We start from the raw sequence: 57,671 nt of genomic DNA, 5'->3' as shown, positions 1-57,671 counted from the left end.
AAACATATATTTTCCATTTAATTGATACTCCTGGCCACGTCGACTTCACTTATGAAGTTTCCCGCAGTTTAGCTGCCTGTGAAGGTGCAGTGTTAGTTGTTGACGCAGCTCAAGGGATTGAAGCACAAACATTAGCTAACGTATATTTGGCACTAGATAATGATTTAGAAATATTACCTGTTATTAATAAAATTGATTTACCTGCAGCTGACCCTGAAAGAGTTCGTACAGAAATCGAAGATGTTATCGGATTGGATGCTTCTGAAGCAGTTCTTGCTAGTGCGAAATCCGGTATCGGAATTGAAGAAATTTTAGACCAAGTCGTTGAAAAAGTCCCCGCACCTACTGGTGATCTGGAGGCACCTCTAAAAGCATTAATCTTTGACTCTGTCTACGATGCTTATCGTGGCGTTGTTTTAAACGTCCGTGTTATCGATGGCGTTGTGCGCCCTGGCGATAAAATCCAGTTGATGAGTAACGGAAAAACTTTTGACGTCACTGAAGTTGGTATCTTCTCACCCAAAGCCGTTGATCGTGATTACTTAATGGTTGGTGATGTTGGTTATATCACCGCTGCTATTAAAACCATTAAAGATACACAGGTTGGTGATACTGTCACATTAGCGAACAATCCTGCTCAAGAAGCGCTTGAAGGATATCGTAAAATGACACCAATGGTTTATTGTGGTCTTTATCCAATTGATACTTCTCGCTACAATGATTTACGAGAAGCTCTTGAAAAACTACAATTAAACGACGCCGCGCTCCAATTCGAACCGGAGACTTCTCAAGCACTTGGTTTTGGTTTCCGTTGTGGATTCTTAGGGCTCTTACATATGGACGTTATTCAAGAACGTTTGGAACGCGAATTTAATTTAGATATGATCACAACTGCACCATCGGTTATTTATAACGTTAATTTAACAGATGGTACAAAAGTAACGGTTGATAATCCGGCTGAATTCCCTGACCCAGTTCGAATTGAAAATGTTGAAGAACCTTATGTAAAAGCTCAAATTATGGTGCCTAACGAGTACGTTGGTGCAGTGATGGAACTTGCTCAACGCAAACGTGGTGATTTTGTCACAATGGATTACCTAGATGAATTCCGCGTTAACGTTGTTTATGATATTCCATTGTCAGAAATTGTTTATGATTTCTTTGACAAGTTGAAATCCAGTACAAAAGGTTATGCATCGTTAGACTATGAAATTTCAGGCTACCGTCCAAGTAATTTAGTTAAGATGGATATCTTGCTAAATGCTGAAAAAGTCGATGCTTTAAGTTTCATCGTTCACCGTAGCTTCTCATTTGAACGTGGAAAAGCAATCGTTGAGAAACTGAAAAAACTCATCCCTCGTCAACAATTTGAAGTCCCAATTCAAGCAGCGATTGGACAAAAAATTGTTGCCCGCTCAGATATTCGTGCATTACGTAAAAACGTATTAGCCAAATGTTATGGTGGTGACGTTTCTCGAAAACGTAAATTACTTGAAAAACAAAAAGAAGGTAAAAAGCGGATGAAACAAATTGGTTCCGTTGAGGTCCCACAAGATGCCTTCATGGCCGTTCTGAAAATGGATGATGAATAAAATGCTTTAGTCTCAAAGATAAATTGAAAATAGTTGAAATAAATTAGTCGTTCTCATACAATTTTTCGCCCTTTTGCCATCCTAAGTATTTGCTTTGTGGTAATAATAGAAACAATCACTAAAAACCATATTCAGGTTAGGTACTATCTCCTAGCCTCTGAATATGGTTTTTTCTTTAAAAATCGTGATACTTAATCTTTTGTTCCCCTTTACTTATCGAACAAACGTTCGTATAATTGTTTTAAAATGAACAAATCGATAGGAGGTATTCTTTTGTACTTTGATTACGACCTCGAACCGCGAAGTGACTATTTATGTATTGATTGTCGCTCTTTTTACGCAAGTTGCGAAGCAGTTATGAGAGGACTTGATCCTTTAAAAGCTATCTTAGTAGTCTTAAGCGGTGGTGATCGTCCTGGTGGACTGATTTTATCCGCATCTCCAAAAGCCAAAGAACTTTTAGGTGTCTCAAATGTCACTAGACGTTCTGAAGTGCCCTACCATCCCGATTTGATTTTTGCCCCACCTCGAATGAAAGAATATATCGCAATCAATCTGAAGATATTAGACACGATTACTACTTACGTCCCTCCTGAAGACGTTCACGTTTATTCAATCGATGAGGTTTTCGTTAAATATGATCACGTCAAACATTTATATCACGAGGCTAAAGTGACCCTTTTCGCTAAGTCAATCATGTTGAAAATTAAAGAAGCAACGGGCATACAGACAGCAATTGGTATTGGTGATAATATGCTACTTGCCAAGTTAGCGTTAGATAACGAGGCAAAAATAATGGCACCTCATTTTATCTCCGAATGGCGTTATGAAGATGTAAAAAACAAAGTTTGGGGTATCAAAAAAATGACTGATTTTTGGGGAATTAGTCGCAGGACCGAAAAACGTTTGAACAATAGAGGGATTCACACCATTGCTGAACTTGCCAACTATGACCCCCATCGGCTTAAAGATTCAATGGGAATCATGGGTACACAGTTGCACGCTCACGCAAATGGAATCGACCGTAGCCAAATCCATGAAATATACCAACCTAAAGAAAAAAGTCTCTCAAATTCTCAAATTTTATTAAAAGATTATGACGATATTCGAGATATTAAAGTCATCATCCAAGAAATGGGTGATTTGCTTGCTTCTCGTTTAAGACATATTCATGCAAAGACAAGTCGTGTTAGCCTCTTCATTGGTTATTCTAAAATTGAGAGTGAAACTGGTTTTTCTCGACAAATAAAAATATCGGAAACAAACAATACAAAAACAATTGTTAACAGTTTGATTCAAATCTTTAATCAGCATTATCACACTGGTAGCTATGTCCGTCAAATTGGTGTTAGCGCTTCTAACCTTAGTTACCACACAAATATCCAATTAGATTTATTTGAAGATATCGAGCAACAAATCAAACAAGAAAAATTGCATTTTTTAAAAGATAAAATTAGAGAAAAATATGGTTTTCACGCGCTCATTCACGCGAGTTCTCTGTTAGAAAACGCGACTGCAATTAGTCGTTCCACCAAAATAGGCGGACATTAATTTTAAAAAGGAGTGATTATTATCAAAAATTACGGAAAAGAATATATCGATCGTGGAATGATTAAATGGAATGGAATGTACTTGTCGGAGCATACGGAAGCAAGGTATAATCAACAGACTGCCAAGCTGAATCGTCCAAAGCAAAAAACAGCAATGACTACCCAAGAAATCCAAACAATTTTAGTTGAGGCTTATAAAAATAGCTGTATCGTGGCGATTCAAAAAGAAGAGCGCAATCTTGATGGCGACTACTCACCTGATATTGTCGGAAATATTCTTGGTTTTGATGAACTTGGCTTGTTTATTGATCATCAAAAAGTTGATTTTGATGAAATCAGACATGTCGAGATTCTTTCTAACGCCAAATGGTTTGAAATTCATCTTTAATTTTACGAAAGAAATGAGTGTATTTAAATGTCACGTAGTATGGAAGTCAAGTTAACCACATTATGCCTAATAAAAAATATCGATGGCAAAATCTTAGTCCAAGATCGAAAGAAAAAAGACTGGCCAGGATGGACTTTTCCCGGTGGTCATGTTGAAAAAGACGAAAATATTCTTGAATCCGTTATCCGAGAAATCAAAGAAGAAACAGGCTTAACTGTCAGACCACGTTTAGTAGGTATTGCAGAATGGCTCAATGATAAGAACGGCTCCCGTGAACTTGCCTCTTTATTTGTCGCCCAAACTCGAGAAGAACTCCCGACCAACACAGAACAACCCTTGCTTTGGGTTACAAAAGACGATTTATTAACGGGACCTTTGGCTGGAACACTCGGCCAATTCCTATCCATCTTTTTTGAAGAGCGACAATTCTTTTTTCAAGACAATTCCAATTAGAAGGTTGTTTAAACGTAAATCGTGCGTCCAAGAAGTTAAACTTTTTGGACGCACGATCTATTTTCCGTGTACGCTATTTATTTTTAATTTATTGGCTGACCGCCCGTAACTCCGTAAATCTGTGAAGTAACAAAACTAGCATCATTTGACGCTAAAAATACATAAACGGGTGCTAGCTCTGCTGGTTGTCCCGCTCGACCTAACAAGCTACTTTGACCGAATTTTGGTAACTCTTCTGGAGGTTGTCCACCATCAAGTTGAAGTGGTGTCCAGATTGGTCCTGGTGCTACGCCATTCACTCGAATCCCTTTTTCAGCAAATTGACTCGCCAGACTAATCGTAAAATTACTAATTGCCGCTTTTGTGGCAGCATAATCCATTAAATTTGCGCTTGGACTCGTTGCTTGAACAGAAGTTGTCGTAATAATCGCACTTCCTGGACTTAAATGTGGTTCGGCTTCTTGGACTAATGCAAACATTGAAATAATATTTACTTGAAAAGTATCTTTTACTTGTTGAAGTGGCAATTCAGAAATATCTTGATGTGAAATTTGTTGTGCCGCATTCAATACTAAAGTATCAATTCCACCGAAAGTTTGAACTGTCTTTTTAATCATTTCTTTTGATGCTTGGTCATCTTTTAAATCGTAAGGTAGTAACAAATATTTTCTACCTGTCTTTTCGATATAACTAGCAACTTCTTCGGCATCTTTTTCTTCACCTGGAACGAATTGAATCGCTACATCAGCACCTTCTCTAGCATAAGCGATGGCAACTGCCCGTCCAATTCCAGAATCCCCTCCAGTAATTAGAACACGACGATTCTCTAACTTCTTATTTCCAACATAGCTTGTTTCACCACAATCGGGTGATGGTATCATTTGTTCTTGTAAAGGTGGCGTTGTTTGATCCTGTTTCTTAAACTCTCCTGGATGGTATAACTCTCTAGGATCTTTTAAAATTGGTTCATTCATGTATATCCGACTCCTTTCTATTTGGTAATTTAATCTTAACGGAGTTTTTCTTAAAAACAAAACGATATTCTCAACACAAAAAACGAAAAATTAGGCTTTTATTTTAAAATCCGCTATACTTACTGTATAAAATTTGAGAAGAAATGGAGTGAAATTTATGCTAAAATACCTAAAGGTCAACAAAGAAACTGGAATTGAAGATGGCACAGATAGTGATTTTAATTGGTTGTTAATCAATCAAGATTCCTTTGAAAGCTCTTTAGAGATTCTTAAGAAATATCGACTTCCCGATGATATTTTTCTAGGATCCGATAGCTTAGGAGAGATCGCTCGAATTGAAAAATTAAAAGATACCAAACTGAGTAATCCTTTATCACTTGTCTTTTTTAATCTCTCAAATAGCTTTACGATTATTGAAAATCGCATTGAACCAATCTCTTTTGTTTTATCAGATGACTTACTTATTACTTATGTAGGTAAAAATAGTACTTTAATTGATGATTTACTCCGTGATGAGCACCAAAATTTAGTCAATTTTGAACAAATTATTCTTTCTACGATTTCTCGAATTTACAAACACTTTATTGCGGAATTAAAAAAGATAAAAAAAGAAATTGACTTTCTTGATGACGAATCCCGAAAAACAACCGGTAAAAAAGAACTCTTTAAATTAGCTGATATCGATCGAAAGATCATTTTTATTGACCACACACTTCGAGATCAAAATGACGTTTTAAATCAATTGTGGGAAATGTCAACTTTTACTGATAATATAGCGCATTCTTCTTTTATTTTTGATATTCAATTACAACAAGCTCAAGCTTTAAAGTTGGTAACTATTTATCACGCCCTCATCGATACACTAGGTAGTCTTTTTGAAAGTATGATCAGCAATAATCTGAACCATCTGATGAAATATCTAGAATCTGCGGCACTCGTTCTAACTGTTCCAACATTGATTGCAGGAATCTGGGGAATGAACACAGGGGGGCTTCCATTTAAAGAACAAGATACAGGATCTTACATTCTATTTTTCGTTATGGTCCTACTAACAGTTGTCACAGCTGTCTTTTTAACAAAAAAGAATTACTTTAAATAAACTTTTTTTCTACCTCAACCCCCTGAATCTTTACTTACTGTATATTAATTCATCCAGAACTAAAGTATAATAAGATTTAGTGCTAACATCTCAATGAGGAGGATTTTTCTTGAAAAAAATTGATGTCAATTGGAATCAATGGATTATTCGCTTTTCTTTCGCCATGCTCGTTATTATTGGATACAAAGTTATTTCGAATTATAATGCCATTTTTAGTTCCATTCAAAGTTTCACTCATATCATTTCACCCTTTATTATTGGTTTTGTAATTGCCTATTTATTAAACGGCCCACAAGAGCTTTTAAAAAGACTATTCAATAAAAGTTCCAATAAGTTTTTAAATAAGTACCAACAAGGCCTAAGTGTTCTTTTATTATATTTGATTTTAATCTTCTTACTGTTCTTAGCACTTAATTTTATTGTCCCTTTAATGATTAATAATATTATTGAATTATTAAAGCTTGTCCCATCTTTTATTAATTATATTTCTAGACTGGTCACTCAATTAGAAAATGATGGTTTAATCGAACTATTATCTTTAGAAAAAGTCGTTCAAAATATTTTAAATAGTTTTTCTTTAGATACTGTTTTAAGCCAATCGTCACAATCTTTAACATCAATAGGTTTACTATCGATTAGTCTATCTTCAGTCATATTCAATGCAGCATTAGCGTTTATCATTTCAATTTATGTCTTGGCGTATAAAACATCGCTGCTCGATTTTTCAAATCGTTTTTTCTCTAAATTATTACCTAATCATACTTTTTTAAAGGCAAAATATTGGATCCAAACAACCAACCGTGTCTTTTATAAATTTATTAGTTCGCAATTTTTAGATGCATGTGTCATCGCCATCTCTTCTTCAATTATTTTAACGGTAATGAAGGTCCCTTTTGGAATTTCTCTTGGACTTTTCCTCGGTGTTTCAAATATGATTCCTTATTTCGGTTCAATTGTAGCCGCGATCGCCACCGCTATTATCACTTTCTTCACGAGTGGTCTTAACTTAGCGGTTGCAACCTTAATTGCCTTGACGATTTTACAACAAATTGATGGTAATTTTATCGGTCCAAGAATTATGGCTGGTGCCTTAAACTTAAATCCAATTGTGATTATTATTTCGATTACTATCGGTGGTGCTTATTTCAATGTCATTGGAATGTTCTTAGCGGTACCTGTAGCCGCAATTATAAAGATTGTTACCATGAACTGGCTAGATAAAGATAAGATAACACCGTCAGCTGTAGTTGATATACCTGAAATTGAACTAGAAGTTCATGAAAAAAAGAAATGAAGTCGATCCAAAATCTTAAAATAATAAAAAACCATGAAATCAGTTTACTAAAGCATTGATTTCATGGTTTTTTGTTATTTTTACTTAAAGAATGACACGGTCTAACCTCATTCTTATTTTACACTTTCTTCAAGCAACTGGTTTTCAAAAATTAATTGATTATTTAAAACATCGATTGTTACTTGTGATTTAGGCATTACACGGCCAGCTACAATTTCTTTGGCTAGAGGTGTTTCAACTTCTTTCATGATGTAACGACGTAATGGCCGCGCACCATATGCTGGCTCATAAGAGTTTTCAGCTAACCAAGCTTTCGCTGAATCGGTAATCACCAACTCAATTTCTTGAGCAGACAAACGTTTAGCTAGTTGTTCAATCACTTTATCAACAATGCCTTTAACATTTTCTAAACTTAATGGTGTGAATAAAATCGTATCATCCACCCGATTCAAGAACTCTGGTTTAAAGTGTCCTCTCAGTGTTGCCATCACTTCTTCTTGAACAGCTTCTGGAATTTCGCCTTCTGCTGTTACGCCATTTAATAGCAGCTGAGACCCAATGTTACTTGTCATGATCAATACAGTATTTTTAAAGTCAACGACACGACCTTTTGAATCTGTTAGGCGACCATCATCTAAGACTTGCAATAAGATATTAAAGACATCTGGATGGGCCTTTTCAATTTCATCCAGTAAGACAATCGTATATGGGTTACGACGAACAGCTTCAGTCAATTGCCCTCCTTCTTCGTAACCAATATAACCTGGAGGCGCTCCGACTAAACGAGAAACAGAATGTTTTTCCATATACTCACTCATATCAATTCTCACCATATTATTCTCAGAATCAAAGAGGTTCTCAGCTAAGGCCTTAGCAAGTTCTGTTTTACCGACACCTGTTGGACCTAGGAATAAAAATGAACCTAGAGGGCGGTTTGGATCTTGTAAGCCTGCTCTTGAACGAATCACTGCATCACTCACTGCATTGACCGCTTCTTCTTGTCCAATCACGCGTTTATGTAATGTTTCATTTAAATGTAATAGTTTCGCTCTTTCACCCTCAACTAATTTCGTAACAGGAATTCCTGTTAAGCGACCAACAACGACCGCAATTTCATTATCAGTTACGGATTCTTGTAACATTTTTCCAGATTCTTGCGCATTTTTAGCTTCAAGTGCTTTAAGTTCCGCTTCCAATTGAGGAATCGTACCATGACGTAAAACAGCTGCTTTTTCTAAATCGTAATTATTTTCGGCATCTTCTAGCTCGTGTTTGGCTTGATCAATTTGACTTCGTTTATTAGACAATGCGTTGACTTCTTCTTTTTCTGTTTCCCATTGCATCTTCATTTGGTTCGCTTCTTCTCTTAACTCCGCTAACTCTTCTTGTAAGATACTTAGGCGTTTTTTTGATGCGTCATCCGATTCTTTTTTTAATGCAGCTTCTTCAATCTCTAGCTGCATTAAGCGCCTTGTTACTTGATCAAGTTCTGTCGGCATTGAATTCATTTCGACACGAATGGTTGCTGATGCTTCGTCAACTAAATCAATAGCTTTATCTGGTAAAAAACGATCAGTAATGTATCGATCGGATAAAACGGCAGCTGCTACAAGCGCATTATCATGGATATTTACGCCATGATGAATTTCAAAACGTTCTTTTAAACCACGTAAAATTGAAATGGTATCTTCTACAGTCGGTTCTTTGACAAGGACTTTTTGGAAACGGCGCTCTAAAGCTTTGTCTTTTTCCATATATTCACGATATTCATCGAGCGTTGTTGCCCCAATTGTGTGCAACTCACCACGCGCTAACATCGGTTTCAACAAGTTCCCCGCATCCATACTACCTTCTGTTTTACCTGCTCCAACAATATTATGAATTTCATCGATAAACAAAATAATTTGCCCGTCTGATTTTTTTACTTCTTTCAAGACGGCTTTAAGACGTTCTTCAAATTCACCTCGGAATTTAGCTCCAGCAATTAAAGCACCCATATCAAGTGAAAAAATCGTTTTATCTTTTAAGTTCTCTGGCACATCTTTACGCACGATACGTTGTGCTAATCCCTCAACAATTGCTGTTTTTCCGACACCTGGCTCCCCAATTAATACGGGATTATTCTTTGTTTTACGCGTTAAAATACGGATAACATCTCGAATTTCTTCATCTCGTCCAATAATTGGATCCATTTTTCCTTTTTTTACTAATTGGACTAAATCAACACCATATTTTTCTAAGGCTTTGTATTGTTCTTCTTGATTTTGTGATGTCACACGATCGCCTCCTCGTATTTCTTCAATGTTTTTTCGAATGTTTTTTTCTGTAATCCCTTGTTTCGTTAAATAAACGGTTAATGGGTAATTTTTTAATTTCATTAACGCTAGGATAACAATTTCAGTTGCTAAGTACTCATCTTCAAATTGCTCTTTGAAATGTTCGGCTTCATTTAATAACTGGAATAAATTACTACTCATCGACTGTCCATATTGAACATTGCTACCCGAAACGGTCGCTTTACGATCGAGTTCTTTATCAATTTCGTTTTCAAAAGCTTCGACATTTAAGCCTAAGTCATGATAGAAATTTCGAGCAAATTGATTGGGTTGCATAAATATTTTCCATAGGTGAACAATATCGATTTCCTGATGGTGTCGCGTCATAGCGACTTGTTGTGCTTCTGCAATGGCACTTTGTAAAGTGGACGTCATTTTTTCAATATTCATTGCTTGTTCCTCCCATCTTGAGATTTTAACCTCAACTATTATTATAAAACCTTGGTCAGTTTTGGTCAAATATTTCACTTATTCAAAGTTGAAATGTTTAAAATTCTTTAAAGGTAAAATAACAGCTGTCAAACTTGATTTATTTATAAAAAAAACAGGGATAAAAAACCAACCTTCGGCTCTTTCCCTGTCTCAATCTTTTTCAGTTTTTTTTCTGGAGATAAAAGTGTACGCCCCACCAATTATAAAAGGTAAAATAAATGTCGCAAAACGGTAAAGCAACAGTGATGAAGCCGCATCGACTTTTCCAACATAGGGACTAAAAAAGATCATATAACTAATCTCAAATGATCCCACGCCACCTGGTGTCGGTATCACGCCTGAAATAACTGTCACGAAACTAATAAGTGCTAAAGAAATAAACAAGTTAAATTCAGGATGATCTGCTTTTAAACAGATATAAGGAATAATAAACCAAATCAATGCTTTGACGATTCCCCAAAATATCATTTCAAACAACAGCTTTTTTTTACGCATCAAATCACTCGTCATTTGTCGTAGCGCATTAATTTGTAAGTTGACTTGATCGACTTTAGCTCGCCACTTCACTTTTTTTATCCATCGGTCACATAAGATAACAAATAAAATTTGTAGTGGCATGCTTAATGCAGCTAACAAAATAATGCCATTAATCAATAAATTAATGAAAATACAAATAATAACTACCAAAACTATTTCAGTTGAGAACAGGTACCATTCAGTAATTAAAAAGAAAATAGCCAAAACACAAGCAGCTGTCTTAAATAGCATGAAACGAAAAACAGCAACACCTACTCCCTCAGAGATGGTCAGTTTTTTTCGATGATAGAAATTAATTTCTGCTAGCCAAGTCCCTGCCCCAAAAGTCACTACTCGATAAAAAGCTGCGTAACAAGAGGCCATCATACCTTCCCAGCTTCGAAAAGGCTTTTCAGTTACCTTGATAATTGTTTGAACCATCTTTCCTTCAACGAGTTGATAAATAATTCCTAAAAAAATAACAATCAAGACCAACCAAATACTCGTTTCAAGCAACTCAAGAAAAATCGCATCAAAAGAAGACCATAAATATTTGACAAAATAACCAATTAAAAGAAAGAAAATGGTCGGTTTGATGATTGCTTTCATTGTTATCCTTTGTTTCAATTCGGACATTTTGATTGCCTCTGCTTTCATTTAACTTTTAAAGGGAGACTTGGACAAATACAAGTCCCCCTTCTTCATTACAAAACATTTGATAAATGGGCCTTACTTCGTGTTTAATTCAGCAATTTTAACAATCACATCGCATGCTTTTTCCATTGATTCAAGTGCAACAAATTCAAAACGACCATGCATGTTTTCACCACCAGCAAAAATATTTGGTGTTGGTATTCCCATAAATGAAATTTTAGAGCCATCTGTTCCGCCACGAACCGGTTCAATTAATGGTTTAATCCCTAATTCGAGCATGGCATTTTTTGCCAATTCAACAATGCTCATATCTTTTTCGATAACTTCTTTCATGTTGTAGTAATTATCGTTCATATCAACCACTACACGCTGTGTTTCATCAAAACGACGATTCATTTTCTCTTGAATATCCAACACAAGGGCTTTTCTTGCTAGGAATCTTTCACGATCATGGTCACGGATAATAATTGAAAAAGTTGCTTCTTCTGAATTTCCAGTTAAATTGGTTAAGTGGAAGAATCCTTCTGAACCTTCCGTTTTTTCTGGCACTTCATCAACTGGTAGAGCATTATTAAATTCAATCGCTAAAGTTAAAGCATTAATCAAGGTATTTTTCGCTGTACCTGGATGAACATTTTTACCATGAATAGTAATGTCAGCTTGGGCAGCATTAAACGTTTCATACTGTAACTCACCAACCGGACCGCCATCCATTGTGTAAGCAAAATCAACACCAAATTGCTCAACATCAAATTTATTCGCTCCGACTCCAATTTCTTCATCCGGTCCGAAAGCTACTTTGATTTCACCATGTTCGATTTCAGGATTTTTAATCAAAATTTCCATTGCTGTCATAATTTCAGCAATTCCTGATTTATCATCGGCACCAAGTAAAGTCGAACCATCTGTTGTGATTAATGTTTGGCCTTTGTAATTTTTTAAGTTTGGAAAGTCTTTTACGTTTAACGTATATTTTCCTCCTTCATCTAATGCAATGGTTGACTCGCCATCATAATTTTCAATAATTTGTGGACTAACGTTTACCGCATTGAAATCAGCCGTATCTAAGTGTGCAATAAATCCCATTGAACGAACTTTTTTTGTCGTATTTGATGGTAAAGTTGCCATCACGAAACCATTCGACTCATTATAAAGAACATCGGACATGCCTAATTCTTCTAATTCAGCTTTTAAAATCAAGGCAAAATCAACTTGCGATTGCGTCGAAGGTGTTGTTGTACTAGTTGGATCTGATTGTGTTTCAATTTGAACATAGCGTAAAAAACGTGGTAATAAATTTTCATATTTAGACATTGTAAGACTCCTTATCTTGTTTGAAATGGATTTGTGTTTGTTTCAGAAGCAATAATTTCTACTTCCCAATTCTCTTCTTGTTTCCAAGTATTCATTTGTTCTGCAAATTTCGGCACGCACAACTTCTCAATGTGGTGTCCTGGATCAATGACGGTCAATCCAGTTGCTTGAATATCATGTGCGGTATGATAGTAAACATCCCCGGTTAAATAAACGTCAGCCTTTTGACGAATCGCGTCTGGGTAGAATTTTTCACCCGATCCACCACAAATTGCTACCCGCTGAACCATTTTTTTTGAATCATCGGATTCAATTAAACGCACATCTGCTAAATCAAAAGTCTCCTTCACATGTGTAATGAAATCTTCTAAGGTCAGTGGTTTTTCTAAGTTACCAATTCGACCAAGACCATACGTTTTTGGTGGATTATCCAATTGTAAAATATCAAAAGCAGGTTCTTCATAAGGATGTACTTGATACATCGCTGCCAGTACCTTTGTTTCAAGTGTTTGCGGATAAATAACTTCAATTCGTTCTTCTTCAACAACTTCAGCTTGGTTAATTTGTCCAATTGTTGGGTTTGCCTGCTCATTGGGCGTAAAACGTCCTTCACCTTTCAATGAATAACTAGCATGGTGATAATTGCCGATATTGCCCGCACCGCTTTGCCCCAATCTCTGACGCATTTGTTCTGCTTGTTCAATTGGAACATAAACAACTAATTTTTTCATTGGTACTTCATGAGTTTTGGATAAATAGTTATCGACTTCAACACCGAGCACTTCACAAAACCAATCATTCAGTCCGCCTTCAATGATATCCATATTTGTATGTGCGGCATAAACACTAATATCATGTTTAACTAAATCCAAATACATCGCATTTTGCGGTGTATCTGGGACAAGGCGTTGGATTGGTCGAAAAATTGGCGGATGTTTAGCAATAATTAAGTCAACTTGCTTCTCAATTGCTTCTTTAACGACTTCTGGTCGCACATCTAAAGTCATCATAATTTTTTTGATTTCTCGATCTAGCGATCCAATATGCAAACCAACGGGATCCCCTTCTTCGGCTAACCATAATGGACAAAAAGCTTCAAAACGACGAATAAAATCCAGTCCATAAACCATTAAACCAAAACCTCCTGAATCCAGCTAAGTTGTTCTTTCACTTCAGCAACTTTTGATCGGGGAACGACATGTGCTTTCATCAAATCACCCAAAACGCGCTCTTTACTTTTAACTTCACGTTGCCATTTTTTGATAAACGTCTCATTTTTTTCTTGCAACAAGAATGGCCCAAACAGTAATTCCTGTTCAGTATAATGCACATTCCCCACCGGTTTTGCAACAATAATCTCATAAATTTTATCATTTTCTTCTAAAATTTCTTCATCAACAATTCCATATCCATTTAACATCAGCCATTCTCTGAGCGTTCGTTCACCAATATTTGGCTGTAAAATCAGTGTTTCATTTTTCTTTAATTGACCTTGTTTTATACCATTCTCTAAAATTTGACGAATCAACGTACCACCCATGCCCGCAATCGTAATGGCATCCACTTGATCTTCATCATGAATTGCCGCTAAACCATTGGCTAAACGGACAATAATTTTTTCTGACAATAAGTTTTTAGCTACTTGTTTTTTAGCTGACTCATAAGGACCTTTAACTACTTCACCTGCAACTGCATATGAAATTTTTCCGTTTATAGTTAAAAAAGTCGGCAAATAAGCATGATCCGAACCAATGTCTGCTAAGCGTGCACCCTGAGGTACTTTTTCTCCGACTTTCTTCAAACGTAAAGATAATACTTGTTCATTCACTACTTTTAACCTCCAAAATACTAAAGAAGCTCTGACAGCGAATTTATTTCTGGCTAGTCAGAGCATTCGAGTAAAGTTATTTCATTAATTCGATGGAAATGATGGAATTTCCAGGTATTTGTGGTGGAATTGACATTGTCATAACAGCAGGTTCTCCTAAGGTAACCTTTAACTGGCTGCCGACTTTGATTTCTTCTACAGGCATTTCAAGCGTTGCCGGATCCACATTTAATGCAACACCATTTTGAAATGACCCAATCGACTCCTCTGAATCTTCGACTGCAACGGGATCTTCAAGTAAAATTTGAATCGCTGGAGTGCTTGATTCTAAATCCGTGACACTGACAACTGTTGCTGTAAATACCATTTCTCCCGCCTCCGTTGTTGACATTTCCGATGTTTCTGAAGACTCTACTGTTGTTGTCTCATTGACCTTTGAACTTGATGAGCTTCCACCTTCATTTGATCCACATGCGCCTAAAATAAACATACTAAGTAACAAGACAGCTGGTGCTGTTATTTTTTTCATAGAAATTCCTCCTAAGATTAGTTTCTTCGATTATTTCCCGACATACTAATTTCCTTTGTTAAATAGCGAATTCGTTCCATTATTCGTTTGGCTTTTAGCGGCTCTTCATCGCCTCGTTGGGTAACAGACAGATGTTGCTCTAACTCCAACATTGTAAAATTAGAGCTAAAGAAAGTTGGTAACTGTTCTTGCATGCGGTGCTGTAAGATAACGCCAAAAACTTCATCACGAATCCAGCTGCTCATCGCATCAGCCCCGATATCATCAAGCATCAGAATTGGTGCTTGTTTAATTGCATTTAATTTTTCACCAACCAAATCTTTTCCGATTGCTTGCTTCATATCAACTGCAAAAGTTGGAAAATGTAGAAGCGTAGTGGAATAGCCCGCTTCAGCTAATTCGCGCGCAATCGCTCCAAGTAAATAGGTTTTACCAATACCAAAACTCCCAACTAAGTATAGCCCTTTGTGAAAATCCTTCGGTTGATTGGTATAATTTTCAACAAAATCATAAGCTGCAAAAATTGCTTGTGCACGTTCCGTTGTTTGTTCGTAATTCTTAAAATTGGCTTCTTGGATGTCTTTAGGCATATTGATGGAACGAATGCGATTACGAACCTCTTCGCGATGTTTATACGCTAGCAAACCTTGCGTCGGCACATACGTTACATCAATCGAATGAAAGTTCAATGTCAGTTGAGGCTCATATCCCGGAGCAATCATCTTTTCTGATTGCTCATTAAATTTTCGTTTTTCTTGGACAAATTCATATAACTTAGCGTAACTTTTTTCGATATCTTGCGGTGTTAAATAATCATTATGTTTTTCTAGAAAGGCTTTGACTTCTGGATCATTTAGCACTTCTTGCATCATTTCTTGATAACGAAGACGATAATTCTTTTGATCCAAAATTTTTGACAACTGGCTTCCAATGTTATCCATCAACTTTCACCTTCCTTTCTTTTCAAATAAGCTTGTAGACGTTTATTAAGCTCTGCTTGAATGTTTGGGTCTTCAGCAGCGGGCTCTTTTGTGGCTTTTTTCGTCTCTTTAGCCCAATCCGGCAGTTTTTCCACCCGAACATTATTCCTTGAATAGTTATTCGGTCGCGTATTGCGTCTTTTCTCTTTTTCTTCTTGTTTTTCTTTCGCTTCTTTTACATATTCACGCACATACTTAATGGCCGTTTCCGGTGCTTTAAAACCTTTTTCCGACCAGTTAGTGGCAATTGCATTGACAAAGTTCCCTTGTAGCGTACTATTGTTTTGAATCACTAACACGTAATGAATTAAAATATTAATAACCGAGTTTGGTAACGGACTGCGTTCAACAAGCGAGCGTAGCAACCAAGTCTCATTATCCGTTACATAACTTTTCTTCTCCGTTTTAATCGATTCTAGAAAATCAAAAGGTGCTGTTTTTTCACTCGTTTTGATTAGCTCAATATCCCGTTCAGAGTAACCTGTTTGACGTAATAAATTATAACGTTGCTCATTTTCCCCTACATTCGGTTGTACTTGTGGTTTAAATTGGCGTTTATTCCGCTCTAAAATTAATCTTTGAAGAGCTTTTAGCTCAACTTCTCCCGTATCAATTGCCACAACATCAGCGAGTAATTCGACCAATTCTAATTCCTTATAACCATAGAGACTCGCATATATACTTAATTGCTCTTTGAATTCTGGGGTAAAGTTTTGCTCAATAATGTATTTCTTTTTAGCCAAGGCGATTAAATATTCCCAGTCAATCAAGGATTGATTGGTGCAAATTCTTTTTGTCGGTTCCGACTGATAACTCTCAGAAATATTATCTAGTTTCTCTGATGCAAGGGCAAATGACTCCATATTCAATTGGCCATAAACCTCAGTGAAGTTAGCCGTAATTTCTTGATAGTCTCCTCGTTCAATTCGCTTTGGTTGAAAACGACTCGTCAATTGTTGGAACTTACGATCCCCGACTGCTTGATTTAATAAAAAACTATAAGTGACGTCTTTCATAAACGCTTGTGGCGCTAGCGGTTCTTCTAATTGATAGATAAACATCTTACCAAACTCCGCGTCTTCTTTTTGAAAAACACTTAAAAGCCCCATACCTTCCAGCCTTTTTCGAGCAACTAAAAAATCAGGTAAACCGATGTTTAGCGCGTTTAAACAATCCAAATGAATAAACTCTAATTCTTTTTGATCCCCTTCATCGCCAATTAATTGAAAATAAAGGGCTAATGCTGTCGGTCCGATGATTGGCTGATACAAATAAATCAGACCATCATTGCCTTCTTTAGATAAGGGGAGGGATTTAAACACTTGATAAATCGCATTCGGTGTGACTTCATCCCAAGCACTTCTCATTGAATCCCTCACCTCCTGTTATTCTTTCTCTTTTGGTTTTTCAACGATATCTTGTAGCTCTTTTAAGAACACTGACATATCCTTAAATTGACGATAAACACTCGCAAAACGAATATAAGCAATTTCGTCTAAATCAACTAAATATTCCATCACATATTCACCAATCAAATTGGTTGGAATCTCATTTTCGCCTGATTCGCGAATTTTTCTTTCAACTTTATCAACGATATTTTCCATTTGTCCCATCGTAACGGGACGTTTTTCTGCGGAACGCACTAGACCACGTAAAACTTTATCCCGATTAAATTCTTCTCTCGTGCCATTTTTTTTAATTACAAGTAAAGGGGTTTCTTCTATTCTTTCAAAAGTGGTAAAACGGAACCCACAACTTTCACACTCACGACGACGGCGGATCGCACGTCCATCATCCGCTTGTCGGCTATCAATTACTTTTGAACTGTTATGATGACATTTCGGGCATTGCATATTCCCACCTCATTTTCTTTTATTTGAAAAAAGCATTCAATATGAACACTCTAAGTAGCTATATTATAACATGGTTTTTCGATTTACTTGCGGATAAACCTCAATTCCTTATACATTTTTCAAGGTTTTTTTACTTTTATGAAAAAACAAGGTGCGTTTTTTGACATTTCAATGATTTCTCGGTTTATTGAAAATAAAAAGAGGCAAAACGAAAATTCGCTGCCTCTTTCTGACTTAAATATATTGTTGTGCTTTTAACCATGCAACCACTTGTGCTTTGGTTTCAGCTATTGATCCTTGATTATCAAAGATAATTTGACTTTTCTCTTTTTTCTCTTCAATTGGCCATTGACTAGCAATTCGTTTTTTCGCTTCTACTTCCGATAAATCATCGCGTTGCATTAAGCGTTGTAATTGAATGTCTTCTGGAACGTAAACCGTCGCAATTTCATCTATATTATCCGTATAACCTGCTTCAAATAATAAAGGGATATCAACAACGACTAGACGAGATTTTTGCTTACTAGCGATTATTTTCGCCAAAATGGCCTTACGTAAAAAAGGATCCAATAATTGATCTAAAACTTGACGTTTCTCTGGATGGGAAAAAATAATCTGTCCTAGTTTTTTACGATCCAATTCCCCATTTTCCAAGAGAACCTCCTCGCCAAACTCTGCTTCGATCGCTGTCAGTGCTGGCTGCCCTATTTCCACAATTTCACGGGCAACTTCATCACCATCAACGATTGGAAAACCATATTCACGAAAGGTTTTTACGACTGTACTTTTACCGGTTGCGATTCCACCTGTTAAACCTAATACAAATCCCATCACTTACCCACCGACTTTCTTTTGACAAGTTGGACAGAAATGCGTACCGCGTTGCGCCACTTTTATTTTTTCAATGGGTGTTTGACAACGTGGACAAGATTTGCCTGTTTGATCATAAACAACTAACGACACTTGAAACTCTCCAATCTCACCTAATGCATTGACATACGAGCGAATCGTGGTTCCGCCCGCTTCAACGGCATTACCTAGTACCTTGATTGTCCCTTCATAAAGCAAACCAATTTCCTCTTTTGTCAAACTGTTCGCTGGACGCTCTGGATGAATTTTAGCGAACCAAAGGGCTTCGTCTACATAAATATTCCCTAAACCAACGACAATTTTTTGATTTAACAACAAGGGTTTGATAGCCATCGTCTTTAACGATAGAGCTTTCTCAAAAGCGTCCAACTTAAAATCAGTCGACAGTGGTTCTGGACCTAGTTGCTTAATTCCTTTGTACTCCGAACTTTGGTCTTTACCGACTAATGCCATCCGACCAAACTTGCGAACGTCACGGTACTGCAATTGACTGCCATCGGTAAAATGAAAAATCACGTGTGTATGTTTCGTAATCATGACTTCTTGATTTCGGGTAAAAAATTCATACTTGCCCTCCATCCGTAAATGAGAAACCAAGTCAAACTGACTTAATTTAAAAATCAAAAATTTTCCACGACGACTCATCGCTTCAATTGTTTGTCCGATAAGATATTCTTGAAAAATTGGGACTTCTGGCATCTCAATGATTCTCGGCCAAAACACTTCGACTTTGGCAATCGTCTTTCCTAAAACTAATTGTTGTAGACCTTTTCTAACGGTTTCTACTTCTGGTAATTCTGGCACGTTAGAAACCTCCCTTATTTTGCTTCATACCATGTTTTTCCCCAACTACTATCCGTGGTTAAAGGAACATGTAAAGATACCGCTGTTTCCATCGATTCTTTAACTAGTTGATCTAACTTTTCTAGCTCCGTTGCTGGCACTTCAAATACCAACTCATCATGTACTTGTAACAGCATGTTTGCTTCTAATTTTTCTTCTTTTAAGCGTTTCGCTAAATGAATCATCGCAATCTTTAAAATATCTGCGGCGCTCCCTTGAATTGGTGAGTTAATTGCTGTTCGTTCAGCAAAAGAACGTAAATTAAAGTTTCTTGAATTAATATCTGGTAAATAGCGGCGACGCTGAAATAATGTTTCGACATATCCTGTGTCTTTTGCTTCTCTGACAACTGACTCCATATATTCTTTAACACCTGGGTAACGTTTAAAATAGGTGTCGATATATTGTTGCGCTTCTTTTCGAGTAATACCTAAGTTTTGCGACAAGCCATAGTCTGAAATACCATAAACAATTCCAAAGTTCACCGCTTTTGCATCACGACGCATATTGGGAGTAACTTGTTTTGCATCATCAATTCCAAAGACACGCATTGCTGTACTTGTATGAATGTCTTGACCTTCAACAAAGGCTTGTTTCAAGTGTTCATCGTTTGAAATATGAGCGAGTACGCGTAATTCAATTTGCGAATAATCCGATGAATAAATTAGCCAATCTTCTTTTTTGGGGATGAAAGCTTCACGTATTTTTCGTCCTTCTTCTAAACGAATTGGAATATTTTGCAAGTTTGGATCCACCGAGCTTAAGCGTCCTGTTTGTGTTAATGTTTGGACATAACGCGTATGCACGCGCCCATCAGCTTGAATCATTTTTAGCAGACCTTCAACATAAGTCGATTGAATTTTGGCAATTTGACGATAAACTAAAATATCATCAACAATTGGTGCTTGCTCACGTAGTTGTTCCAAAACATCGACCGCTGTTGAATAACCCGTTTTGGTTTTCTTAATAACAGGTAAGCCCATTTTTTCAAATAAAATCACACCTAATTGCTTCGGTGAATTCAAATTAAATTTCTCGCCAGCAAGTTCATAAATTTTTTGCTCAATCGCATTTAAACGTTCCGCAAATTCACCTTTCATTTGTTCTAAACGATGTCCATCAACCGTAATCCCTAAAATTTCCATTTCAGCTAGTACTTCGGATAATGGTAATTCAATTTCATAGAATAAAGAGACTTGCTCTTTTTCTTTTAATTCCGTTACTAATTGTGTGCTTAACCATTCGATGGCAACCACTTTACGTGCAAGATGCTCAAATAAAACATCATCCTCGGGTACAGCGATTTTTGCGCCCTTGCCATAAATCATTGTATCTGAATGAATCGCATCATAGCCATAATGGTGCGCTACTGCAGAAATATCATTGCTTTGATCATTCGTATTTAATAAATAAGCTGCTAATAGAATATCAAAGGTACAGCCTTTTAATTGAACGCCTTCCTTAGACAACGCAACAATGGTTCGTTTAGCGTCATAAACATGCTTTTTCTTCGAAGCATCTTCTAGCCAATTCTTAAACGGGGTTTGTTCTAAAATAGCTAGGTCTTTTGAAACATAGACTTTCTCTTTGGTTCCCCAGACAAGACCAACAATCTCACCTACATGGTAATTTTCACTTAGCATTTCCACGTATAGAGCTGATTCATCTTGGAACATTTCGTCTGTTGTTTGAGTAACAACTTCGAAATCAATTGCTTCTAACTCTGAGACTTCTTCGACAATGTTTAATTTTTCTAAGAATGTATTGAAATTCATCTCTTTATAAAAAGGAATTAACTTATCTATATCTTTCCCTTCATATTTTAAATCTTCCACTTGGACCGTAATTGGTGAGTCCGTATGAATTGTTGCTAATTTCTTTGATAAGAAAGCTTGCTCTTTATCATTAATCAAGTTTTCTTTCATTTTGCTCTTCTTCAATGAATCGATATGTTCATAAATTCCCTCAATCGAACCAAACTCATTCAATAACTTAATCGCTGTTTTTTCACCGACTTTTGTGACACCCGGAATATTATCTGACGCATCACCAGCCAAACCTTTTAAGTCAATAATTTGTAATGGTGATAACCCTTGATATTTTTCAGCAATAAACTCTGGCGTACAAACTTCAACTTCGCTAACGCCTTTTAATGTAATATTAACCGTTACATCATCTGTTACTAACTGCGTTAAATCTCTATCACCAGTTAAAACAACCACGTCAAATTTCTCTTTATCAACTTGCTTCGCTAACGTTCCGATGATATCGTCTGCTTCATAGTTATCTAGTTCATAATGCTCCACACCTAAAGCATTAATCAACTCGCGAATATAAGGCATTTGTTCTTTAAATTCACTAGGGGTCTTTGAGCGGCCACCTTTATATTCATCGTACCATTCATGTCTAAATGTCGTTCTCCCTGCATCAAAAGCAACTAAAACGTGGGTGGGATTTTCTCTAGCCATCATGTTATCAAACATTGTATGAAAAGCATAAATCGCATTTGTATGTAAACCATTGTTATTTTTGAATCGATCCAATGAATTATGTAAAGCATAGAATGCACGAAAAGCCACACTGTTGCCATCGATTAAAAGTAATTTATTTTTCATTGAGTTACGCTCCTTCTTTTTTCGTCCTTAATCATTTTAACAAAGATATCCAAGGAATGCGATTAATTCGCTAGTTTTTAAAATCGATATAAAAAAACTAGTGTGACACTCTACAATTGAGTCCCACACTAGTTTATGTTATCTTTTAGTCTCTTGAAAAAATTCTTAATAATGACAAGAATAAGTTAATAAAGTCTAAGTACAATTGTAGTGCCATAAAAGCTGCAATTCCTGTATTGTCTTGACCAATTGTTGCTTGATACATGTGACGAATTCTTTGATTATCATAGGCAATTAAACCAACGAAAATAATTACCGTAACATAAGATAAGAAGTAATCAATTGCTGCACTACCTAAAAATAAATTAATAAGCGTCGCAACGATAACACCCCATAACAATCCAATCGCTGCACGACCCATACCGGTCAAATCTTTTTTAGTCATAACACCAAAAATAGACATCCCAACAAAAGTAATACTAGCAACTCCAAAAGCTTTCGCTACATCAGCCATCGAGTAAGCCGCTAAAGTAACTGCCAAGATAAAACCCATAAGTAGCGAGTAAACGATAAAGCCCGCAACTGTTAACGATGGATTTTTCTGTGCTTTTGCACTTAACAGTAAAACTAAAATAATTTGAACTATCCATAAACCAGTTAGACCAAATGGAAATCCAGAAATAATACTAACCGTTTGTTCAAAGAAAAATCCCATTGCCAAGTACGCTGTTATTGCCGTAATTGCTAAACCTAAACTAAAAATTCCATAGACTTTTGAATAAAATTGATTCAAGCCTTTTGTTTCAATTGCTGTATTATTCAATTATATCTCCTCCTTAGATTGATGACTTGGTGGTTGTACTAAAACAACCGCATCGAGTACACGATGATCGGAAGCATTCATCGCTTCAACAGAAATCGTTACGACCTCTTTCATTTTATCGACTTTAATCACTTCAAAAGTAAAAGTGATTGTTTCATAATGATAAACAGGTTCGACAAAATTTACCGATAAATTAACAACATGTGAACCCGGTCCTGGCAAGTGCTTCGAAACGGCACTTGTAATAATTCCAGTCAACATAATCGATGGCACGATTGGTTGTTCAAATTCCGTTTGAGTAGCATAATCATGCTGAATATATAACGGATTAGCATCATTTGTTAGTCCTAAATAAAGCAAAATTTGTTGATCCTCAATTACTTCTGTTAAAGATAACGAATCGCCTTCTTCGATTTCTTCAATTGTTTTTCCTATTTTACGTGGTTTCCCAATATTCAAAATAGTAACCCCCAAGGTTTATAATATCTATTATTTTATCAAAGGTAGCCAAAAGTGCAAGTATGAAACGTTAATATTCATAAAAGATTCATGTTTTTACGATTAAATTTACTAGCATATTATATAAAAAAACAACCTCTAGAAGCATGGTCACTTCAAAAGGTTGCTTTCTTTTAAATTATAAGCGATTGCGAGTGGTGTTACTTAATAACGTTTCATAAGCACGTTCAAATTTTTGAACATCGCCTGCGCCCATGAAAATCATAACCGCATCCCCGTGATCAAGTAATGGCGAAACATTGTCTTCTTTGATTACTTGTCCGCCTTTTTGAATTTTTTCACCTAGATCTTCAATTCGGACAGAACCTTGTGATTCACGTGCCGAACCAAAAATATCACATAAATAAACTTTATCGGCTAAATCAAGAGCTTCCGCAAATTCATCCATTAAAGCAATCGTTCTTGTAAACGTATGTGGTTGGAAAACCGCAATAATTTCTTTGTCAGGATATTTTTGACGAGCGCCATCAATTGTTGCACGGATTTCAGCTGGATGATGTGCGTAATCATCGACAATTGTCATATCAGCCACGATTTTTTCACTAAAGCGGCGTTTAACCCCTTTGAAAGTTAACATTTCAGCTGCGACAGCTTCCATTGCTAACCCTTCTAAATAACAAACCGCTATCACGCTCAACGCATTGTTAATGTTGTGTTGGCCAAAAGAAGGCACTAAGAAACGTCCGATTTGTTCACCTTTAAATGATACATCAAAAGAAGAACCTTGTGTTGAACGTTCAATATTAGTTGCTCTAAAATCATCATTTTCTTCGACACCATAGTAATAAACAGGTACATCGACTTTTAATTGGCGTAAATAAGGATCGTCTCCAAAAGCAATAATCCCTTTATTGACATTTTCAGCCATTGATTGGAAAGCCGAGAAAACATCTTGAATGCTTTCATAATAATCTGGATGATCAAAGTCGATGTTCGTCATAATTACATAATTTGGTGAATAAGCTAAGAAATGACGACGGTACTCACAAGCTTCAAAAGCAAAGAATTCAGCTAATTCATCGCCATGACCCGTACCATCACCAATCAAGAAACTTGTCGGTTTGATTCCTGACAACACATGCGCCAACAAACCAGTTGTACTTGTTTTCCCATGTGAACCTGTCACACCTATACTTGTATAGTTTTGAATCAAGTCACCTAAAAACTTGTGATAGCGAATAACTTCTAAACCTAATTCTTTCGCACGTACAATTTCAGGGTGCGTATCTGGAAAGGCATTACCTGCAATCACGGTTAATCCGGCTGTAATATTTTCTTTATTAAAAACAAATAATGGAATTCCTGCTTTTTCTAAATCACGTTGAGTAAAAAAGTACTCTTCAACGTCGGATCCTTGAACTTTAAAGCCTTTTTCATGTAAGACAAGAGCCAGTGAACTCATACCAGAGCCTTTAATTCCAATAAAATGGTATATTGTATTTTCATTATTAAACATTATTTTGATTTCCTCATTTCTCAAGGGTTTCATTTCACAATCGTCTTTTCTACGAACGTTAACAATTATCTTACATGTTCTTGAAAATAGCAATTCTTTTACTTAAAAAAAATATTCTCTTAAGCTTTACCCTTTTTTTCAGATTTTGGCTCAACCATCGTTAAACTAATACGTCCTTTAGCGATGTCGACTCCTTCAACCCAGACATTGACAATGTCACCTACAGCAACGACATCTTTAGGATGTTTAACAAACTTTTGACTAAGTTTTGATAGATGGACTAAACCGTCTTGTTTCACCCCAATATCAACGAACGCTCCAAAATCAATGACATTACGAATTGTTCCTTTTAATTCCATACCAACTTTTAAATCTTCCATTGATAAGACATCTTGACGTAACAATGGTGCTGGCATCGAATCACGCATGTCGCGGCCTGGATCAGCCAATGCATGTAAAATATCTGTGACCGTTTCTTGTCCGACTGCTAACTTTTCAGCGACATTTGCTGGAACAAGTGCCTTTAATTTTTGGCTCGCTTCTTTCGTACCTAGCGTTTTAAGTTCGACATTAGCTAATGATAAAATTTCTTTAGCAATTGAATAACTTTCTGGATGAATACCTGTATTATCTAAAATATTTTTTCCATCTGGGATACGTAAAAAACCTACTGCTTGTTCATAAGCTTTTGGTCCTAATCGAGGAACTTTCTTTAATTGGTTCCGTTGGTTAAAGGCGCCGTTTTCTTCACGATAATTAAAAATATTTTGAGCTGTCGTTTTATTTAAGCCAGCTACATGGACGAGTAACTGTGGACTGGCTGTATTTAAATCAACCCCCACTTGGTTAACAACTGTTTCGATTACAAAGTCCAATTGTTCATTCAATCTTTTTTGCGAAACATCATGTTGGTATTGCCCTACGCCAACCGCTTTAGGTTCAATTTTTACAAGTTCAGCTAATGGGTCTTGGAGTCGACGCCCAATGCTAATAGCGCTTCGTTCTTCAACTTGAAGATTGGGAAACTCTTGTCGTGCAACATCACTCGCTGAATAAACCGATGCTCCGGCCTCATTGACAATCACAAAGAATACTTCTCTTTTGACTTGTTTCAATAATTCCGCCACAAATAATTCCGATTCCCGACTAGCCGTTCCATTGCCGATAGCGACCATCTCAACTTGATACGTTTCTAATAATTTCAAGAATGTTTTTTGTGCTTCTTGATGGCGCGCTTCAGATGAGGCATGTGGATAAATGACTGTTGTGTTCAGCAATTTCCCTGTCTCATCAATCACAGCCAATTTACAACCAGTTCGATAAGCCGGGTCAAAACCTAAAACGACTTTGCCTTTAAGTGGAGACTGTAGTAATAGATTTCGTAAGTTTTCACCAAAAATTCCAATCGCTTGTTCATCGGCTTCTTCCGTCAACGCATTTCGAATTTCTCGTTCTACACTTGGCGCAATAAAACGTTTGTAGGCATCTTGATATGCTGCTTGTACAAAGGGAACCGCTGTTGATTGTTGATTTTTGATTAATTGTTTATAAAAGTAATTTTCAATTAATTCTTCTGGAACTTCCAACTGAACTTTTAAAATCCCTTCTTTTTCACCACGATTGGTCGCTAAAATTCGATGGGAAACCATTTTTTGAATCGGTTCAGAAAAATCATAGTACATTTCATAAACTTTTTTCTCATCTAGCTTTTCATCTTTAACTGTACTAACATAGCTTCCTTTTTTAAAGAAGTACTCACGAATCCACGTGCGGTACTGCGATGAGTCCCCAATTTGTTCTGCCAAAATTTCATGGACTCCTTGCAACGCGTCTTTAACTGAAACGACTTCATCGGTTAAAAATTCCTGGGCTTTCACTTCAATTGAACTTGTTGGAAACGTTAAAATCCAATTGGCTAAGGGCTCCAAGCCTTTTTCTTTCGCAATTGTGGCTTTTGTACGACGCTTTTGTTTGTATGGACGATATAAATCTTCGACCTCTTGTAATTTAACCGCCTTTTGAATCGCTTTTTCAAGTTCAGGGGTCAATTTTTCCTGTTCTTCTATAATCCGTAAAACTTCTGATTTACGTTTTTCTAAGTTTTCTAAATAATTATATCGCTCTTCAATTTCACGAATCTGAACTTCGTCGAGCGCGTCTGTCATTTCTTTTCGATAGCGTGCGATAAAGGGAACCGTATTCCCCTCATGTAATAACGCTAGAACTGTCTTAATTTGACTCGATTTATATTGTGGTAATTCTTTAATTAATAATTGAATAATCTGTTGATTTGTCTCGATTGCCATATACTCACTCTTTTCTTTCTATTGATTAGGATTCCATGATGCAGTCATTTTTTGATATTCAATATCTTGCACAATGCCTTTTTTATCGAAAATCACACCATGAACCGAACCGCCATAAATGGCCCCACCATCAATACCAATTTTATTATCAGAAAACCATAGATCCGTTGTTCGATTGTCACCGTGTAAGCTAGGTGTAATCGTATGGCCAAAGACAATCGTTTTTCCAGTATGATTGACTCCTTGATGGAAATCGTCACGAATCCACATAAGTTCTCGTGGTGTCGTTTGATGCCAGTCTTTAAGAGCTAAATTAACTCCTGCATGTACAAAAAGATACTTACCCCATTCAAAATAGTAAGGCAAATTTTTTAAAAATTCGATTAGCTCTTTATAGTGTCCACGCATCATCATTGCCATTTCTGTCGGTGAGTATTCTTCCGTTGCTCCTGGATGTAACAAGCTATTAATCGTCTCACGACCCCCATTCAGCCAATACCTATCCGCCACCTCTTCAGGATTCGCTAAGAATTTCAAAAAATAATCTTCGTGATTGCCACGTAAATAAATAGCTTGATATTTTTCAACCAACTCTTTGCCTTTTAAAAAACACGCTTTACTCTTTGGACCACGGTCGTTTAAATCACCAATTAAAACAAGCTGGTGATTAACTGGATCAAAATCTTCTAATAATTTTTCAAAAAGATCGAGTTGACCATGGATATCGCTCAATACATAGACATACGTTTTCATTGATTACACCTCCTAGTAAATACAAAAAAACTGAGCCACTTCTCTCTCGTTTGATTCCCTTAGCGATTCGTTAGCAACGTCTCGCGATTGTCGGGCAATTCAACCAGAAATTGTCGTGGTTCAGTTTTTAACTGACTATTCTTTGGCTTTGCCAGTTACAGCAAAGAAATGACCGTCGGTGTCTGAAAAGTTAAAGACCAATTGATCCGATAATTGAACCATCTCGCCTAGGTTCACACCTTGTGCTTGAACTTTTTTATACAGTCCAAAAATATCATCGGTGAAAAACATCAGTGATGGTGAATTTGTTGCCACTTCAGGCGAATGTTTTTCAATGAATTCGCGATCATAAATAACAAAATGAACTTGGCTGTCACCTGCTAAGGCCACTTCAACGACTAGCGTGCCGTCCATTTCTTGTTCCTCTACAAGCGTGAAATCCAAACTTAGCCAAAAATCACGTGCTTTTACGACATCATCCACGTAAAGCATTAATTGAATTTTATTTGAAAACATAATTGTCTCCTATTCCCCTTCTTGACTGAAGTTTAAATTAATTCCTGGTTGATCCGTTACAATTTCTGTCATTTCATACGTTAGGCGTTGTAACATATCAAATAACGGCGCTACAAGTGTATTGCCTTCTTCTTGAGTTAAATCTTCTTGTTTCGTTACTTTACGGTTGATAAAATGATTAATTTGGCCGATTGCACCACTAATAATAAAGTCTGGGAAAACGACTTCAAATTGCAAACGCGCTGCTAAAATACTATTTTCTTTTGGATAATTTTCATCAGGTGCAGGAAACGGCGCAAACCCCACGTTAATCTTTGTTTTTGCTTCTGTATTTTTTGGATCACGCATATCAAAATGGTACGCTTCTACAATTGGTTGTTGTCTTTTAAGTTCCAATATATTCACACTCCTCAAAAGAAATTATACCATATAATGCCAACAGATAAACACTAAAAAAGAAGAGAGTCCAAGTTATTCAACGCGTAGAAAATACCACAATTACAGTCCGGTTAAGTCAATCAAACTATCTTATGATTTAACATTGATTTCCTTCAGACACCGAATTTTTTAGCAAACCGTTGTCAATAAAAATTTATGGGCCGTTTCCTAAGCCCCTAAAATGGACAGTTAAAAGAAACACATGCAATAATTGCTTTGTAAAATAAAATTAGAAAAGAGGAATCACCATGGCAGCAATGGTATTTGTTAATTTCCCCGTCACTGATTTATCACGCTCAATTGAATTTTACACGGCTTTAGGTTTTCAACAAAACAAAGAATTTTCTGATGATAATGCCGCCTCTATGGTTTGGGATGATACTTTTTGGATTATGCTCTTGACCCATAATTTTTATCGCAAATTTATAAAAGACAAAGAAATTGCCGATACACAAAAAGTCAGTGGTGCACTGATTGCTTTTAGTTTAGATAGCGTTGATGCCGTCAAAGCTTTTGGTAAAAAAGCCGAAGAAAATGGTGGATCCGTTCACCATGTCGACATGGGTATACCTGAAAGTATAATGTATGGTTTAGAAGTTCAAGATCCAGATGGCAACTCTTTAGAACCTTCTTGGATGCAAATGGAGTAGAGATCTTATTTTTCAAAAAAAAAGAGTCCGAGCTAAAAAGTCGGACTCTTTTTTGTCTTCTTACTTATGGATTATTCACTAAATAATCAACGGCATCTTTTAAGGTTTTAACTGGCACAATTTTCATATTTGAATCTAATTTTTCTAAAGCATCCTTCGCCTCTTGATAGTTAGATTGAATTCCTGGAAAGTCTTTTTTCATCTCATCCGTAATTGGATCGTCTGGTGCAAAGAAGATTTCCGTTCCTTCTTGGGCCGCACTTGCAATTTTTTTATCAATTCCACCGATTCGACCGACTGTTCCATCTAAGTTCATCGTGCCCGTTCCTGCAATTTTACGTCCTTTACGCAAATCAGCTTCAACCAGTTGATCATAGATTTGTAAAGTAAACATCAGTCCTGCAGAAGGACCGCCAATATTTTCAACATGAAACTCAATCTTCTCATCTGAAGAAATGGCAGTGTGATCAACTAGACTAATACCGATGCCTGCCTTTTGATTACTGGGTAACTCGATTAATTGTCCACTAGCTTTATTTTCGCTACCATTACGTAAGAATTTAATCATAACCGTATCGCCAACTTTTTTATTTTGAACATAATCCATAAATTCTTGTGAACTTTCAAATTGTTTCCCATCGACTTCGACAACCGTATCACCCACCGCTAACTTGTCGATAAAATCTGAAGCAGGATCAATATGCATCACATAGACCCCTTTAAATTCAAAATGATACGGCTTATCAGCTAGTTTTAAGGCCTGCTCAATTGCACTGTTTTGTGATGAGGTCATAAAATACTCTTGCATTTGATTGTATTCTTCACTCGTTGCCCCTCCAAACATTTCTTCTTCACTGATTATTTCAGAAAAAGGGTCAAATTTGGCTTGTAAAAGACGTAAAGCGGTTCCTTGGTAAACGCCAACTGAGGTCAATGAATACGATCCTGGAGCATCATCTTCTTGCCCATTGACCGTCACTAATTCAGCCAAAGGTACAGTCGAACCTGGTCTTTGAATAAAGTATGGAACTGGTAAAAAAACACTAGCCGCAATAAAAATTGCTACGATTAGTAATAGTAAATATTTGACTGAAAATTTTTTCTTCATTTAGCATCACGCTTCTTCATCATTAATTGATAAACATTTTCTGGTAAGTACGGTTTAACATCCCCATCAAACAATAGGACTTCTTTTAATAAACTTGAACTAATATGATTGTACTTCGAGCGAGCTAATAAGAAAACTGTTTCGATTTCCGGATCTAAATGATAATTCATTTCCATAATATCCCGTTCATACTCATAATCTTTCATGCTACGAATACCACGAAGTAAAATTGAAGCACCTAAGCGTTTCGCGGTTACCACCGTCAGTTCTGTTTCTTGAAAAACGACACGTACATTTGGAATGTCCTTAACCGCTTCTTCAATTAATTGAACTTTTTCTTCTGCTGTAAAGAAAATTTTTTTATTACTATTTACAAAAACACCGATAATTAATTCATCAAATAATTTTGCGCCACGACGAATTGTGTCTAGGTGTCCCATTGTTAAAGGATCAAAACTTCCTGGGAATAAAGCAATTTTTTTCATTATTGTTCCTCATTTCGGTAAATCGTAATCGCTGCTAAGCCGTAGACCTGGCGACGTGTTTGTTCTAGTGTACCTATTTTTTCCGGTAATTCAAATTTTTTATCTGTTTCACAGACAATCAGAGCATTTGAAGCAATCATCTTAGTTGCTAACATTTTCTCTAAATCTTCGACAACCGCTTGTTGAGCGTATGGCGGGTCTAAGAAAACTAAATCAAAGACTCTACCATTGATTGCTAAACGCTGAATGACTTGCTTCGCATCGCCTTTAATAACTTCAAATTTTTCTATTTCTTTTATAATCTGAATGTTTTCTTTAATAACATTTATCGCTTGATAGTTTCGATCAACGCAAACCGCGTGATCCATGCCGCGTGAGACGGCTTCAATTGCAAGACCACCACTGCCAGCAAAAAGATCCAAGACCTCCCCACCATTAAAATACGGACCAATCATATTAAAAATCGATTCTTTCACTTTATCACTAGTTGGTCGTGTATTGTCACCAGATAAGCTTTTTAATCTTCTACCACGATAATCTCCTGAAATTACTCGCATTTTTGTCACTCCTCAAATTAAAAAAACAGCTCTCTTCTCAGTAAACGAACGTGAGACAACGATGGGTCATCTACTGAATTGTTTGAATGAGAATTAAGCTGTCCGATATTATTAACGATTAGTTACAAGTTGGCCTTCTGTTGCAACTTCTTCTTTTGTTTCATCTTCAGAAGGTTCTTCTTCAACTTGGTAAGCTGCCTTCGTGCCAATTTTGTCAGCAAAGTTCATTTCAATATCTGGTCTAAATGACATTTCTACTCGACGAACAAAATGGAGTCGGTTAACTTTTTGAATCACTTCATCGACGTTTTCTTCATTCACATAAAGAACGACATACTTCATTTTATGTGACACAAAATGAATCAGTCCAAAACGTCTTAAATTTTTTAACTGTTTTAAGCTGTAAACCCAAATAATTAAACCTCTTCGTTTTTGGAATACGAACTCACCCATGGCTACAGCCTCCTTTACATGAGGATCCTTTTTCAAAAAATGGATTCCCTGTTTCAACAATGACATCCTCAGAAAAGGTTGCAGCAATTTTAATAATAATCTCGTCCAAAATCCCTTGTAATTGGGTTTCAGCTAAACGAAATTCTGCAACTTTTGGATGTAAATCTAGTGCACGTTTGGCTTTACGTAACCCTCTTTGACGATCACGGTAATCCGGTGCATGCTTCCCATATTCAGCAATCCGGTCAAAAGCTTCTTTTTTATCTAAGAATTCTTGGCGGATAGTCGCAACTTCACTATCAACATACATTTCTTTTTTTTTAGCTATATATTCTTTAAAAGAATGACTTTTAAAGATTTGATCAATCACTCGTTGCGTTTGATCCTCAATATCAAAAAAATGATCATTATAAATCAATGTTAGTCACTACTTTCTGTTGTATTTTTAACTTCTTGAAATAAGACTAACACATTTTCTTTAGAGAAGGCAATCCCTATTGATTCCAATTTTTCAAAATAAAGATGCGTCACTAAATAGGGGTTATTGTACCATGACATGATCGTAAAGATTGGATCATAGACAGGCATTTCAAAATGCATGGTGATATCATCGGATTCTTTTTCTAAAAGGTTCTTTGCTTCTTTATTACTTAAAATCCACGTTTGATGTTCTTCATAGCGAGCCACTCGCTGTAACGATTGCAAACGCTCGGTTGATAAAATTTCTTCTGGATTTTCTAAAAAATGTGTTAAAAGTTTTTCTGATTTATTTTGTAACCCAAAGTCAGTCTGATACCGTTGAAAGCCAAAATTTTTGCGTAAGCGTTGCATCGTATTTAAGCTTTTTACCATATTCTCACGATTAATTTGTTCCCAATCAGCATTTTTTTGTGCTACATAATGAATATCTGAGCCTTCTGTCACTAGATAAGGCGATAATTTAAGTAGCGTTTCCACATCTAGATACATCAAACTATATAAGCCTCGTGACGTTTGACGATGATCAAAAAATAAAATAGCATACGTTCCATTATCAAAAGCAATAAGCGGTCGATAATTCATATCGTCTTCCATCAATTCTAAACTATACGTATCGCCACGATAGTCAAATGTAATATTCGGCGAAATCGTGGTAAACTTCGTCACATCTTGCAAGTCCATTTCAAAGTAAAAAGGTGTAATATCCATTTCACCAGAGCGCAAGACTTTAATGCTGTTAATTTTTTGACTGGTTGTCGCGACTTCTAAGTAGCCCATTTCACTCGTTTGGTACGTATGATACTTAAATTCAAAACCCGAATCAGTAACGCTTGTTGCGGAGCCTACAAATTGTTCAAACTTAGTAATCGGTTCACCAATCCAAACAGCTAAGCCTTCTGTTGTGATTTTTTGCGTATTTAAAGTCGTTGAAGGTGGTTCTTTGTGAATTGTCGGTTGAATTGGTTGAGGTGAAGCTTTGTATGAAATTATCGGTTGTAAATACACACCGATAAAACAAAGCAACAATATCCCGACAAAAAGCAGTCCTCGCCGTTTCACAAAATCCACCTCCTCTTCTTTAAATTTTCATTTCATTATTTTTCACGGACTTCAATTAATAAGTCACCGGATTGAATTGGTTCACCGGCCGTTACATGAATATGTTCAACTACACCATCAAAACGTGATTGAATCGCTGTTTCCATTTTCATGGCTTCCGTCACTAATAAAGTATCGCCACGTTTAACTTTATCGCCACGTTTGACACTGACTTCTAAGACAGAACCTGACATTGTTGCCCCATATTGTTCTTTATTCGTTGGTTCAACTTTTCGTTTGGCTTGAACCGTACTCTTAATTGAATTGTCTTTAACGACGATTTCACGACGTTGACCATTCAAGTTAAAGAACAATGTTCGATTTCCTTCTAGGTCAGGCTCGCCAATATCATCTAGATGAATAATTAAGACTTTTCCTTTTTCAATTTCGACGTTAATTCTTTCACCTAAACGCATACCATAAAAGAATGTTGGTGTATCTAAGACTTTAACATCTGCAAACATGTCATAAGATTTACGGTACGTTAAAAATACTTCTGGATACATTAAGTAGCTCAAAACCTCTTCTTGTTTTGGCTCATAACCGATTAGTTGAGTAAGTTCCGATTTTACTTCATCGAAATTAACTGGCGCTGCTAATGATCCTGGTCGAACATCGTATGCTTCTTTTCCTTTTAAAATGATCGACTGTAATTTTTTCGGGAAGCCACCCACTGGTTGACCTAAATCACCTCTAAAGAAGCTCACAACTGATTCTGGGAAACTTAATTCCATGCCTCGTTCATAAATCGCTTCTTCGGTTAGATTATTTTGGACCATAAAGAGTGCCATATCACCTACAACTTTTGAAGAAGGTGTAACTTTAACGATATCACCAAACATCATGTTGACGTGGCGATACATTGCAGTAATTTCATCCCAACGATCACCTAAACCAGTTGCTTTAGCTTGTTGTTGTAAGTTTGAGTATTGACCACCTGGCATCTCATGTAGATAAACTTCTGTTTGCGGTGCATTTAAACCATTTTCAAAGGCTTTGTAGTATAAACGAACATCTTCCCAGTAGTGATTTAATTTTTGAACTTTTTTAATTTCAACATCTGGTACGCGTTTTCCGTTGACCAAAGCATAATATAAACTACTTAAGCTTGGTTGGCTCGTATGACTACTCATCGCACTAATTGCCACATCGACAATGTCGACCCCAGCCGTTACTGCCGCTGAGTATGTGATAATCCCGTTTCCGCTTGTATCATGTGTATGCAAATGAATTGGGATATCAATAGCTGCTTTCAATTCACTAATTAAACGATAAGAAGCTTGTGGCATTAAGAGTCCGGCCATATCTTTAATCGCAATCGTATGAGCTCCTAACGCTTGTAGCTCTTTTGCCATATCGATATAGTATTGGACGTTATATTTAGCACGACTTGGATCGTTAATATCACCTGTATAACAAATCGCCGCTTCTGCCATTTTACCTGCATCTCGGACCGCTTGAATACTCTTTTCCATTTGTGGAATCCAATTTAAACTGTCAAAAATACGGAATACGTCAATTCCTTGACTAGCTGCTTCATTGATGAATTCAACAATAACATTATCTGGATAGTTGGAATAACCAACCGCATTCGAACCACGGAATAACATTTGTAATAACGTATTTGGCATGCGTTTACGAATCGTGCGCAATCTTTCCCACGGATCTTCAGTTAAGAAACGATACGAAACATCAAAAGTCGCCCCGCCCCACATCTCGCTTGAGAATAAAGTTGGAATGGCTTGCTCGGTTTGCGTCGCAATTTTAGCGATATCAGTCGTTCGAACACGTGTTGCTAATAAACTTTGATGCGCATCACGGAAAGTCGTATCCGTTAGTAAGACATTCTTTTGATCTAAAATCCACTTCGATACAGCATCAGCACCTTGTGTATCTAAAATGCTTTTCGCTGTTAATATTTTTGGCTCAACAAGCTCCAACTTTTTAGGGATACGTGGTGCATCAAAATATTTTTTGCGATTCTTTTCAATTCCAGGGAAACCATTAATTGTGATCTCGGCAATATATTTCATTGTCTTGTTGCCACGGTCTCTTGTACGCGGGAATTCAAATAATTCAGGCGTTGTATCGATAAAGGTTGTATGAGCTTTACCAGTACGAAACTCTGGGTGTTGCACAACATTACGCATAAAGGCTAAGTTGGTTTCCACTCCACGAATACGGAACTCTTTCAAGCTACGTTCCATTTTGCTAATTGCTTGTTCAAACGTTGCACCATGTGTACAAACTTTAACAAGTAATGAATCAAAATACGGCGTAACAACAGCACCGGCATATGCATTACCCACGTCTAAACGTACACCAAAACCACCTGGTGAACGATAAGTATCAATTTTACCCGTGTCTGGCATGAAGTTATTTAACGGATCTTCAGTCGTCACACGACATTGAATTGCTGCACCTTCAAAGGTTAGTTTATCTTGTGTCGGGATACCAATTTCTTTATGTAAATCTAATCCTTGAGCAATCAAGATTTGACTAGTCACGATATCAACATCCGTGATTAATTCAGTAATTGTATGTTCCACCTGAACACGAGGATTAACCTCGATAAAGTAAAAATTATCGCCTTCAACTAAGAATTCAACTGTACCCGCATTTACATAACCTACGTGGCTCATTAATTTAACCGCTGCTTGACAAATTTCTTTCCGTTGTTCAGCTGACATTGAGACACAAGGGGCTACTTCAACGACTTTTTGATGACGACGTTGCACCGAACAGTCACGTTCAAATAAGTGAATCACGTTGCCGTGTGTATCACCTAAAATTTGAACTTCAATATGTTTTGGTTGACTAATATATTTTTCAACATAAACTTCATCACTACCAAAAGCCGCTTTCGCTTCACTCTTCGCTCGATCATACCCTTCTCTAGCTTCAGCTTCATTGTGCGCCACGCGCATTCCACGACCACCACCACCAAGAGCGGCTTTAATCATAACAGGATAGCCATATTCGTCCGCAAAAGCTAAGACATCTTCAATGGAGTCAATTGGACCATCTGTACCAGGGATTGACTGAACGCCTGCTTCAATCGCTGCTTGTTTGGCTTTAATTTTATCACCAAAAATATCTAAATGGTGCGTCGTTGGACCGATAAAAATCAGACCTTCTTCTTCACAACGGCGAGCGAACTCTAAGTTTTCAGATAAGAAACCATAACCTGGGTGAATCCCTTCAGCTCCGGAGTCTTTTGCAATTCGAATGATATCTTCAATATCTAAATAAGCATCAATTGGACGTTTGCCTTTACCAACAACATAGGCTTCGTCTGCTTTGAAACGATGAACAGAATATTCATCTTCTTGGGCATAAATGCCGACTGTTTTAATTTTTAACTCTGCACAGGCACGAAAAACGCGCGTTGCAATTTCTCCACGGTTTGCTACTAATATTTTTTTCATACGACTACTCCTTTTTAATTAAACCAATTGATATTTTTTCCTTTTCTCGTCCGCACTAATATTCAAGACAAATCCGATACAAATCGAATAAGTTAATAAACTCGAACCACCTTGACTAATAAATGGGAAGGTAATCCCTGTTAGTGGGATAATACCTGTAATCCCACCTAAATTAACAAAAACAGAAATTAATAATAGACCGCCGATTCCATAACACATAATTGAGTTAAATGGATCATTTGAGCGGGTTCCGATTAAAATAATGCGTGCAATCATATAAAATAAAATTCCTAGTACAATGATCGCAACAATTAAGCCTAATTCCTCAACCACGATTGCAAAGGCAAAATCGGTATGGGCAAATTTTAAGAACCCATTTTTTTGAATACTATTTCCAAGACCACGGCCAAAGAGTCCTCCATTAAACATAGCGTAGTAACCTTGAATCATTTGATGACCATCACCAAATTCATCTAAGAATGGATTTCTAAAAGCCGCAAATCGTGACACTACATGGGCAGGTAAAAAGGCACTCCCCACACTATTAACAAATAAAACAGCGAGGTAACTACCTACCACAGCTAGCCCACCTGTCGCTAAAGTAAAGCGATAACTGATCCCACTTGCTAATAAAAGAATCATAACCAACAAAACAATGACAGCAGCATTTCCAAAATCTGGATAAAGTGCTAAGATAACAATTTGTCCAAAAATGACAAACAGTGAACCTTTGACGATATCAAAAAACTTTTTTTGAACAATCTCTTGATTTTTAGCTAAGACGACGGTTAAAAACCAAATAATAATTACTTTTAAAAACTCAACTGGTTGAATAGTACCGACACCTGGAATAGGTATCCATCCTCGACTTCCATTAATTGGTTCAAATAAAAAAGCTAGAATGAGCAAAAAAGTCACAACGACCATCGCAAAATAGACAATCCCCTTTTTCTTTAAAAAGTCGAGTTTCATCTTGTAAATAGTAAAAATTGCAATCAAGCTAATTATCCAAAAAGCAAATTGACTAATCGCTTGTTTCGCGGTGTTACCACCTTGAATTAATTGAACATAAGAAGTCGTACTATAAACCATCATTAGCCCTAATATATTAAGGACAAAATAGGGTAGTAAAATTCCCCAGTCAAGTAAATGTCTCTTTTTAAATGTTTTTGGCAAGTGCTTAATCCTCCTTGCCTGTTTCAATTTCTTTGCGTTCAGCAAACACTTCATGATACATACGATTTAAATCGCGTTCTAAGTCACTTAATAATTGCTGCCCTTCATTGTTCGTTATCGCCTCCAAAGAAATGGCAAAAGCGATTTGGCGAGAGAGTCCGTACATTTGAGTATCAACAACTTCTTCAAAAGCTTTGCAATGGGCGATGCACAGGCTATTTTTTTGATTCGAAATTAAAAGACGAATGCGATTTGCTTCTTCCTCTAGAAGCGCAATAGCTTTTTTATCGGAAAATTCTTCCATTCCAATACCCTCCTTTTTTATTCGTTTCATTATTATATCACAACTTTCCTGTTATTCCTTGGAACTTTTCAAGAAAAACGTAAATTTGCAATCTGTGAAACATTTTGTAAATATGAAACTTTTTTCGACCTTTAATTAAAAAAACATTTTATAAAAGGTTCATTTATCAAGCTTTTAACTTAATAGATTCTTAAGTTACCCACATTAAAAAATTTTTTATTCAAAATTGCGTATCTATTAATCATTGAAAAAATGAAAAGTTAGCAAACAAAAAATACGCCTTTTACACTTTTCTTACCCCATTTTCCATCTAAAAAAGCAATAATCAATGAAATAGCGAACAATCGCTATTTCCCAGACCAAGAGATCTCTCAAAAAAGAATCTACCTTTATTCTCGACTTGGATTAACTTTTTTTGTTCCTGTTGATTATTAATTTACTTATAATTCTGATTGGTTTCTCACTAGATACCTTGTTCATTAAAATGATTTCGTTCTTTATATAGAAAAAACTCCTCGAGAAGCATTTTCCCGAGGAGTTAAAATTGTTAATTATTCAGCTTTTTTCTTTTTCTTAGATGCTTTTTCACGTTCGTTTTTGTTTAAGATTTGTTTACGTAAACGAATGCTTTCAGGTGTTACCTCACAATATTCGTCTTCATTTAAGAATTCTAAAGATTCTTCTAATGTTAAACGGCGAGGTTTTTTGATAACAGACGTTTGATCTTTATTCGCTGAACGAACGTTTGTCATTTGTTTTGCTTTCGTGATGTTAACAGTTAAGTCATTATCACGAGCATTTTCACCAATAATCATGCCTTCGTAAACTTCTGTTGTTGGTTCAACAAAAACTGTTCCGCGTTCTTCAATACTCATGATTGAATACGTTGTCGCTTTACCTGCATCAATTGAGACAAGCGCTCCGTGATGGCGACCACCAATTTGTTGTTGAATCATCGGTAAATATTGATCAAATGTGTGATGGAAAATACCATATCCACGAGTTAAGGATAGGAATTCTGTTGTATAACCAATTAAACCACGAGCAGGTGCTAAGAAAATGATACGGACTTGACCATTACCAGTGTTAATCATATCTTGCATTTCAGCTTTACGATTACCTAATGATTCAATGACTGAACCTAGGTACTCTTCTGGTGTGTCGATTTGTACGCGTTCAAATGGTTCACACTTCACGCCATCAATTTCACGTTCGATAACTTTCGGGCGTGATACTTGTAACTCATAACCTTCACGACGCATATTTTCAATTAAAATTGATAAATGAAGTTCGCCACGACCAGAAACAATCCATGAATCCGGACCGATTGGATCAATACGTAATGAAACATCTGTTTGTAACTCAGACATTAAGCGCTCTTCAATTTTACGAGCAGTCACGTATTTACCTTCACGTCCAGCAAACGGTGAATTATTTACTAAGAAAGTCATTTGTAATGTTGGTTCATCAATGTGTAATATTGGTAAAGCTTCTTGATGGTTCTCAGGTGTTACTGTTTCCCCAACGAAGATGTCTTCCATACCTGAAACGGCAATTAAATCGCCCGCTTTTGCTTCTTGAATTTCAACACGGTCAAAGCCTAAGAAACCAAGTAATTTTGTAACACGGAATTTTTTCACTGTGCCATCAAGTTTCATTAAGGCAACTTGGTCACCAACACGGATTGTTCCACGGAAAACACGGCCAATCCCAATACGACCTACATAGTCATTGTAGTCTAATAAAGAAACTTGGAATTGTAATGGTTCGTCACTATTATCGACTGGAGCTGGAATATGTTCGATAATTGTATCAAAGATGTGTGTCATTGTTGGTTCTTGATCTGCTGGGTTATCTGATAAGCTTGATGAACCATTTAAAGCAGATGCATAAATAACTGGGAAATCTAATTGATCGTCTTCTGCGCCTAATTCAATAAACAATTCTAACACTTCATCCACAACGTGTTCCGGACGAGCAGAAGGTTTATCAATTTTATTTACAACAACAATCGGAGTCACGCCTTGCTCTAACGCTTTTTTCAATACAAAACGCGTTTGAGGCATCGTACCTTCGTAAGCATCAACGACTAAGATTACTCCGTCAACCATTTTCATGATACGTTCCACTTCACCACCGAAATCCGCGTGTCCTGGAGTATCTAAAATGTTAATACGGGTACCCTTGTATTCAACGGCAGTATTTTTAGCTAAGATTGTAATGCCACGCTCTTGCTCAATCGCGTTTGAATCCATTGATTTGTGTTCTGTTTTACGTTGGTTCAAAACGTTTGATTGATTTAACAATTCATCAACTAAAGTTGTTTTACCGTGGTCAACGTGGGCGATAATCGCTACGTTACGTAGATCTGTTCTATATTTCAATTTATTTTGCTCCTTTTTTCTTTTGGCTTTCCATTCGACAAGCAATTATAACAAAAAAACTTTCTGAAATATAGTGAAAAGTTTTCAATTTGCTATATTTTTTTAAATTTATGTCCAAGGAAGGTCGAGTGATAGCTCTTTTGAAAACGATTTGTACGTTTCTCGTTCTTTTAAACGGTGCTTACGGCGTTCTTCATAACCGGAACAGACAAGTTTTTCTTCCTTAGTCTCAGGTTTGACTTGCGGTAAGACAAAGTCTGCTTCTTCATTCATATATGACGGGACTGCGACAAACGTCATGAAACTAGTTGCGGCTAAATAACGATCCCCAGTTACTAAATCTTCCCCAATTACTTTAACAAAAACTTCCATTGATTTTCGATTGACCCCTGAAATAAAGGTCTCCACACAAACCGAGTGATTCGAATGTAACGGTTTCAAAAAATTGAATTGATCAAGCGATGCGGTCACTGCCCCTCGGCGACAATGGCGACTAACAGAAATTGATGCTGCGTTGTCAACATAAGTCATTAATCGACCACCATATAAAAACCCAAAGGGATTTAAGTCAAACGGCAAAATTCGATGCGTTTGAACGACTTTTGATTCCCGACAAGTTTTGATTTCTTGCATTATTACTCCTCCACTTCTCAAACTATTGTAGTATACAGAACAATCCCTTTTTTGTCGAGAAAAAAGCAAAGGAACACTGGATGTGCTTGATTCCAACACCCACGTCCTTTGCAGTTAATATTTTCTAAAGCGTTGATACCTTGCCTCTAAAAGGGTTGGTATTTCTATTGCTGATAGTTCCTTTAGTTTGAAAATCAAATCACTTTGTAAACGTCTAATAACCGCTTCTTGCGATAACGTTTCGCCTCGGAATGTTTCTAAAATCACCCGATCGACAACTTCTAACTCTTTTAATTCACGAGCCGTAATTTTCATTAAGCCTGCCGCTTCATTGGCACGACTGCCATCTTTCCATAAAATAGAAGCAAAGCCTTCTGGTGATAAAATGGCATAAATTGAATGCTCTAGCATCCAAACTTCATCTCCTAGTGCTAAAGCTAACGCACCACCACTACCACCTTCTCCAATAATGATCGAAATAATCGGTACGCTCAAATCAGACATTTCAAACAAGCTTTGGGCGATTGCTTCCCCTTCGCCACGTTCTTCTGCTCCAATACCACAAAAGGCCCCCGCCGTATTAATAAAAGTAATAACAGGACGCTTAAACTTCTCCGCCTGCTTCATCAAACGCAAAGCTTTACGATAGCCTTCTGGATGAGGAGCACCAAAATTACGACGCAAATTTTCCGGTAAATTACGGCCTTTTTGAATGCCGATAACCGTTACGGGTTTGCCATCAAGCAAAGCTACGCCACCAACAACCGCTTCATCATCTGCATAAAAACGATCTCCGTGAAACTCTTGAAAGTTATCAAAAATCCCTTCAAAATAATCAAGTGCAGTCAAGCGATCTTTTGAGCGAGCAAGTTGAACAATTTCATGTGCACTTCTACTCATAATCTACCCATCCTTTCGCTGTATGCATTTGCACCAATTCAAAAATCCGTTGACGCAATTCCATTCTTGGAACAATTTGATCAACAAAGCCATGTTCAAGTAGGAATTCAGCTTTTTGAAAGTCTTCTGGTAACTCTTGGCGAATTGTTTGTTCAATAACTCGACGACCGGCAAAACCAATTAGCGCTTGTGGTTCTGCTAAAATAATATCGCCTTCCATTGCAAAACTAGCAGTGACACCACCTGTGGTCGGATCGGTTAAAATCGTTAAATAAAATAAGCCAGCATTACTATGACGTTTGACCGCCGCTGAAATTTTAGCCATTTGCATTAAAGATAAAATTCCTTCTTGCATCCGTGCACCACCTGACGCGGTAAAGATAACAACTGGCAATTTTTTTTCAATCGCTCGTTCGAACAATCGAGTAATTTTTTCGCCGACAATCGTCCCCATACTTCCCATAATAAAATGAGAATCCATAATTGCTAAGGCAATTTTTTCGCCATGAATCATTGCTTCGCCAGTTAAAACGGCCTCATCTAATTTTGTTGCGGCTTTTGCTTTTTCTAGTTTATCTAAATAACCCGGGAAATTTAACGGATCTTTGGTTACAAGCCTCATATCCCATTCATCAAAGCTCTTCTCATCAACTGTTAACTTCAGTCTTTCCCATGCGGTAATCCGAAAGTTATAGCCACAATTAGGACAAACTTTTTCATCACCCATATCTTTACGATATAAAATATGTTTACAACTTGGGCATTTTGCCCACATATCATCTGGAACTTGTGGGCCTTCTGACGGCAAGTTTTTATGAGCCGGTCGAATCGGAATATAGTTTTTTTTCTTTCTAAACAAAGCCATCTAAAGACCTCCTCTTAGTTTTCAGGTGTCCATTCTGGTAAAAATTCTTCTTGTAAAAAGGCTGTGGTGTAATCCCCAGCGACCACGTTTGGATGACTAATTAAGTCCATTTGGAACTCAACATTCGTCGTGATGCCTTCTGTCACAAACTCACTTAATGCCCGTTGCATTTTCATCAAGGCTTCCAAGCGTGTTTCGCCATGAACAATCACTTTAGCAATCATTGAATCGTAGTATGGTGGAATCGTATAACCAGAATACATCGCACTGTCAACTCGCAAACCCATACCGCCACCTGGTAACAATAGATTTTTGATTTTCCCAGGTGAAGGAGCAAAGTTAAAGGCCGAATTTTCAGCATTAATTCGACATTCAATTGCATGCCCACGAATTGCAATATCGGTTTGCTCTAAAGTTAGTTTTTCACCACTTGCAATCTCAAGTTGTTTTTTGACTAAATCAACTCCGGTGACCATCTCAGTAATTGGATGTTCCACTTGAATGCGGGTGTTCATCTCCATGAAATAAAATTCTCCCGATTGATCCATTAAAAATTCAATCGTACCGGCATTGCGATAAGAAACGGCTTTAGCAGCTTTGATTGCTGCAGCACCGATTGCTTGGCGTTTCTCAGTGCTAATCGCAACAGAAGGGGCTTCTTCTAAGACTTTTTGGTTATTCCGTTGCAACGAACAATCGCGCTCACCTAAATGAATAATATGACCGTAATTATCGCCCAAAATCTGAATTTCAATATGACGCGCTGGATAGATAATTTTTTCAATGTACATTTCATCATTACCAAAGGCAGCTTTAGCTTCTTGTTGCGCTGAAGTAAAGTTCGGCGCAAGCGCTTCTTTAGAAGTTACTTTACGAATCCCCTTACCGCCGCCACCCGCTGCTGCTTTTAACATGACAGGATAGCCAATCGCTTCAGCAATCGTTAACGCCTCATCTACAGTTGAAATGGCGCCATCACTGCCTGGAATAACTGGAACACCTGCTTCAATCATTAAACGTCGAGCATTGATTTTATTTCCCATTGCATCAATGGTTTCACTTTTTGGACCAATGAATGTGACATTGATTTCCTCACACATTGCAGCAAATTGACTGTTTTCAGAGAGAAAACCAAAACCTGGATGAATCGCCTCGGCTTTTGTGACAATTGCTGCACTTAATATTTGTTGGACATTTAAATAAGACTCGGCTGCTTTGGCTGGTCCGATACAAATTGCTTCATCGGCTAATTCCGCATGCAGCGCCTCTTTATCCGCTTCTGAATAAACCGCTACAGTTTGAATTCCTAATTCGCGACAAGCACGAATAATTCTTACCGCAATTTCACCGCGGTTTGCAATTAAAATTTTTGAAAACATAGGTCACCTATCCAATCATGAAAGTTAATTCTGCTTCGGCAACTTTCTTGCCATCTACTCGAGCGACACCTTTGCCGATTCCCGCTGAAGATTTTACTTTAATGATTTCAACTTCTAAAATCAACGTGTCTCCTGGTGTAACCTTTTGGCGGAATTTTGCTTTGTCAATCCCACCGAAATAAGCTGTTTTTCCTTTGAATTGTTCTAAAGAAAGTAAGGCTACCGCACCCGCTTGAGCCATTGCTTCAACAATCAAAACTCCCGGCATTACAGGTTCGTGTGGGAAATGTCCTTGAAAAAACGGCTCGTTAATCGTTACATTTTTCTTAGCGATAACTTTTTCGCCATCAACCAACTCTTCTACACGATCGATTAATAGCATCGGGTAACGATGTGGAATAATCTCTTTAATTTGCTGAATATTTAATTGTGTCATTTTTTATCCTTCTTTCACACGGAATAAAGGCTGATTGTATTCAACCACATCCTCATTTTCAACAACAACGGCAACAATTTCACCCGTTACATCACTTGTAATCTCATTCATCACTTTCATCGCTTCGACGATACAAACAACTTCGCCCTTCGTTACACGGTCACCAACCGATTTGAAATTCGGTTGATCGGGTGCTGGTTTTAAATAGACAACACCAACCAATGGCGAGACAATTTCAGTCCCTGCTACGACACTAGCTGCTGGTACGACTTCAGATGCTTTCTCTTGAGCAACTGGCAAAGAAGCTTTTGGCGCTTCAATCACACTTGGTGTAGAAGCTTCAATCGTTGGTTGTGGTACGACTGATACTGCTTGTCCTCTTGAAACATTATTTTTATTTAAATATAGTTCAAACGAACCTTCTTTTAAATTGAATTCAGTTAAATTCGATTCGCTAAATAGCGTTAATAAGTCTTTTAATTCTTGTTGTTCCATTTCGTGCTTACGCCTCCCAACGCTTCATTAAAAGAACGGCATTATGACCACCGAAACCTAATGAATTACTCATTGCGTACGTTAGATCAGCTTCCACACTTTCATTGATCACAACGTTTAAATCAATTGTTTCATCTTGTTCTGTCACATTGATGGTTGGTGGGATAAATTGATGTTGCAACGCTAGAAGCGAGGCAATCGCTTCAATTCCACCTGCAGCGCCTAATAAATGACCCGTCATCGATTTGGTACTACTTACGTATGCTTGACGGTAATCGTCGCCTAATCCATATTGAATGGAAGTTGCTTCCGCACTATCATTAGCCGGTGTACTTGTACCATGGGCATTAATATAACTAATTTCTGATGGTTGAACGCCAGCTTCATTCATTGCGAGTTTCATTGCTTTTCCAGCACCTGATCCATCTGGATTTGGCGCAGTCATATGATAAGCATCACAGTTTGCACCGTAACCAACAACCTCACCTAGAATATTCGCTCCACGAGCAAGCGCATGATCTAATGATTCCATCACTAAAACACCGGCACCTTCTCCCATTACGAAACCACTACGATTTTTATCAAACGGTGTTGATGCTTTGTTTGGATCGGTTTCTGTTGTTAAAGCTGTCAATGCAGCAAAACCAGCAATTCCGATTTCACAGATCGTCGCTTCTGAACCTCCAGCTAAAATGACATCTGAATAGCCATGTTTAATACTGCGGAAGGCTTCGCCAATTGAATGGGTACCTGAAGCACAAGCTGTCACAATTGTTGTACAAATCCCTTTCGCGCCGACGCGTAAAGCGATATTTCCTGCAACCATATTAACAATCGACATCGGTACAAACATTGGCGAAACTCGATTAGGACCTTTTTCATTCATGCGCGTCACTTGGTCTTGGATTGTTGGCAAGCCACCAATTCCAGAACCTACGATTACGCCAAAACGGTCTTCATCAACTTTTTCACTTGTTAAATCAGCCATTTCAAGTGCCTCTAGAGCAGCATAGATACCATAAATAGAAAACATATCCATCCGTTTTGTATCTTTTTTCTTGAAATATTTTTCTAATGGGAATTCTTTGACTTCACCGGCAACAGAAATACCTGTTGCTTCTGCGTCAAATTTTGTAATGGGACCAATCCCATTCGTTCCATTTTTTAAGCTTGCTAAAAAATCTTCCGGTGTGTTTCCGATTGGAGAAGCGACACCATAACCTGTAATTACTACTCGATTCATCATTATACTCTCCTATCTTATCCGTGCATTACCAGTCCACCATCAACATTGACAACTTGACCCGTGATGTAAGAACTTTTTGCTAAGAAAATTGCTGTTTGTGCCACATCTTCTACTGACCCAAAACGTTGCATTGGGATATTTTTTTTGACTTCTTCAATGACTTTTTCACCTAAAACTTCTGTCATATCAGTTTTAATAAAACCAGGAGCAATGGCGTTACATGTAATGCCACGTGGTGCGACTTCACGAGCGACTGATTTGGTAAAACCAACAACTCCCGCTTTACTAGCAGCATAGTTCGCTTGGCCAACATTCCCCATTAAACCTGAAACGCTCGAAAGGTTAACAATCGCTCCTTCACGTTGTTTTAACATTTTCTTTAAAACTTGCTGGGTCATATTAAATGTACCAGTTAAATTGATTTTTAAGACTTGGTCAAATTCATCGGGTTTCATACGCAACATTAATTTGTCGTTCGTAATTCCGGCATTATTAACTAAAATCGTCACCGGACCCAGTTGATCTTCGGTTTCTTTAATCATGCGACTAGCTTGCTCAAAATCTGAAATGTCCCCTGATACGGCGATGCATTTCACACCTAAGTCCGTAATTTCTGCAATCAACGCGTCAGAAATTGCACTACGTCCATTTAAGACAATGTTACTGCCTTCTTTGGCAAAGGCTTTAGCAATTTCTAGGCCAATTCCACGTGTACTACCTGTAATAAAAGCAACTTTATCTTTTAAATCCATACTAGCCTCCTAAGCTAAAGCCTCCAACGTCTCTTCAAATGTCTTCACATCTTCGACACGAGTCACTTTAATTGATTTATCAATTTTCTTTACAAAACCGGTCAAAACTTTTCCAGGTCCAATCTCAACAATTTGCTCAACACCTAAATTTTTCAACGTTTCGATACTTTCGTAAAAGCGAACTGGCGACATGACCTGTCTTTCTAGTAAATCCTTAATTTCTGCTTGTTCCATCACTTGAGCGGTTGTATTACTAATAACCGGAATCTTCATTTCATCTATTTCAATTTCTGTTAAGACAACTTTTAACTTTTCAGCAGCTGGCTTTAGCAATGCTGTATGAAAAGGACCACTGACATTTAAGGGAATCATGCGTTTGGCCCCTAATTCCGTCAAGTAAGCAACAGCTTGATCAACTGCAGTCACTTCACCGCCAATGACAATTTGTTGTGGTGTATTATAATTTGCGGGAGAAACAATTCCAACAGAACTCGCCTTTTGACAAGCTTCTTCAATCATTTCAATTGGAGTATTCATCACAGCCACCATTTTACCAGTGCCTTGTGGAGCGGCGTTCGCCATAAGTGAACCTCGTTTCGCCACAAGTTTTAGAGCTGTTTCAAAATCAAATACTCCACTAGCAACGAGTGCTGAGTATTCACCTAGGCTAAGCCCTGCAACATAATCACATGATTGACCTTTTTCTTGTAACAAACGCCAAAAAGCAATGCTTACCGTTAGAATTGCCGGCTGGGTATATTCTGTTTGATTTAATTGCTCGTTTTCAGTAAAGCATTGTTGAGCCACATCATAGCCTAGTACTCGACTAGCTTCATCAAAAGTTGCCTTGACAATCGGTTCTCGTTCATATAACTCTTGTCCCATGCCTACATACTGTGCACCTTGTCCACTAAATAAAAAAGCTTTTTTCATGTCAATCTCCTTAATACTTCACAATTTTCATCTCTTGAGGAATTGAAAAATCATCTCAGCGTCTCGCGCTTAATTAAAACAGCAAAGGCTAGGCTTTTAGCCTAGCCTTTTGAATTATGCTTGTTTTTCTACGTATTTAACTAAATCTTCAACTGTCTTAATACCATCTTCTGTTTCGATTTTCACATCAAATTCATCTTCAATTTCATTGATGATTTGGAATAAATCTAAGCTATCTGCTTCTAAATCCTCTTGGATATTTGTTGTTAATTTAATTTCTTCTACATCTTTACCTAATTCTTCTGCAATAATTTCTTGAATTTTTTCAAATGACATTTTAAAATTCCTCCAATATAGTTATCTTCATTTTATTTTTTTATTTATGTTCACAAGTTTTAAAGGATCATTAACACAGAAGCCCATGTTAATCCACCACCAAAACCTGAAAGAACCACTTTTTGGTTGTTACCTAAAACAATTGTTTCTGCTTCAACAGCTTCGTGCAATAAAATTGGTATGGTTGCTGAAGAAGTATTGCCATATTTATCCATGTTTTGTAGAAATTTATGTCGTTCAACCTTTAGTTTGCGCGCCATTTTATCTAAAATACGTGAATTTGCTTGATGGAGTAAATAATAATCAATACTCGCATCCTCGTCTCCAATTAACGTTGCTAAACTTTTAGCAACGTCACGTGTTGCAAAGTCGAAAATCTCGCGACCATTCATCTGAAGGCAAGCGGTTTGCTTTGGTAATAATTTGGTGAATGGATTATTTTGACTATTGGCAAAACCCGATGTCAACGCCTGCCCTCGCGTCCCATCGGCATGTAGACTTTCTTTTAATAGGTGACGCTGTTCAGAAGCTTCTAGCAAAACCCCACCAGCACCATCGCCAAACAGTACGGCCGTGGAACGATCTTCCCAATCGAGTACTTTGGACATAACTTCACCGCCAATTACCAAACCATTTTTAGATCCAGTGCGAATGAGTTTTTCACCCATTGACAAGGCATAAACAAATCCGGCACAAGCTGCACTAATATCAAAAGCAAAAGCATTGATTGCCCCAATCGCACCTTGTACTAAACAAGCAACAGAAGGTGAATTATAATCCGGTGACATCGTAGCGACAATCACAAAATCAATTGACTCAACATCAATTTGACTCTCTGCCAACAATTGCTGAGCAACTTTAATACATAAATCAGAAGTATTTTCAGTCGTTGCAATGTGTCGGGCCTTTATACCGGTCCGAGAATAAATCCATTCATCACTCGTATCCATTACTTCAGCTAGTTGATCATTCGTAACGATTTGTTCAGGTACGTATCGAGCAGTTGCTGTAATCTTTCCAAAATTCATCATTCATCTACACTCACTTATACTCTTGTAAGAAAATATGAAGGTTATTCAGTGCTCGTAAAAGGGCATCTGATTCATCTTTCTCCATGTTCTGTAAGGTTGCTTCAATCATTTTTCGATGGAAACTTTGGTGAACACGATACAATAGCTTTCCTTTTTTCGTCAATGATAGTTTGACAACCCGTCGATCATCTTCACTTCGAATCCGTTCAATATAATTCTTTTTTACTAATCGATTAATGGCTGTCGTTAATGTCCCAACCGTAATCCCCAAATCTTTAGCGACTTCAGAAGTAGTTTTTTTACGATACATGCCAATCGCTTCAATTGTATGCATTTCTGTAATTGATAAATCATTAAAATGGGATTTTCTTAGTTCTGATTCTTCAATTACTAAAATATCATTAAAAACATCTACTAATAAATCGTTAATTTTTTCAAAATCCGGTCGCATTATCCTAACCCCCATCCAATTAGTTTGATTGTCAAATCATTTGACAATCAAACTATAATTTAAATAAGCATGAATTGCAAGCTTATTTTTAGTATTTCTTCGATTTTTCATAATGAAAGCGCTTTTTGATACAGAAATCAGCTAATATTCCTTTTGACTATCAAACTAATTACTTACTTACCATAAGTCTTTTTTAAAATTAAAAACCGTTAAATTTTCAGAAATCACTACTTCACTTTCTTTCTCGAATCCATATGCTTCATAAAAATGAACAGCCGGCTGATTTTTTTCTCCTGTCGAAACAATCATTTTTTGACAGTTTTTGTGTTGTTGACAGACATAATTGAGTAACTTTTTACCAATCCCCTGCCTTAACGCTGAAGGATCAATAAATAAACGATAAACATCAATAACTTGTTCTTCGATTTTGTATGATAAGACACCTGTTAGCTTTTTCTTCTGATAGAAACCAATAAACGACTCGTCAACCTCTTGCAGGCCTGTGAATGATTCTTGTAAGGGCGGAATTTGATCCGTTCCTAACAATTCTGCTTCAATTTGATAAGCAGCTTTTTGAATACGATATACCGCTTCGGCAATCCTATTATTTGATAAATCTAGTTCTTGAAACATTTCCTTCTCCTTTAACTACTATATAAATAAAAATCAATTCAAAAAAATATCTGAAAAGAAATACGTAACGTAACTCTCCTCAGATATTTTTTTATTGAATTAAATCATAAATTTCAATGGCCACAATATCAACATTATCAAATTGATAAGGCTGTTTCGTTTGACTATCTGTTAATTCAAAAGTTTCTGTTGAATGATCATAACTAACTGTACACTGTTCTACGCCTTCTTTTTCAAATCGACGAATTTGTACCTCGTTATCTTGCGCCTCAACCATCGCTTCTAAACGTTTGATGATTGCTACTAATTGAGAATTTTTCATTCACTAGACCTCCTATTTTCACTTCTGTTATATTGTATCAAAAGTCCGGACTTCTTGCATTGATTTTCGCTGTTTTTTTTATTTTTTGACTCTTTTTTATACAGAAAGCTTTCGACCAGCTGTTTTTTTATCTACTCTGTCCACCAAAGTTTAATCAAAGCTTGCGTGCCATCATCTGAAAAGCCTTTTACAGCTAGCATTTCGTAGAGTTGTTTGGCTAAAGCAGTCATCGGTAGCTCAATCTCCATTTTGTCGGCTTCATCTAAAACAATTTTTAAATCTTTAATAAAATGCTTCACGAAAAAGCCTGGTGTATAATCTTGACGTAAAATTCTTGGCGAATAATTAATCATTGACCAATTAGCTGCTGCGCCCCCAGATAATGTTTCAATCACGTTATTTAAATCTAGCCCCGCTGCTTGACTGTATACAAGCATCTCAGTCATTCCAAGCATTGTTCCCGCCACCATAATTTGATTGGCCATTTTTGTATGTTGACCTTTGCCGGCTGAACCGTGGAGATGAAAAGATTTTCCAAAAATTTTAAATAAAGGTAACACTCGATCGTACGCTACTTGACTGCCACCCGCCATAATCGTTAATGTACCATTTTTAGCTCCTAAATCGCCACCTGAAACAGGAGCATCCAAGCTAAACCCTTGTTTTTCACGCGCAACCTTTTCAATTTTTTCAGCTAAAGAGGGGGTACTAGTCGTTAAATCGACAACAATTTTATTTGAAAGTTCACTTGCAAATATCCCTTTTTCAGGATCGAAGTAAGTTTCCTCCACATCACTCGGATAACCTACCATCGTAAAAATAATCTCACTTGCATCTGTGACTTCCTTAGCATTTGATTTCCAAGAAGCACCTTGTGCAATTAGTGCTTCTGCTTTACTTTTAGTCCGTGTATAAATCATCAATTGATGGTCTGCAGCCAGTAAATGTCTAACAATCGATTGCCCCATCACACCGGTGCCAATAAATCCAATCTTCATTTTTTATCCCCCAATTATTTACTACTTTGTTATAATTTTTAAATGTTTTAGACGTGTTTTTAAGCGACTTTCATCTTTTTCCTCTTGATATTTTTTCACGAAATATAAGTCCATTATTTCATTATAAAAAGCAAGGATTGATTCCCCGAAAAATTCTGCCGAAATCTCATATAACTTATTTTCAACAACTTCAGGTTTCTTTTGGGGCATTTCTGTTAAATAATCAATCAAACTTGCAGCAAATCCTTCTTGGTCATCATATGTTTGTCCCAATGAATGATCACTAATTAACTGGTCGAGATACGCATTTCCTGCCACGATCATTTGCGTTCCTGAAGCCATAGCTTCCGTATAAGTCAACCCTTGCGTTTCCGAGGTCGATGCACTCACAAAATAGTCTGCCGCATGATAGTAAAATGCCACTTCATCGGCTGACACCTCACCAACAAAAGAAACAATTGATTCTAATCCAAGCTCCTCAACTAAGGCCTCTAAACTCGATTTATATGGGCCATCGCCGACAACCATTAAACGAACCTCTGGAAACTTCTCTAAAATTTTTGGTAATCCTTCAATAATTGCCTGTGTATTTTTTTCAAACGACAAACGACTTAGTGTTAGTAATAATTTTTGATCGGATGTAACGCCCCATTCTTGACGTAGCGTTTCCGACATGTCATTGGTAATATCTGGGCGTAAAAATTTTTCAACATTAACACCAGTTGGAATAATTCGCATTGGCGCTTTGGCCCCATAACCTCGTAAAGTATCTACCACTCGTTGACTTGGACAAACAACTCCTGATGAATGGTCGACAAATTGACGTGATAAAAATTTAACGTAAGAAGGCCTTAAAACTTTTCCTTTGGCAATATAGTGTAAATAATCCTCATACATTGTATGATACGTATGAATGACAGGAATTTCCAAACGTTTACCAATCCACTTGCCTAGTAATCCCGCACCAAACTCCGTATGTGTATGAATCAAATCGAGATCATATTCTTTTGCTTTTAAATATGCAAACCAAAAACCCCGAACGACTAACCGACGCTCTTTAAAAGAGATAAATGGAACACTAGGCATTCTTATAATATTTCTTTCATATTTTGGTGCGTTAGGATCAGTTGTCGTAAAAATAAAGACCTCGTGCCCCTTTTGTTCTAGTTGTTCTTTTAAAGTTTTAATCGACGTCGCAACTCCGCTCACTTGCGGAAAATAAGTATCTGTAAAAAAACCAATTTTCATTTTATTTCACCTTCAACTTCCCTTTATCGTTCTAGCACTTCTTCATAAATCTCTTTTAACTGCTCTCCAATTTTAGGTATGCTTTTTTCAACTGCCGTTTGATAGCCATTCTCACGTAAATCAGGCAGTTTCCCAGTCATTATTCTCTCTATTAATGACACAAAAGCCTCGTTAGTTGTTCCCATATAGCAATTTTCTTTGTCCTTTAGCCACTCGTTGTACACTGGAATCGCTCGTAATAATACATTTTGGCGACTCGCTAATGCTTCCAAAACAACAATGCCTTCCGTTTCTTCATAGGATGGAAAGAAAAATAAATCGGCGTTCGTATATGCGCCTTCTAAAATATCACCTTTAATATAGCCCGAAAAGATAACATTTTTAGGATGGTTACCTCGAACGACTTGACGAACTTTTGCCGGTACACTATATAAAGGCGTATGACCGAACCAAATAAATGTATACTCTGGAAATGATTCTGCGACTTTAACAAAATCTAAGATGCCTTTTCTTTCAAAATAAAGTCCAACAGAGATAATCACCTTTTGCTCAGGTTTTAAAGAAAAATATTCCCGGAATTTTTGTTCCTTTGTTTTACTTTGCTGAAATTTCTCTAACGAAACACCGTTAGATAGCACTTTAATTGGATTTTTAATCCCGTAGTTTTCAATGACCTTTTTTGAATAAGGCGTTGGTGTAATTAATTGATCTGCCGAATTGTATAGCCGGACTAAATGTTTTTTGTAAAATGGTGCCAAAAGATTCGAGCCAATAAAAGAATTTCTAAAATCTTCTTCAGTTGAATGCGCATGATAGATGACTTTTTTATTTCTTTTTTTTGCTTGACGAACCATTCGATAGCTATTTAGACCATAAGTATTTATGTGTAAAATATCATAATTCATATCCGAGTTCTTCGTTGTATATTGGACATTGACACTTTCTAAAGCCTTTTTTTGATGGGTAAAGGCACGACCAATACCCGATTTTTCTAAAAGTTTTTGACTTTCAAAGTACAAAAGTATTTTCACGAAAGACACATTCCCTTCTGTTGATTACCTTTATAGTATAACATAGGTATTTTTAAGAAAATCGTCCTTGAGTCTGATTTTGTCCCTTAATTCCATGTTGTCTAAAGCATAACACAAATTTTATTTTTCAAAAACTAAAGCGAAGTCAAAGAATGAAAAAAAAGACCGCAAGTCCATCTGAAAACAGATTTTCTTGCGGGCCTAGCTTATTCAATAATTAGTTGATGTATTCTTTCATGATTTCAAGAACATCTTCCATTGTGTCACATTCAGTTAGCGCACGATTGGCTAACTCTTTCATTTTACTTGTGTCTAATGTTTTCATTAAACTACGAGTTTTTAGAATTGAAGTGGCACTCATAGAAAATTCATCTAAACCGATACCCATTAATAATGGAACTGCCGTTTGATCGCCGGCCATTTCTCCACACATTCCAGCCCATTTACCTTCAGCGTGCGCTGCATCAACAACGTTTTTGATTAAACGTAAAATTGATGGGTTGTATGGTTGGTAAAGGTAAGAAACTTGCTCATTCATACGGTCTGCTGCCATTGTGTATTGGATTAAATCATTTGTTCCAATACTGAAGAAATCAACTTCTTTAGCGAAGCGATCAGCTAAAATAGCTGCTGCTGGAATTTCAATCATGATACCGACTTGAATCGTATCAGAAACTGCAATACCTTCTGCAATTAATTTGGCTTTCTCTTCATCATACATCTTTTTAGCTGAACGGAATTCTTGTAAAGTAGCTACCATTGGGAACATAATACGTAAGTTACCATGAACAGAAGCTCGTAACAATGCACGTAACTGTGTACGGAACATTCCTTCGCCTAATGATGATAAACTAATACGTAATGCACGGTAACCTAAGAATGGGTTCATTTCATGCGGTAATTGCAAATAAGGAAGTTCCTTATCGCCACCAATGTCCATTGTACGAACAACAACTGGTTTGCCATCCATGCCTTCTAGTACGGCTTTATAAGCAACATATTGATCTTCTTCTGTTGGGAAATCTGGAGAATCCATGTATAAGAATTCTGTACGATATAAGCCAACACCTTCTGCACCATTGTTATGAACACCTGTTAAATCTTTAGGTGTTCCAATGTTTGCAGCAAGTTCAAAATGTTTGCCATCAGCTGTAACTGTTTCAGCATTTTTTAATTTTTCCCACTCTGCTTTTTGAGCAGCGTAGTCTTCACCAATTTTGATGAAGCTTGCTTTTTGGTCTTCAGTTGGATGAACAATCACATCGCCTTCGATACCATTAACTGCTAAAATATCGCCAGCTTTCACTTTTGCAGTGATTTCGCCAGTTCCAACAATTGCTGGAATTTCTAACGAACGCGCCATAATAGCAGAATGCGACGTACGACCACCAATGTCAGTTACAAAAGCTTTTACAAAATTACGGTCTAATTGCGCTGTATCACTTGGCGTTAAGTCATGTGCTACTACAACAACTTCTTCGTTAATCATGGACGGATTTGGTAAAACTACTTGCAATAAGTTTGCTAAAATACGTTTAGCAACGTCGCGGATATCCGCAGCTCTTTCTTGCATGTATGCATTATCTTCCATCGCTTCAAACATACCAATGTACATGTCAGTCACTTCTTTTAAAGCAGATTCTGCATTAACTCTGTTGTCTGAGATGTTTTGTTTAATTTGACCAATCATATCTGGGTCGCTCAAAACCATTAAGTGAGCATCGAATACTTGTGCTTCTTCTTCACCTAAGCTTTCAGCGGCTTTGTTACGAATTTGCTGTAACTCTTCAGATGATTTGCTTAAAGCATCATCCAAGCGCGCTTCTTCAGCTGAACTGTCTTCTACTGTAACTTTTGTAAAGGATAAGTCTGGTTGAACTAATAGATATGCTTTGGCAACAGCAACACCATCACTGGCTGCGATACCTTTTAGCATTTCAGTCATTAGTTTGACAACCCTTCTTTTTGCATTGTTTCAGTAATTGCAGCCATTGCTTCTGCTTCGTCTGTACCTTCGATAGAAATTGTTACATCAGATCCTTGACCAACACCTAAAGACATTACGCCCATGATTGATTTAAGGTTTACTGATTTACCTTTATACTCTAAGTTGATATCAGAGTTAAATTTGCTTGCTGTTTGAACTAACAATGTTGCAGGGCGTGCATGAATCCCTGTCTCTGCGATTACGTTAAAATCTTTCTTTTCCATATTTAATCAAGCTCCTTCATGATAGATAGTATTTTTTTGAGGGAATCCTAATGGTTAGCTGATTGAATCGCTACCAACTTAGAAAAGACCCTTTCAGTTGTTAAGATTAACATTTTTCATCATAATTAACAACTACTTTCGGTACAATTACTTAGAATTAGTGAATTTATTTGTTCAACTTGACCAAGCGATAAATGACTTTACCACTTAAGCCAGCTTCCCCCACAATCGATTGGCGATGTTCACTTGCTAACCAAGCATTTCTGAAAGTCAGGAACATTTCTTTCTCAACAATAATTTCACTAATGACACCATCGACGAGTTTTTGAATCTCGTTGTAAAATTGATTATCGTCCACTTGCTTTCCTCCTCGTATTATATATTTAGAAGCAAATAAAGCTCCTTGAAAACTAAATAAAAATATTTTCATTAATCAAAATCTTATTGCTTGGATATTGTGTGATTTCCCTGAATAATAGAGCTATGGAAAAGGATCTATCGGGAATCTGCTCTTTCCTCCTGTAGTCGAATCTACATTAAAAAGTCTGCATCCTGGAACCTAGTAGTTGACGACAAACACACAAGTTGTAGTTTTCCTTTCATTCCCACTTTTAGAGTAGAAAAGTGAAGTAGCTGGAGGGAAAGGAAGGCATCTACTCATAGGCGAGGTTGTTGGTCTTCTAGGTCTTTCAGGGGCATCCCACAGTATCGAAGCAG

Annotated in this window: 57 protein-coding genes (1 of these 57 running past the window's edge); 7 read left to right on the top strand and 50 right to left on the bottom strand. The window is 37.0% G+C overall.

Features of this window, described 5'->3' with window-relative positions:
• From lepA to ACFO3L_RS02700, 4 genes are all read left to right on the top strand, one after another.
• Window positions 1-1,592 carry the 3' portion of a translation elongation factor 4 gene (gene lepA, locus ACFO3L_RS02715; protein WP_379963589.1) on the top strand. It extends 235 nt beyond the left edge of the window, so only the last 1,592 of its 1,827 coding nucleotides appear in the window; its start codon lies beyond the left edge, outside the window; its stop codon occupies window positions 1,590-1,592.
• Between the two features lie 273 nt (window positions 1,593-1,865).
• Window positions 1,866-3,143, top strand: coding sequence for a Y-family DNA polymerase (locus ACFO3L_RS02710; protein ID WP_379963587.1), 1,278 nt, complete (start codon window positions 1,866-1,868; stop codon window positions 3,141-3,143).
• Window positions 3,144-3,155: 12 nt separating this feature from the next.
• Window positions 3,156-3,530 (top strand): hypothetical protein, encoded by a 375-nt coding sequence (locus ACFO3L_RS02705; protein ID WP_379963585.1) that lies wholly within the window; start codon window positions 3,156-3,158, stop codon window positions 3,528-3,530.
• Between the two features lie 27 nt (window positions 3,531-3,557).
• Entirely contained in the window at window positions 3,558-3,983 is a 426-nt protein-coding gene (locus tag ACFO3L_RS02700) for an 8-oxo-dGTP diphosphatase (RefSeq protein ID WP_379963583.1), read from the top strand.
• A gap of 83 nt (window positions 3,984-4,066) precedes the next feature.
• On the opposite strand, the gene ACFO3L_RS02695 is transcribed toward ACFO3L_RS02700, so the two are convergent.
• Window positions 4,067-4,957 (bottom strand): SDR family oxidoreductase, encoded by an 891-nt coding sequence (locus ACFO3L_RS02695; protein ID WP_379963581.1) that lies wholly within the window; start codon window positions 4,955-4,957, stop codon window positions 4,067-4,069.
• Window positions 4,958-5,114: 157 nt separating this feature from the next.
• On the opposite strand from ACFO3L_RS02695, the gene ACFO3L_RS02690 reads away from it, so the two are divergent.
• Both ACFO3L_RS02690 and ACFO3L_RS02685 read left to right on the top strand, forming a co-directional pair.
• A complete protein-coding gene (locus ACFO3L_RS02690) occupies window positions 5,115-6,056 on the top strand; it encodes a magnesium transporter CorA family protein (RefSeq protein WP_379963579.1) in 942 nt (313 codons plus the stop codon).
• Window positions 6,057-6,165: 109 nt separating this feature from the next.
• Window positions 6,166-7,350, top strand: coding sequence for an AI-2E family transporter (locus ACFO3L_RS02685; protein ID WP_379963577.1), 1,185 nt, complete (start codon window positions 6,166-6,168; stop codon window positions 7,348-7,350).
• Window positions 7,351-7,463: 113 nt separating this feature from the next.
• Here the strand turns inward: ACFO3L_RS02685 and clpB are convergent, their stop codons facing one another.
• The 19 genes from clpB to ACFO3L_RS02590 form a co-directional block, all read right to left on the bottom strand.
• On the bottom strand, window positions 7,464-10,076 hold the full coding sequence (clpB, locus tag ACFO3L_RS02680) for an ATP-dependent chaperone ClpB (RefSeq protein WP_379963575.1): 2,613 nt from the start codon (window positions 10,074-10,076) through the stop codon (window positions 7,464-7,466).
• Between the two features lie 192 nt (window positions 10,077-10,268).
• Entirely contained in the window at window positions 10,269-11,270 is a 1,002-nt protein-coding gene (locus ACFO3L_RS02675; RefSeq protein ID WP_379963573.1) for a lysylphosphatidylglycerol synthase transmembrane domain-containing protein, read from the bottom strand.
• A gap of 93 nt (window positions 11,271-11,363) precedes the next feature.
• Window positions 11,364-12,602 carry a peptidase T gene (gene pepT / locus ACFO3L_RS02670; protein WP_379963571.1) on the bottom strand — a complete coding sequence of 413 codons (1,239 nt, stop codon included), beginning with the start codon at window positions 12,600-12,602 and terminating at the stop codon, window positions 11,364-11,366.
• An 11-nt stretch (window positions 12,603-12,613) separates the two neighbouring features.
• Window positions 12,614-13,732 carry a Nif3-like dinuclear metal center hexameric protein gene (locus ACFO3L_RS02665; protein WP_379963569.1) on the bottom strand — a complete coding sequence of 373 codons (1,119 nt, stop codon included), beginning with the start codon at window positions 13,730-13,732 and terminating at the stop codon, window positions 12,614-12,616.
• Window positions 13,732-14,430, bottom strand: a complete 699-nt coding sequence (locus tag ACFO3L_RS02660; protein ID WP_379963567.1) for a tRNA (adenine(22)-N(1))-methyltransferase — start codon at window positions 14,428-14,430, stop codon at window positions 13,732-13,734. Before ACFO3L_RS02660 ends, ACFO3L_RS02665 begins: the two co-directional genes overlap by 1 nt.
• Window positions 14,431-14,506: 76 nt before the next feature.
• On the bottom strand, window positions 14,507-14,959 hold the full coding sequence (locus ACFO3L_RS02655; protein ID WP_379963565.1) for a hypothetical protein: 453 nt from the start codon (window positions 14,957-14,959) through the stop codon (window positions 14,507-14,509).
• A gap of 17 nt (window positions 14,960-14,976) precedes the next feature.
• A complete protein-coding gene (dnaI, locus tag ACFO3L_RS02650; protein ID WP_379963563.1) occupies window positions 14,977-15,900 on the bottom strand; it encodes a primosomal protein DnaI in 924 nt (307 codons plus the stop codon).
• Window positions 15,900-17,306 carry a replication initiation and membrane attachment family protein gene (locus ACFO3L_RS02645; protein WP_379963561.1) on the bottom strand — a complete coding sequence of 469 codons (1,407 nt, stop codon included), beginning with the start codon at window positions 17,304-17,306 and terminating at the stop codon, window positions 15,900-15,902. Before ACFO3L_RS02645 ends, dnaI begins: the two co-directional genes overlap by 1 nt.
• A gap of 18 nt (window positions 17,307-17,324) precedes the next feature.
• Entirely contained in the window at window positions 17,325-17,792 is a 468-nt protein-coding gene (nrdR, locus tag ACFO3L_RS02640) for a transcriptional regulator NrdR (RefSeq protein WP_379963559.1), read from the bottom strand.
• Between the two features lie 234 nt (window positions 17,793-18,026).
• Window positions 18,027-18,623 (bottom strand): dephospho-CoA kinase, encoded by a 597-nt coding sequence (coaE, locus tag ACFO3L_RS02635; protein ID WP_379963557.1) that lies wholly within the window; start codon window positions 18,621-18,623, stop codon window positions 18,027-18,029.
• A gap of 3 nt (window positions 18,624-18,626) precedes the next feature.
• Complete coding sequence (gene mutM, locus ACFO3L_RS02630; protein WP_379963555.1) at window positions 18,627-19,466, bottom strand: DNA-formamidopyrimidine glycosylase; 840 nt, start codon at window positions 19,464-19,466, stop codon at window positions 18,627-18,629.
• A 14-nt stretch (window positions 19,467-19,480) separates the two neighbouring features.
• Entirely contained in the window at window positions 19,481-22,120 is a 2,640-nt protein-coding gene (gene polA, locus ACFO3L_RS02625; protein ID WP_379963553.1) for a DNA polymerase I, read from the bottom strand.
• A gap of 145 nt (window positions 22,121-22,265) precedes the next feature.
• The gene (locus tag ACFO3L_RS02620) at window positions 22,266-22,943 is read right to left on the bottom strand and encodes a Bax inhibitor-1/YccA family protein (RefSeq protein ID WP_379963551.1); all 678 of its coding nucleotides are present in this window, start codon (window positions 22,941-22,943) and stop codon (window positions 22,266-22,268) included.
• Entirely contained in the window at window positions 22,944-23,402 is a 459-nt protein-coding gene (locus tag ACFO3L_RS02615) for a MaoC/PaaZ C-terminal domain-containing protein (RefSeq protein WP_379963549.1), read from the bottom strand.
• 178 nt (window positions 23,403-23,580) lie between these two features.
• Window positions 23,581-24,918, bottom strand: a complete 1,338-nt coding sequence (murC, locus tag ACFO3L_RS02610) for a UDP-N-acetylmuramate--L-alanine ligase (RefSeq protein ID WP_379963547.1) — start codon at window positions 24,916-24,918, stop codon at window positions 23,581-23,583.
• A gap of 119 nt (window positions 24,919-25,037) precedes the next feature.
• The gene (locus ACFO3L_RS02605) at window positions 25,038-27,224 is read right to left on the bottom strand and encodes a Tex family protein (protein WP_379963545.1); all 2,187 of its coding nucleotides are present in this window, start codon (window positions 27,222-27,224) and stop codon (window positions 25,038-25,040) included.
• An 18-nt stretch (window positions 27,225-27,242) separates the two neighbouring features.
• On the bottom strand, window positions 27,243-27,977 hold the full coding sequence (locus ACFO3L_RS02600) for a metallophosphoesterase family protein (protein ID WP_379963543.1): 735 nt from the start codon (window positions 27,975-27,977) through the stop codon (window positions 27,243-27,245).
• A gap of 135 nt (window positions 27,978-28,112) precedes the next feature.
• Window positions 28,113-28,493, bottom strand: a complete 381-nt coding sequence (locus ACFO3L_RS02595; protein ID WP_379963541.1) for a VOC family protein — start codon at window positions 28,491-28,493, stop codon at window positions 28,113-28,115.
• Between the two features lie 9 nt (window positions 28,494-28,502).
• Entirely contained in the window at window positions 28,503-28,889 is a 387-nt protein-coding gene (locus tag ACFO3L_RS02590) for a DUF1149 family protein (RefSeq protein WP_379963539.1), read from the bottom strand.
• A 290-nt stretch (window positions 28,890-29,179) separates the two neighbouring features.
• On the opposite strand from ACFO3L_RS02590, the gene ACFO3L_RS02585 reads away from it, so the two are divergent.
• Window positions 29,180-29,581: a VOC family protein gene (locus ACFO3L_RS02585; RefSeq protein WP_379963537.1), complete on the top strand. Its 402-nt coding sequence runs from the start codon at window positions 29,180-29,182 to the stop codon at window positions 29,579-29,581.
• Between the two features lie 64 nt (window positions 29,582-29,645).
• Here the strand turns inward: ACFO3L_RS02585 and ACFO3L_RS02580 are convergent, their stop codons facing one another.
• The 30 genes from ACFO3L_RS02580 to ACFO3L_RS02435 all read right to left on the bottom strand — a co-directional run bounded on the left by ACFO3L_RS02580 (window position 29,646) and on the right by ACFO3L_RS02435 (window position 57,312).
• Window positions 29,646-30,689, bottom strand: coding sequence for a SepM family pheromone-processing serine protease (locus ACFO3L_RS02580; RefSeq protein WP_379963535.1), 1,044 nt, complete (start codon window positions 30,687-30,689; stop codon window positions 29,646-29,648).
• Window positions 30,686-31,174 (bottom strand): pantetheine-phosphate adenylyltransferase, encoded by a 489-nt coding sequence (gene coaD / locus ACFO3L_RS02575; protein WP_379963533.1) that lies wholly within the window; start codon window positions 31,172-31,174, stop codon window positions 30,686-30,688. Before coaD ends, ACFO3L_RS02580 begins: the two co-directional genes overlap by 4 nt.
• Window positions 31,174-31,731 carry a 16S rRNA (guanine(966)-N(2))-methyltransferase RsmD gene (gene rsmD, locus ACFO3L_RS02570; RefSeq protein WP_379963531.1) on the bottom strand — a complete coding sequence of 186 codons (558 nt, stop codon included), beginning with the start codon at window positions 31,729-31,731 and terminating at the stop codon, window positions 31,174-31,176. Before rsmD ends, coaD begins: the two co-directional genes overlap by 1 nt.
• A 111-nt stretch (window positions 31,732-31,842) precedes the next feature.
• Window positions 31,843-32,184: a YlbG family protein gene (locus tag ACFO3L_RS02565; RefSeq protein ID WP_379963529.1), complete on the bottom strand. Its 342-nt coding sequence runs from the start codon at window positions 32,182-32,184 to the stop codon at window positions 31,843-31,845.
• On the bottom strand, window positions 32,177-32,602 hold the full coding sequence (locus ACFO3L_RS02560; protein WP_379963527.1) for a YlbF/YmcA family competence regulator: 426 nt from the start codon (window positions 32,600-32,602) through the stop codon (window positions 32,177-32,179). Before ACFO3L_RS02560 ends, ACFO3L_RS02565 begins: the two co-directional genes overlap by 8 nt.
• A 2-nt stretch (window positions 32,603-32,604) precedes the next feature.
• Entirely contained in the window at window positions 32,605-33,723 is a 1,119-nt protein-coding gene (locus ACFO3L_RS02555) for a CAP-associated domain-containing protein (protein WP_379963525.1), read from the bottom strand.
• A gap of 35 nt (window positions 33,724-33,758) precedes the next feature.
• The gene (locus ACFO3L_RS02550; RefSeq protein ID WP_379963523.1) at window positions 33,759-37,190 is read right to left on the bottom strand and encodes a pyruvate carboxylase; all 3,432 of its coding nucleotides are present in this window, start codon (window positions 37,188-37,190) and stop codon (window positions 33,759-33,761) included.
• 18 nt (window positions 37,191-37,208) lie between these two features.
• On the bottom strand, window positions 37,209-38,366 hold the full coding sequence (locus tag ACFO3L_RS02545) for an FtsW/RodA/SpoVE family cell cycle protein (RefSeq protein ID WP_379963521.1): 1,158 nt from the start codon (window positions 38,364-38,366) through the stop codon (window positions 37,209-37,211).
• A gap of 4 nt (window positions 38,367-38,370) precedes the next feature.
• Window positions 38,371-38,670 carry a DUF1507 family protein gene (locus ACFO3L_RS02540; RefSeq protein WP_379963519.1) on the bottom strand — a complete coding sequence of 100 codons (300 nt, stop codon included), beginning with the start codon at window positions 38,668-38,670 and terminating at the stop codon, window positions 38,371-38,373.
• Between the two features lie 551 nt (window positions 38,671-39,221).
• Window positions 39,222-41,054 carry a translational GTPase TypA gene (gene typA, locus ACFO3L_RS02535; protein ID WP_379963517.1) on the bottom strand — a complete coding sequence of 611 codons (1,833 nt, stop codon included), beginning with the start codon at window positions 41,052-41,054 and terminating at the stop codon, window positions 39,222-39,224.
• A gap of 108 nt (window positions 41,055-41,162) precedes the next feature.
• A complete protein-coding gene (locus tag ACFO3L_RS02530) occupies window positions 41,163-41,687 on the bottom strand; it encodes an acyl-CoA thioesterase (RefSeq protein WP_379963515.1) in 525 nt (174 codons plus the stop codon).
• 114 nt (window positions 41,688-41,801) lie between these two features.
• Window positions 41,802-42,587 carry an acetyl-CoA carboxylase carboxyl transferase subunit alpha gene (locus ACFO3L_RS02525; RefSeq protein WP_379963513.1) on the bottom strand — a complete coding sequence of 262 codons (786 nt, stop codon included), beginning with the start codon at window positions 42,585-42,587 and terminating at the stop codon, window positions 41,802-41,804.
• Window positions 42,580-43,452 carry an acetyl-CoA carboxylase, carboxyltransferase subunit beta gene (gene accD / locus ACFO3L_RS02520; protein ID WP_379963511.1) on the bottom strand — a complete coding sequence of 291 codons (873 nt, stop codon included), beginning with the start codon at window positions 43,450-43,452 and terminating at the stop codon, window positions 42,580-42,582. Before accD ends, ACFO3L_RS02525 begins: the two co-directional genes overlap by 8 nt.
• A 14-nt stretch (window positions 43,453-43,466) precedes the next feature.
• The gene (locus ACFO3L_RS02515; protein ID WP_379963509.1) at window positions 43,467-44,831 is read right to left on the bottom strand and encodes an acetyl-CoA carboxylase biotin carboxylase subunit; all 1,365 of its coding nucleotides are present in this window, start codon (window positions 44,829-44,831) and stop codon (window positions 43,467-43,469) included.
• Window positions 44,832-44,838: 7 nt separating this feature from the next.
• A complete protein-coding gene (gene fabZ / locus ACFO3L_RS02510; RefSeq protein WP_379963507.1) occupies window positions 44,839-45,267 on the bottom strand; it encodes a 3-hydroxyacyl-ACP dehydratase FabZ in 429 nt (142 codons plus the stop codon).
• 3 nt (window positions 45,268-45,270) lie between these two features.
• Window positions 45,271-45,762: an acetyl-CoA carboxylase biotin carboxyl carrier protein gene (accB, locus tag ACFO3L_RS02505; protein WP_379963505.1), complete on the bottom strand. Its 492-nt coding sequence runs from the start codon at window positions 45,760-45,762 to the stop codon at window positions 45,271-45,273.
• A gap of 7 nt (window positions 45,763-45,769) precedes the next feature.
• Window positions 45,770-47,005: a beta-ketoacyl-ACP synthase II gene (gene fabF, locus ACFO3L_RS02500; protein WP_379963503.1), complete on the bottom strand. Its 1,236-nt coding sequence runs from the start codon at window positions 47,003-47,005 to the stop codon at window positions 45,770-45,772.
• 17 nt (window positions 47,006-47,022) lie between these two features.
• Window positions 47,023-47,760: a 3-oxoacyl-[acyl-carrier-protein] reductase gene (gene fabG / locus ACFO3L_RS02495; protein WP_379963501.1), complete on the bottom strand. Its 738-nt coding sequence runs from the start codon at window positions 47,758-47,760 to the stop codon at window positions 47,023-47,025.
• Window positions 47,761-47,769: 9 nt separating this feature from the next.
• On the bottom strand, window positions 47,770-48,693 hold the full coding sequence (gene fabD, locus ACFO3L_RS02490) for an ACP S-malonyltransferase (RefSeq protein ID WP_379963499.1): 924 nt from the start codon (window positions 48,691-48,693) through the stop codon (window positions 47,770-47,772).
• Window positions 48,694-48,807: 114 nt separating this feature from the next.
• Entirely contained in the window at window positions 48,808-49,029 is a 222-nt protein-coding gene (locus tag ACFO3L_RS02485) for an acyl carrier protein (protein ID WP_379963497.1), read from the bottom strand.
• 59 nt (window positions 49,030-49,088) lie between these two features.
• Window positions 49,089-50,060, bottom strand: a complete 972-nt coding sequence (locus tag ACFO3L_RS02480) for a beta-ketoacyl-ACP synthase III (RefSeq protein WP_379963495.1) — start codon at window positions 50,058-50,060, stop codon at window positions 49,089-49,091.
• A 10-nt stretch (window positions 50,061-50,070) separates the two neighbouring features.
• On the bottom strand, window positions 50,071-50,511 hold the full coding sequence (gene fabT, locus ACFO3L_RS02475) for a fatty acid biosynthesis transcriptional regulator FabT (protein ID WP_379963493.1): 441 nt from the start codon (window positions 50,509-50,511) through the stop codon (window positions 50,071-50,073).
• Window positions 50,512-50,688: 177 nt separating this feature from the next.
• On the bottom strand, window positions 50,689-51,144 hold the full coding sequence (locus ACFO3L_RS02470) for a GNAT family N-acetyltransferase (protein ID WP_379963491.1): 456 nt from the start codon (window positions 51,142-51,144) through the stop codon (window positions 50,689-50,691).
• A gap of 91 nt (window positions 51,145-51,235) precedes the next feature.
• Entirely contained in the window at window positions 51,236-51,466 is a 231-nt protein-coding gene (locus ACFO3L_RS02465; protein ID WP_379963489.1) for a YkuJ family protein, read from the bottom strand.
• Between the two features lie 131 nt (window positions 51,467-51,597).
• Window positions 51,598-52,464, bottom strand: coding sequence for an NAD(P)-dependent oxidoreductase (locus tag ACFO3L_RS02460; protein WP_379963487.1), 867 nt, complete (start codon window positions 52,462-52,464; stop codon window positions 51,598-51,600).
• Window positions 52,465-52,485: 21 nt separating this feature from the next.
• Window positions 52,486-53,712: a glycosyltransferase family 4 protein gene (locus ACFO3L_RS02455; protein ID WP_379963485.1), complete on the bottom strand. Its 1,227-nt coding sequence runs from the start codon at window positions 53,710-53,712 to the stop codon at window positions 52,486-52,488.
• Between the two features lie 23 nt (window positions 53,713-53,735).
• Window positions 53,736-54,743 carry an LTA glycolipid anchor biosynthesis glycosyltransferase, IagA/BgsA family gene (locus ACFO3L_RS02450; RefSeq protein ID WP_379963483.1) on the bottom strand — a complete coding sequence of 336 codons (1,008 nt, stop codon included), beginning with the start codon at window positions 54,741-54,743 and terminating at the stop codon, window positions 53,736-53,738.
• A gap of 217 nt (window positions 54,744-54,960) precedes the next feature.
• Entirely contained in the window at window positions 54,961-56,688 is a 1,728-nt protein-coding gene (ptsP, locus tag ACFO3L_RS02445) for a phosphoenolpyruvate--protein phosphotransferase (RefSeq protein WP_379963481.1), read from the bottom strand.
• Window positions 56,688-56,954: a phosphocarrier protein HPr gene (locus ACFO3L_RS02440; protein WP_188367853.1), complete on the bottom strand. Its 267-nt coding sequence runs from the start codon at window positions 56,952-56,954 to the stop codon at window positions 56,688-56,690. The genes ptsP and ACFO3L_RS02440 overlap by 1 nt, the downstream gene beginning before the upstream one ends.
• A gap of 166 nt (window positions 56,955-57,120) precedes the next feature.
• Window positions 57,121-57,312 (bottom strand): hypothetical protein, encoded by a 192-nt coding sequence (locus ACFO3L_RS02435; protein WP_379963479.1) that lies wholly within the window; start codon window positions 57,310-57,312, stop codon window positions 57,121-57,123.
• Between the last annotated feature and the right edge of the window lie 359 nt (window positions 57,313-57,671).

This window comes from Enterococcus eurekensis, from assembly GCF_042654605.1.
Taxonomy (GTDB): Bacteria; Bacillota; Bacilli; order Lactobacillales; family Enterococcaceae; genus Enterococcus_I; species Enterococcus_I eurekensis.
This window is presented reverse-complemented; position numbering and strand designations above follow the sequence as displayed.

Excerpts from the sequence above, each read along its gene's own strand:
- murC (WP_379963547.1), bottom strand. The coding sequence starts at position 24,918 with ATGTTTAATAATGAAAATACAATATACCATTTTATTGGAATTAAAGGC.
- coaD (WP_379963533.1), bottom strand. The coding sequence starts at position 31,174 with ATGAAAAAAATTGCTTTATTCCCAGGAAGTTTTGATCCTTTAACAATG.
- ACFO3L_RS02595 (WP_379963541.1), bottom strand. The coding sequence starts at position 28,493 with ATGTTTTCAAATAAAATTCAATTAATGCTTTACGTGGATGATGTCGTA.
- ptsP (WP_379963481.1), bottom strand. The coding sequence starts at position 56,688 with ATGACTGAAATGCTAAAAGGTATCGCAGCCAGTGATGGTGTTGCTGTT.
- accD (WP_379963511.1), bottom strand. The coding sequence starts at position 43,452 with ATGGCTTTGTTTAGAAAGAAAAAAAACTATATTCCGATTCGACCGGCT.
- clpB (WP_379963575.1), bottom strand. The coding sequence starts at position 10,076 with ATGAATATTGAAAAAATGACGTCCACTTTACAAAGTGCCATTGCAGAA.
- ACFO3L_RS02440 (WP_188367853.1), bottom strand. The coding sequence starts at position 56,954 with ATGGAAAAGAAAGATTTTAACGTAATCGCAGAGACAGGGATTCATGCA.
- fabT (WP_379963493.1), bottom strand. The coding sequence starts at position 50,511 with ATGCGACCGGATTTTGAAAAAATTAACGATTTATTAGTAGATGTTTTT.
- fabD (WP_379963499.1), bottom strand. The coding sequence starts at position 48,693 with ATGAAAAAAGCTTTTTTATTTAGTGGACAAGGTGCACAGTATGTAGGC.
- dnaI (WP_379963563.1), bottom strand. The coding sequence starts at position 15,900 with ATGGATAACATTGGAAGCCAGTTGTCAAAAATTTTGGATCAAAAGAAT.
- fabF (WP_379963503.1), bottom strand. The coding sequence starts at position 47,005 with ATGAATCGAGTAGTAATTACAGGTTATGGTGTCGCTTCTCCAATCGGA.
- ACFO3L_RS02465 (WP_379963489.1), bottom strand. The coding sequence starts at position 51,466 with ATGAAAAATTCTCAATTAGTAGCAATCATCAAACGTTTAGAAGCGATG.
- ACFO3L_RS02460 (WP_379963487.1), bottom strand. The coding sequence starts at position 52,464 with ATGAAGATTGGATTTATTGGCACCGGTGTGATGGGGCAATCGATTGTT.
- ACFO3L_RS02550 (WP_379963523.1), bottom strand. The coding sequence starts at position 37,190 with ATGAAAAAAATATTAGTAGCAAACCGTGGAGAAATTGCAACGCGCGTT.
- ACFO3L_RS02565 (WP_379963529.1), bottom strand. The coding sequence starts at position 32,184 with ATGGGTGAGTTCGTATTCCAAAAACGAAGAGGTTTAATTATTTGGGTT.
- ACFO3L_RS02515 (WP_379963509.1), bottom strand. The coding sequence starts at position 44,831 with ATGTTTTCAAAAATTTTAATTGCAAACCGCGGTGAAATTGCGGTAAGA.
- rsmD (WP_379963531.1), bottom strand. The coding sequence starts at position 31,731 with ATGCGAGTAATTTCAGGAGATTATCGTGGTAGAAGATTAAAAAGCTTA.
- ACFO3L_RS02605 (WP_379963545.1), bottom strand. The coding sequence starts at position 27,224 with ATGGCAATCGAGACAAATCAACAGATTATTCAATTATTAATTAAAGAA.
- ACFO3L_RS02600 (WP_379963543.1), bottom strand. The coding sequence starts at position 27,977 with ATGAAAACGTATGTCTATGTATTGAGCGATATCCATGGTCAACTCGAT.
- ACFO3L_RS02665 (WP_379963569.1), bottom strand. The coding sequence starts at position 13,732 with ATGGTTTATGGACTGGATTTTATTCGTCGTTTTGAAGCTTTTTGTCCA.
- accB (WP_379963505.1), bottom strand. The coding sequence starts at position 45,762 with ATGGAACAACAAGAATTAAAAGACTTATTAACGCTATTTAGCGAATCG.
- ACFO3L_RS02530 (WP_379963515.1), bottom strand. The coding sequence starts at position 41,687 with ATGCAAGAAATCAAAACTTGTCGGGAATCAAAAGTCGTTCAAACGCAT.
- fabG (WP_379963501.1), bottom strand. The coding sequence starts at position 47,760 with ATGGATTTAAAAGATAAAGTTGCTTTTATTACAGGTAGTACACGTGGA.
- ACFO3L_RS02645 (WP_379963561.1), bottom strand. The coding sequence starts at position 17,306 with ATGAGAAGTGCTTGGGATGAAGTCACACCGAATGCGATTTATCAAGTG.
- ACFO3L_RS02485 (WP_379963497.1), bottom strand. The coding sequence starts at position 49,029 with ATGTCATTTGAAAAAATTCAAGAAATTATTGCAGAAGAATTAGGTAAA.
- nrdR (WP_379963559.1), bottom strand. The coding sequence starts at position 17,792 with ATGCAATGCCCGAAATGTCATCATAACAGTTCAAAAGTAATTGATAGC.
- ACFO3L_RS02470 (WP_379963491.1), bottom strand. The coding sequence starts at position 51,144 with ATGTTTCAAGAACTAGATTTATCAAATAATAGGATTGCCGAAGCGGTA.
- ACFO3L_RS02675 (WP_379963573.1), bottom strand. The coding sequence starts at position 11,270 with ATGTCCGAATTGAAACAAAGGATAACAATGAAAGCAATCATCAAACCG.
- ACFO3L_RS02455 (WP_379963485.1), bottom strand. The coding sequence starts at position 53,712 with ATGAAAATTGGTTTTTTTACAGATACTTATTTTCCGCAAGTGAGCGGA.
- pepT (WP_379963571.1), bottom strand. The coding sequence starts at position 12,602 with ATGTCTAAATATGAAAATTTATTACCACGTTTTTTACGCTATGTTCAA.
- ACFO3L_RS02580 (WP_379963535.1), bottom strand. The coding sequence starts at position 30,689 with ATGAAGAAAAAATTTTCAGTCAAATATTTACTATTACTAATCGTAGCA.
- ACFO3L_RS02655 (WP_379963565.1), bottom strand. The coding sequence starts at position 14,959 with ATGAAAAAAATAACAGCACCAGCTGTCTTGTTACTTAGTATGTTTATT.
- ACFO3L_RS02480 (WP_379963495.1), bottom strand. The coding sequence starts at position 50,060 with ATGATGAATTTTGGAAAGATTACAGCAACTGCTCGATACGTACCTGAA.
- ACFO3L_RS02540 (WP_379963519.1), bottom strand. The coding sequence starts at position 38,670 with ATGGAAGAATTTTCCGATAAAAAAGCTATTGCGCTTCTAGAGGAAGAA.
- coaE (WP_379963557.1), bottom strand. The coding sequence starts at position 18,623 with ATGGGATTTGTATTAGGTTTAACAGGTGGAATCGCAACCGGTAAAAGT.
- ACFO3L_RS02585 (WP_379963537.1), top strand. The coding sequence starts at position 29,180 with ATGGCAGCAATGGTATTTGTTAATTTCCCCGTCACTGATTTATCACGC.
- ACFO3L_RS02695 (WP_379963581.1), bottom strand. The coding sequence starts at position 4,957 with ATGAATGAACCAATTTTAAAAGATCCTAGAGAGTTATACCATCCAGGA.
- polA (WP_379963553.1), bottom strand. The coding sequence starts at position 22,120 with ATGAAAAATAAATTACTTTTAATCGATGGCAACAGTGTGGCTTTTCGT.
- ACFO3L_RS02700 (WP_379963583.1), top strand. The coding sequence starts at position 3,558 with ATGTCACGTAGTATGGAAGTCAAGTTAACCACATTATGCCTAATAAAA.
- ACFO3L_RS02525 (WP_379963513.1), bottom strand. The coding sequence starts at position 42,587 with ATGAGTAGAAGTGCACATGAAATTGTTCAACTTGCTCGCTCAAAAGAT.
- fabZ (WP_379963507.1), bottom strand. The coding sequence starts at position 45,267 with ATGACACAATTAAATATTCAGCAAATTAAAGAGATTATTCCACATCGT.
- ACFO3L_RS02690 (WP_379963579.1), top strand. The coding sequence starts at position 5,115 with ATGCTAAAATACCTAAAGGTCAACAAAGAAACTGGAATTGAAGATGGC.